Source organism: Micromonospora siamensis (assembly GCF_900090305.1).
In the GTDB taxonomy this organism is placed as follows: Bacteria; Actinomycetota; Actinomycetes; order Mycobacteriales; family Micromonosporaceae; genus Micromonospora; species Micromonospora siamensis.
On sequence record NZ_LT607751.1, the window covers coordinates 2,206,309 to 2,263,802 of the forward strand.

The window sequence follows — 57,494 nt, forward strand, 5'->3', positions numbered from 1 at the left end:
GGACGTCTCCGGTCACCACCCGCGGGCGGTGGGTGAGACGTCGCGCCGCAGCGCCGTGCGGGGGACCGTCCAGGAAGGAGCGACCGGGCATGGGTGTGGATGCGGTCCTCTACCGGGTGGTCCGGGCCGGCCCCGGCAAGCGGCGGCCCGCCTACGTCACCGCGGAGGTGGTCCCCGACCCCGACGACGTGCTGCTGGAACTGCTCAGGCGGGTACGCGGCGGTGGTCGTACCCCGCTGCTGGATCTGGTCGACCCACTCGGCCAGCTGGTGGTCGGCGCGGAGGCGGCACCCCGGTTGATGGCGGAACTGCGCTGCCTCGCCGAGGTGGCCACCGCCCCGCCGGAGGTCAGCCACGTCCGGCGGCTGGGGCTGCTCGTGCGGCGCTGCCTGCGGGACCGCGACGTGGAGATCCGCTTCGAGGGTGACTGATCAGGCACCCCCGGCACGGCGGGCCGGCGGCTGGGCCAGCGCGTAGCCGTCCGGGCGGCGGACCACCAGGGCCAGTTCCTCCAGCAGGGACAGCTTCCGCAGCGCCGTCCGGACGTCCACGCCGGCCCGGGCGGCGAGCGCGTCCACCCCGATCGTCCCGCGCCGGGGCAGCGACTCGCGGATCAGCGCCGCCTCGTCGTCGAGCAGGTCGGTCGGGCGGTGCGGGCCGCGGGCCGGCTCGGCCAGGTCGGCCCCGATCCGGCCCACCTCCTCCAGCACGTGGGCGATCCCGGTGACCAGGCGGGCCTTCGGGTACTCGCGGAGCAGCTCGTGGGCGCCCACGGACATGGCCGAGGTGACCGGCCCGGGAACCACCATGGCCTGCCGCTCGATGGCCAGCGCCCGCCGCATCGTCTGGGTGGCCCCGCTGCGCGCCGACGCCTCCACCAGCACGCTGCCCCGGGTGCCCGCGGCGATCACCCGGTTGCGGATCAGGAACCGCGGCCGCAGCGGCTCGGAGCCCGGCAGCCACTCGCTGACCAGGAGCCCGGTGTCGGCGATCCGGTCGAACAGCGCCGTGTTGCCCATCGGGTAGGGCCGGTCCACCCCGCAGGCCAGCACCGCCACGGTGACGCCGCCGGCGCTCAGCGCACCCCGGTGTGCGGCGGAGTCGATGCCGAACGCGCCGCCGGAGACCACCGTCCACTGCCGGTCGGCGAGCCCGTACCCGATCTCGGTCGCCACGTGCACGCCGTACCCGGTGGCGGCCCGGGCGCCGACCACGGCGACCGAACGGTCGAGGGCCTCGGCCAGCGGCCAGCCGCCGCGCACCCAGAAGCAGAGCGGCGGAGCGGTCTCCCGGTCCACCTTGCGGTCGGCCACCGGCAGCACCAGCCGGTGCAGGTCGCCAACCTGCCGGGGCCACTCGTCGTCGCGCGGGACGACCAGCCGGGCGCCCAGCCGGTCGGCGCGGGACAGGGCCTCGGCGGCGACCGCCCGGGGGTTCCCGGCGCCGAGCCGGGCCGCCACGGCGGCCCGCAGTTGCTCGTCCGGCGCCCCGCCGTCGAGCAGCAGGTCCAGGGCGTCGCCGGCACCCCACTGGCCGACCAGCCGGTGCACCGAGCGGGTGCCCGGTTCGGCCAGCCAGGTCAGGGCCACCCGGGCGAGCCGGTCCTCGTCGTCGGTCATACCCCGTCTCCCGTTCTGAGTCCGATGGCCTCCCGGACGTCCTCCCGCCCGGGTCGGTTCCGCCCGTCCAGGTCGGCGACGGTCCAGGCGAGCCGGATGATCCGGTCGAAGCCCCGGGCGGACAGCGAGCCGCTGTCGAGCCGGCCCCGCAGCTCCGCGGTGTCCCGCGCCGGCAGGCGCCAGGGCAGCTGGCGGAGCAGCGGGCCGGGGATGTCGGCGTTGAGCCGGCGCCCGACCGTGGCCCACCGCTCGGCGGCGGCGGCCCGGGCCGCCGCTACCCGGGCCGCGACCAGCGCGGACGACTCGGCGGCGGTGCCGGCCTCCATCAGCTCGGCCGCCCGCACCGGGTTCACCTGGATCTGCACGTCGATCCGGTCCAGCAGGGGACCGGAGAGCCGTCCCAGGTAGCGCCGGCGGGCCAGCGGGGTGCACTCGCAGAAGGCGTCGCCGGCGGGCTTCGCGCAGGGGCACGGGTTGGCGGCGAGCACCAGTTGGACCCGCGCCGGGTACTCCGTACCGCCCCGGCTGCGCGCCAGGTGGACCCGGCCGCTCTCCAACGGCTGGCGCAGCGCCTCCAGCGCGCCCTTGCCGAACTCGGCGGCCTCGTCGAGGAAGAGCACGCCGCGGTGCGCGAGCGACACCGCGCCCGGCCGCGCCAGCCCGGACCCGCCGCCCACCAGCGACGCGACCGTGGCCGTGTGGTGCGGGGCCTGGAACGGCGGTCGGCGCAACAGCCGCCCGTCCGGTGGGAGCAGCCCGGCGATCGAGTGCAGGGCGGTGACCTCCAGCGCCGCCTCGTCGTCGAGCTCCGGCAGGACCGAGGGAAGCCGCTCGGCGAGCATGGTCTTACCCGCGCCCGGTGGGCCCAGCAGCGCCAGGTGGTGGCCACCCGCCGCGGTGACCTCCAGGGCCCGCCGACCGAGGCCCTGTCCGGCGACGTCCGCCAGGTCGGGGCCGGGGGCGACGGCGGGCGGCCCGGGAACCGGGGGCTCCAGCAGCGGGGTGCCCTCCCGGACGAAGCTCACCAGCCGGTGCAGGGTGTCCACCGCCCGGACCCGGACACCGGGGATCACCGCTGCCTCGGCGGCGTTGTCGACCGGTACGACCACCCGGTCCAGTCCCGCGCGGGCGGCGGCGGCGACCATCGGCAGGATGCCCCGCACCGGCCGGACCGTGCCGTCGAGGCCCAGCTCGCCGAGGACCACCACCCGCTCCAGCGGCAGCAGGGGCAGCTCGCCCGCGCCGCCGAGCAGGGCCGCCGCGATCGCCAGGTCGAAGGCGGAGCCGTACTTCGGCAGCGTGGCGGGGAGCAGATTGATGGTGATCCGGCGGTTGGGCCACTTCTGGCCGGAGTTGACGACCGCCGCGCGGACCCGGTCCCGGGCCTCGTGCAGGGCGGTGTCCGGCAGGCCGGAGACGACCACCGCGGGCAGCCCGGCGGCGAGGTCGGCCTCCACCTCGACCACGTGTCCGGTCACCCCGACCAGACCCACGCAGAGCACCTTGGCGTAGCTCATCTCAGAAGGCGCCCTTGACGTGTTCGACCCGGGCCGGCCCGGCGTCCGGCAGTTCCACGGCGAGCACGTCGAAGCGCACCTCTTCGGCGCTGGTGCCGGTCTCGGCCAGCCAGCGCGCGGCGAGGATCCGCAGCCGCCGCGCCTTGGCCGGCCCGATCGCCTCGGCCGGGGTGCCGAACCGGCCCGAGCGTCGGGTCTTCACCTCGCAGAACGCCAGCACCACCCCGTCCCAGGCGACGATGTCGATCTCGCCGGCGGGGCAGCGCCAGTTCCGGTCGACCGGGCGCAGCCCCGTGTCGATCAGGTGGCGGACGGCGCAGCGTTCGCCGTACGCGCCGACGGCCTGGTTGCGTGTCGTCATGGCGGTGACGGTGCGCCGTGGCCGGCCGGCGGCGCCACCGGCGGGAGCGGGCCTGTGGACGGCGGGAGGCGCTGTGGACGACCGGACGATCATGCGGTCGGCGTGCTAGGGGCCCTCCGTCGGCGGCCGGGCCGCTAGCCTTCGCCCATGATCGACGACTGGCGGGCCGACCGGGTCCGCGCCGCCCTGAGCGGCACGAATCCCACGGTGCTGCGCCGGCTCTCCGCCGGCTTCGCGGTGATCGGCGACGTCCAGTTCCTGCCCGGGTACTGCGTGCTGATCAGCGACGACCCGGCCGCCGACCGGCTGGCCGACCTGCCCCGGCAGCGGCGGCTGGCCTTCCTGGCCGACATGGACCTGCTGGGCGAGGCGGTGCACCGGGTCTGCGCGCGGCGGGACCCGGCGTTCCGGCGGGTCAACTACGAGATCCAGGGCAACCTGGACGCCTTCCTGCACGCCCACGTCCGGGCCCGGTACGCCTGGGAACCCGAGCACGTCCACGGGCGGCCGGTGACGGCGTACCCGATGGAGGTGTGGCGCGATCCGGCGAACGCCCTCGGCCCCCGGCACGACGGGCTCCGGGCGGAGCTGACCGCGGCGCTCGACCAGCTCGCCGGCCGGGCCGACGAGGGCTCCCCGGCTCTTCGCTGACGCTCCGGAATCGCCTGGTCACGCGCCGGTTCGGCGGTCCCGGACCACGAATGGCGCGCGACCGGCGCGTCGCATACGGTGCCGGACGTGGACGGACGACGGAGCTATCCCGAAGATCAGGAGTCGCGCTGGTATCCCGGCGGCGAGCGCGGATACGGCGAGCCGGACTGGCGCAGCGCGGGCGAGCGGTACCGCGACGACCAGCGCACCGACGACGGCCGGTACGCGGAGCCGGGCAACCCGGCCGAGGGCCGGTACGCGGAGCCGGGCAACCCGGCCGAGGGCCGGTACGCGGAGCGCTTCGGCGCCGACCCGCTCACCGAGAACCGCCCGGACGATGGTGGCTACCGGGCACCCCGGATGCGCCGGCCGGACGCGGACCCGGAGTCCTCGGGTGAGCTGCCCGGCGAGCGGGGCGGCCGACGTGCCGCCCGGGAGACGGCGACCGCCGCGCCGGTCGAGACCGAGGGGGTCCGGTCCGCGCCGTTGGCCGGTTACCCGGTGGTCGACCCGTCCCGCGCGGCGGAGGCGCCGCTGACCGGTTACCCGGTCGTCGACCCGTCCCGCACGGCGGAGGCGCCGCCGGCCGGTTACCCGGCCGTCGATCCGGCCCGCGCCGTCGATCCGGCCCGCGCCGTCGATCCGGCCCGCGCCGTCGATCCGGCCCGCGCCGGTGACCCGGCCCGCGCCGGCGACGACGCGCGGGCGGGCGAGCCGCCGCGGCCGGTCGAGGGGACGCACCCGCTGGACATGCCGACCGGGCCGATGCCCGCGGTCGGTCCGCGTCCGGACGGCGCGCCGGTGTTTCCGCCGGTCGGCGCACCGGACCCGGCGGCCCGGCCGGGCGACGGCGTCTACCGCACCCGGCGGCCGGCGCTGGCCGTGATCCTCGCCGTGCTGGTGCTGGTCTTCGAGGCCCCCGCGCTCCGGGTGCTCTTCAACGGCCTGGTCGGTGACCCGGTCTCGGCGACCAACGTGGTGGTGGGCACCTTCCTGGTGGCCGGTCTGCCGATCTTCGCCGCCGGGCTCTACGGGCTGCGTACCGGTGGGCTGGCGCTGGCCGACGGCAGCCGGGGCTGGCTGCGTCCGCCGACCGCGTACCTGACGGTGGGTCTGGTCCTCTTCGTCGCCGCCGCCCTCGCCGCCGGCTGATCCGCCCGGACGGGCCGGAAACGGACGCGCTGCCCACCCCGTGCACCCGCGGGGTGGGCAGCGGAGCAGGGGCGTACACTGGTCGACTGGCGACCGCCTCGCGCGGTCGACCTCGCGCGCCCTCTCCACGGTTGATCGTGGGGCGACGGCCTCCCTGGTCCCGATCTTGGTCGGGCCCACCATGGCCGGCGACCGGGCGCCAGGACGCCCGGCCGCCGGCCGGGCGTGGACAACCAGGGACCACAAGGAGTACCCCATGGCCGTCGTGACCATGCGTCAGCTGCTGGAGAGCGGTGTCCACTTCGGGCACCAGACCCGGCGCTGGAACCCGAAGATGAAGCGCTTCATCTTCACCGAGCGCAACGGCATCTACATCATCGACCTGCGCCAGACCCTCGACTACATCGAGAAGGCGTACGAGTTCGTGCGCACCACGGTGGCCGAGGGCGGTTCGATCCTCTTCGTCGGCACCAAGAAGCAGGCCCAGGAGGCCATCGCCGAGCAGGCGACCCGGGTCGGCCAGCCGTACGTCAACCACCGCTGGCTCGGCGGCATGCTGACCAACTTCCAGACGGTGTACAAGCGCCTTCAGCGGATGAAGGAGCTGGAGGCCCTGGGTGACCTGACCGGCACCGCCGCGGGTTACACCAAGAAGGAGACCCTCCAGCTGTTCCGGGAGAAGACCAAGCTGACCAAGACCCTCGGTGGTCTGCGGGACATGCAGAAGATCCCGGCCGCGGTGTGGATCGTCGACACCAAGAAGGAGCACATCGCCGTCGACGAGGCCCGCAAGCTGGGCATCCCGGTGATCGCCGTGCTCGACACCAACTGCGACCCGGACGAGGTCGACTTCCCGATCCCGGGCAACGACGACGCGATCCGCTCGGCCGAGCTGCTGACCAAGGTCGTGGCCGCCGCCGTGGCCGACGGTCTGATCGCCCGTTCCGGCCGCCGCCGCGGTGGGGACGAGAAGCCGGAGGCCGGTGTCGGCACCGACGAGCCGCTGGCCGAGTGGGAGCGCGAGCTGCTCGAGGAGCCGAAGAAGGCCGACGAGCAGCAGCCGGCCGCCGCCGCCCCGGCTGAGCAGCCGGCCGCCGCGGCTCCCGCCGCCGCCCCCGCGGAGTGATCCCGCCGCCGTTCCTCCGCCGCCCGTCGCGGGCGGCGGAGGGCGGCGGACCTGCCGGGCAGATCCGGCCCGGATCCGGGTAACCGGCACCCAGACCATCCCACCGCAGTTCCGACACGACACCGAAGAGAGAGTCATGTCCAACTTCACCGCCGCGGACGTCAAGAAGCTCCGCGACCTGACCGGCGCCGGCATGATGGACTCCAAGAAGGCGCTGACCGAGGCCGAGGGCGACTTCGACAAGGCCATCGAGATCCTGCGCGTCAAGGGCGCCAAGGACGTCGGCAAGCGGGCCGGCCGCACCGCCGCCAACGGCCTGGTCGCGCACTCCGGCAAGGCGCTGCTCGAGCTCAACTGCGAGACCGACTTCGTCGCCAAGAACGACGCCTTCGTCGCCCTGGCGCAGCAGCTGGTCGAGCACGGCGAGCGCAGCGGCGTGAACTCCGCCGAGGAGCTGCTGGCCAGCACCCTCGACGGCAAGACCGTCGCCGACCTGATCCAGGAGCAGTCCGCCAAGATCGGCGAGAAGCTGGTGCTCAACCGCTTCGCCAAGCTCGAGGGCACCACCGCGGTCTACCTGCACCGCAAGAGCCAGGACCTGCCGCCGGCCGTCGGCGTGCTGGTCGAGTACACCGGCAAGGCCGACGAGGCGGGCGACGCGGACGCCCGTGGCGTGGCCATGCAGATCGCCGCGATGCGCCCGAAGTACCTCACCCGGGACGAGGTTCCGGCCGAGGTCGTCGAGTCCGAGCGGCGGATCGCCGAGCAGACCGCCCGCGAGGAGAACAAGCCCGAGGCGGCGCTGCCGAAGATCGTCGAGGGCCGGGTCAACTCCTTCTTCAAGGACTACGTCCTGCTGGAGCAGGCGTCGGTGGCCGACAACAAGAAGAGCGTGAAGCAGCTGCTGGCCGACGCCGGCATCGAGGTGACCCGCTTCCTGCGCTTCGAGGTCGGCCAGGCCTGAGCCGACCCGGCCGGGCGCGCATGGCGCGCCCGCCGGCAGGGAAACGTGGACGAGGAGGCCGCCGGTGTACGTGACAGGCACCGCGGCCTCCTCGTCACATAGGGTCAGCAGCGGCAGTTTCGCAGTACGCGACGCACGTGAGGCGCGCGAGGGAAGGGCGGGCGGATGACGCAGGTTGTGAGTGACCGGAGCCTGGCAGCGGACGATCCCACGGCGCCACCGCCGGGGCGGTCCCGCCGGGTGGTGCTGAAGCTCTCCGGCGAGGTCTTCGGTGGCGGCGCGATCGGCGTCGACCCGGACGTCGTCCAGGCCATCGCCCGGCAGATCGCCACCGTGGTACGCCGCGGCGTGCAGGTCTCCGTGGTCGTCGGCGGTGGCAACTTCTTCCGCGGCGCGGAGCTGCAGAAGCGCGGGATGGACCGGGCCCGGGCCGACTACATGGGCATGCTGGGCACCGTGATGAACTGCCTCGCCCTCCAGGACTTCCTGGAGAAGGAGGGCATCGAGACCCGGGTGCAGAGCGCGATCACCATGGCGCAGGTCGCCGAGCCGTACATCCCGCTGCGGGCCATCCGGCACCTGGAGAAGGGCCGTGTGGTCATCTTCGGCGCCGGCGCCGGCATGCCGTACTTCTCCACCGACACGGTGGCCGCCCAGCGCGCGCTGGAGATCCACGCCGACGTGGTGCTGATGAGCAAGAACGGGGTGGACGGGGTCTACACCGCCGACCCCCGGATCGACCCCTCCGCGAGCAAGTTCGACTCGATCACCTTCTCCGAGGTGCTGCGCCGCAACCTGCGGGTCGCCGACGCCGCCGCCTTCAGCCTCTGCATGGAGAACGGCCTGCCGATGCTGGTCTTCGGCGCGCAGGGCGACGACACGATCATCCGCGCCGTGGGTGGCGACAGGATCGGCACCTTGATCACCGCCTGAGCCGGCCGGCGGGTGTGCCCGCCGACGACCGCAGCGGTCCTCCGACACGACAGCAGAGCCCAACGAGCACAGAAGGAGGCGAGGAGACCGGTGATCGACGACACCCTCCTCGAGGCCGAGGAGAAGATGGAGCGTGCGGTCGAGCACGCCAAGGAGGAGTTCGGCGCCATCCGCACCGGTCGCGCCAACGCCGCCATGTTCTCCAAGGTCATCATCGACTACTACGGCACGCCGACCCCGCTGCCGCAGATGGCCTCCATCGCGGTCCCCGAGCCGCGCATGGTGATCATCAAGCCGTACGACAACTCGCAGATCAACGCCATGGAGAAGGCGATCCGCGACTCCGACCTCGGCGCGAACCCGAACAACGAGGGCAACCAGCTGCGCCTGCTGCTCCCGCAGATGACCGAGGAGCGCCGCCGCGAGATGATCAAGGTGGCCCGGCACAAGGGTGAGGAGGCCAAGGTGGCCATCCGCAACATCCGCCGCAAGGGCAAGGAAGAGCTGGACCGGATCGTCAAGGACGGCGAGGCCGGCGAGGACGAGGGTCGCCGCGCCGAGAAGGAACTCGACGACCTGACCCAGAAGTACGTCGCCCACGTCGACGAGCTGGTCAAGCACAAGGAGTCCGAGCTGCTCGAGGTCTGAGCCGTTCGACACGACGTCACCGCAGAGGCCCGTCCCCGTACGTCGGGGGCGGGCCTCCGCGTCGCTCAGCCCGGAATCCGGACGGTGGCGGCGGCCTCGGCCAGCACCGATCCGTCGGTGTTGCTGTGCAGCTGGAACCAGACCCGCGCCCGGCCCGGGTGCAGGACCGGGTCCTCCCGGTAGAACGGCATCGCCGCGGCGCCGGTGCCGCCCTCGCAGAGCACCTCACCGGCCCCCCGCGCGGTGGTGGCCCACTCGGTGGGCAGCCCGTCCTGCTCCAGCGTCGCCGACAGCCAGTAGCTGCCGTCCGGGCAGTTGCGCACCAGACCCTGGACGAGAGTCGCCGGGTACGTCGGCCCGCCGCCCTCGAAGCTGGGGTCGTACGGGTACAGCGCGCCCGCCCGGTGCGCGATCCGGATGGTGGTGTCCGCTCCGCCGGCGACCGCTGGCGAGCCCACGCCCAGCACGGCGACGGCCACCGTCAGCAGGACCAGCCTCGTTCTGCCCATGTCCGCTCCCTTCCCGCCGCCGGCCGGTGTGCCGGCGTCCCGGTCAGCCGACCATCGGGGGTGCTGGCGGACATCCACCGTTCGGCCGGCCGGTCCGTCGGGTAGCGGACCGAGGCGGGTCGCGGCCCGGGCGGGGTCCCTCGTCCGCCGTGTCCGGCTGGCGGGTGCAGTAGGCTCGGCACGATTCCCGACCATCCACGAAGTGAACGGCGGGGATCGGCCGGCCGTCGGGCCGGTCAACCGGACGGAACAGTCGCGCCAGTAGGGGATGGTCTTGGTCTTGCGTCATGCGGTGGAACTCGTACCGAGCCTCTTCGGTGCGTGATGTCCCACCTCGACCCCTACGGCGCCGCGGAGCGCGGCTGGGACCGGCCGGAGCAGCCGGGGGCCCTGCCCTGGCCCGAGCGGGACATCGAGCCCGGCCCGGCCACCCGGCGTCCCGGCGCCGGACCTGAGCTGTACGCCGAGCCGTACGCCCGACCCGACCGGTACGCCGAGCCGCCCTACGAGCGCCGTGGCAGCCGCTACGACGACCGCCCCGCGCGCGAGCCCGGACGGGCGGGGGAGCACCCCCGGTCCGGCCCCGGGCAGCCCTGGCCGGGCCACCGCCCCGAGCCGCCGTACCGGGACGATCCGGCTGACCGGGACGATCCGGCCTACCGCGACGAGCCGGTGGAGCGGGCCGGGCGCGGCGGGGTTCCCTGGCCGGACGAGCAGCGCCCCGGGCACCTCGGGCGGCAGCCCGACGACGAGTACCCGACCGCCCAGTTCGCGCCGGTCCCCGGCGAGCCGCCGATCCCGGCCGAGCCGCCGCTGTCCGGTGCGCCGTCGACCCCCGGCGATCCGACGACCGCCGACGCGGAGCCGGAGCAGCCGTCCGGCCGGCGGCAGCGGGGCCGGCGCCGGGCCAGCGCGGACCGGCCGGCGACCCAGCAGGCCGTGCCGAGCCGGGCCGGGCGCAACCTGCCGGCGGCCATCGCCGTGGGCGTGGGGCTGGGCGCGGCCATCGTGGTGCCGCTCTTCCTCTACCCGCCCGCCTTCCTGGCCGTGGTGGTCGTGGCCGTCGCCGTGGGCACCTGGGAGATGGCCCGGGCGGTACGCCGCAGCGGCGCCCACCCGCCGCTGGTGCCGCTGATCGCCGGTGGCGTGCTGACCGTGGGGCTGGCCTGGTGGGCCGGCCCGGACGCGTTGAGTCTCGGGCTCCTGGTCACCGTGCTGGGCACGATGATCTGGCGGCTGGGTGACGGCCCGGCCGGCTTCCAGCGGGACCTGACCGCCGCCACCCTGATCGCGGTGTACGTGCCCTTCCTGGCCGGGTTCGCCGCGATGCTGGCGGCGGCCCCCGACGACGGCCCGTGGCGGGTGCTGGTGACCCTGGTGGCGGTGGTGCTCTCCGACACCGGCGGGTACGCGGCCGGCGTCACGTTCGGTAAGCACCCGATGGCGCCGTCGATCAGCCCGAAGAAGTCCTGGGAGGGCTTCGCCGGCTCGGTGACGGCGGCGGCGGTGGGCAGTGCCGTGCTGATCTGGCAGCTCTTCGACGTGGCCCCCTGGTGGGGCGCGGTGTTCGGGGTGGCGGTATCCGGCGCGGCGGTGCTCGGTGACCTCGCCGAGTCGATGATCAAGCGGGACCTGGGCGTGAAGGACATGAGCAACCTGCTGCCGGGGCACGGTGGCCTGATGGACCGGCTGGACTCGGTGCTGTTCGCCGTGCCGACGGCGTACCTGCTCCTGGCGGTCTTCGTGCCGGTGGTGGGCTGAGGGATGAATCACGCCGGTACGCCCGGGTCATTCGTCTGGTGGGAGCCGATTCGGCCCCTCCGGAGGGGTGCGTTCCGGCGGCGGCGTGACAGACTGGATCCGCCATGACGAGCCTGCCACTGATCCCCGTAGACCCCGACGCCCCCGGACGCCGGCCCAAGATGCCTCCCCGCCACCTCGCCGACCTGGACCTGTCCGCCCGGCAGGAGCTGGTCACCGAGCTGGGAGAGCCGGGCTTCCGGGCCAAGCAGGTCTCCAACCACTACTTCGGCCGGCTGGTCCGGGACCCCGCGCTGATGACCGACCTGCCAGCGGCGACCCGGGAGCGGCTCGCCGGGTCGATGCTGCCCCAGCTGCTCACCCCGGTCCGCGAGCTGGCCTGCGACGACGGGGCGACCCGCAAGGCGCTCTGGCGGCTGCACGACGGCTCGCTGGTGGAGAGCGTGCTGATGGGCTACCCGGACCGGGTCACCGTCTGCATCTCCAGCCAGGCCGGCTGCGGCATGGCCTGCCCGTTCTGCGCCACCGGCCAGGCCGGCCTGACCCGTAACCTCTCCACCGCCGAGATCGTCGACCAGGCCGTCTACCTGGCCGGGGTGGCCGCCTCCGGGGCGGTGGCCGGCTCGCCGCCGCGGCTGTCGCACGTGGTGTTCATGGGCATGGGCGAGCCGCTGGCCAACTACGCCCGGGTGGTGGCCGCCATACGCCGGCTGGTCGCCCCGGCGCCGGAGGGGCTGGGCCTGTCCCAGCGGCACATCACCGTTTCCACGGTGGGGCTGGTGCCGGCCATCCGCCGACTGGCCAGCGAAGACCTCTCGGTGACCCTTGCGCTGTCGTTGCACGCGCCCGATGATGATCTGCGCGACGAACTGGTGCCGGTCAACCAGCGCTGGAAGGTGTCCGAGGTGCTGGACGCGGCCTGGGACTACGCGGCCCGGACGGGGCGTCGTGTGTCGATCGAGTACGCGATGATCAAGGACGTCAACGACCAGCCGTGGCGGGCCGACCTGCTGGGTCGGCTGCTGGCCGGCAAGCTGACCCACGTTAACCTCATCCCGCTCAATCCGACCCCGGGCAGTCGTTGGGACGCCAGCCCGAAGCCGGTCGAGCGGGAGTTCGTCCGGCGGTTGCGCGCCGCCGGTGTCTCGACGACCGTGCGGGACACCCGGGGGCGCGAGATCGACGGCGCGTGTGGGCAGCTGGCCGCCGCCCAGGACCAGGACACCGACGTGTCGCGCGAGGCCATGGCGTGACCGGGCGTAGCGAACGAGACCAGGAGACATAGTGGCGAGTCAGGGTCAGCGTTTCCGGCGTAAGGCGCTTCGCCGGGGATACAAGGTCGACGAGGTGGACGCCTTCCTGGACCGGGTGGAGGCGACCCTCGCCGGCCAGCCGGTCGGCGCCCCCGTCGCCTCCCAGGAGGTCCACGACGTCGTCTTCCGGGTCCGCTTCAACGGCTACGACGAGTGGCAGGTCGACCTGCACCTGGATCGCGTGGAGCGGCAGCTGGCCGAGCTGGAGGAGCGCGGTGGCCTCGCCGGCCGCGGCGCCGACCCGCGCAAGATGGACCGGCTGGGCCCGCCGATGCGCGACGACCGGGGCCTGTCGCCCGTGCCGCAGCCGCTGCCGCCGCGCGCCATGCCGGCCCAGGCCGGCCCGCCTGCGGACCGCTACGGCCGGTACGACGAGCCGACCGGCGCCTTCGCCGGCGGGTACGACGCCCCCCGGGGCGGCTACGACGGTCCGCGCGGCCCCGGGCCGATGGGTCCGGGCCCCCAGGTGGGGCACGGCGCCCCGCCGCCGCACCGCGGCCTGCCGTCGGGCCCGGGCGGGTTCGGTCCCGAGGAGCAGTCGCACCGCGGCCTGCCGCCGGGCCCCGGTGGCTTCGGCCAGGACGAGCAGTCGCACCGTGGCCTGCCGCCGGGCCCCGGTGGCTTCGGCCAGGACGACCAGTCGCACCGTGGCCTGCCGCCCGGTCCGGGTGGCTTCGGCCAGGACGAGCAGCGCTTCGACGGCTTCGAGGCCGGCCGGCACGGCCGGGCCGACATGACCGCCGAGATCCGGATGAACGACCGGGAGCTGCGCGACATGCGCGGTCGTGGGCCGGGTGGCCCGCCGTCGCTGCCGCAGCAGGCCGGTGGCCCGCCGTCGATGGCCGCCCCCCAGCACGGTGGCCCGCCGATGGGTGGCCCGCCGATGGTGGGGCCGCCGATGGCCGGCCCGCCCGGCAGCGACCTCTACCGGGTCGACCAGATCCGGCGCCGCTTCCAGGTGCGCCGGTTCGGCAGCGGGTACGACCCGGATCAGGTCGACCGCTTCTTCGAGAGCCTGCTCGGCGGCATGCAGGGGCGCAACCCGATGCCGGTGAACCCGAAGGACCTGGACACGCTCCGCTTCGGGCTGGTGCCGGGTGGCTACTTCGAGGCCGAGGTCGACGCCGCGCTCAAGGACGTGCAGGACATCCTCTTCGGCCGCTGAGCCGTACGACGTGACGAGGGCCCACCCCCGGCGGGGGGTGGGCCCTCGTGCGTGTCGGTGCGACGGGTCAGGACCGCAGGCCGTTGCGGCGCAGCACCGCGTCGCCGATGACGATGGCCAGCAGGACCACGGCGATCCCGATCAGCCAGAGGTCCTCGACCTTGCCCTCGTGGTTGCCGCACAGCATCGCCAGCAGCACCAGCGCGGAGAGCACCGCGCCGATCCGGCCGGCCTTCCGGTGCCCGGGCTTGTGCTGATCTGGCGCGGTTACCGGCTCGCTTCCTGCCACTGTCGGTCCTTCCCTCGCGATCGGATCTCCGGTTAGTCTGGCACGCCCCCTGCCAGCCCTGGCGCAGGGTCCGACCTGATGGGGAAACGGATGACCGCCGCAGGGGACCGGGAGCTGCTGAAGACGGCGTACGAGGCGTGGGAGGCGTCCGACTGGGCGGTCGCCGCCCAGTCGTTGGAAGTGCTGCTGCGCCGCCACCCGGACCGGCCCGAGTCGGGGGCCTGGTGGTACGACGCCGCGTTGGCGCACAAGTTCCTCGGCAACTGGTCGAAGGCGTACGAGTTCGGTGTGCAGGCGGCGGCGCGAGCGGAACGGGGAGCCGAGGAGCCGGCCTTCTGGAACCTCGGCATCGCGGCCACGATCCTGGAGGACTGGGCCGTGGCCAGGGACGCCTGGCAGGGCTACGGGCTGTCACTACCGGACGGCGAGGGGGAGATCCTCGCCGACTTCGGGCCCACCCCGATCCGGCTCTCCAACGGCGAGGTGGTCTGGGCGCGTCGGCTCTGCCCCACCCGGGCGCGGGTCCTGAACGTTCCGACGGTGGAGTCCGGCCGACGGTTCGGTGAGGTGGTCGTGCACGACGGGGCGCCCAACGGGGAGCGGGTCGTGGCGGGGCGGACGTTCCCGGTCTTCGACGAGTTGGTCCTGTTCCGCGCGTCCGACCTGCCGACGACGACGGTCCAGGTGGTCGCCGGGACGCCGGAGGACGTCCGCGCGCTGGCGGAGCTCTTCGACGGGCACGGGTACGCCGCCGAGCCGGCCAGCGGGACCCGCGTCATCTGCGCGTGTTGCAGTGAGGGTGGGGTGCATCAGGACCGGGACCATCAGGTCTCCGGCGGGCAGGCGGTGCACGTCGCGGCGCCGCCCGCCGAGGTGGCCTCGCTGATGGACGCCTGGTCCGCCGAGGCGCCGCAGCGGCGGAGCTGGACCGGCCCGGCCCCGGCCTGACCCATCGGGTCCTTGGGCCCCTCTTCGGGCGGGCCCAGCGGCACTACCGGCGTCGCGGGGCGGTGGCCAGACTGCCTCCGGTAGCGTCTTGACGTACACCTTGATTGTCGTTTTGAGGGGGACTGCGGTGCGAGTGACCGGTACGGGACATGCCAGCATGCGGATCGACACGGCCGCGGGCAGCATCCTGTGCGACCCGTGGGTCAATCCCGCCTACTTCGCCTCCTGGTTCCCCTTCCCCGACAACTCCCTGCTCGACTGGGAGACGCTCGGCCAAGTCGACTACCTGTACGTGTCGCACCTGCACCGGGACCACTTCGACGCGAAGCACCTGCGGGACTTCGTCTCCAAGGACGCCACCGTCCTGCTCCCCGAGTTCCCCACCTCGGAGATGGAGGACGAGCTGCGGGAGCTGGGCTTCACGAAGTTCCTGAAGGCGCCGAACGAGCAGGTCGTGGAGCTGCCCGGCGGGCTGAAGATCATGATCCAGGCGTTGACCAGCCCGACCGACGGCCCGATCGGCGACTCCTCGCTCTGGGTGGAGTACGACGGCGTCCGGCTGCTCAACCAGAACGACGCCCGCCCGACCGACCTGACGGTCTTCGCCGAGCTGGGCCACGTGCACGCGCACCTGCTCCAGTTCTCCGGCGCGATCTGGTACCCGATGGTCTACGAGCTGCCGCAGTCGGCGAAGACCGCGTTCGGCAAGCAGAAGCGGGAGCGGCAGTTCGACCGGACCTGGCGCTACATCGACGACCTGAAGGCCGACCACGTCTTCCCGATCGCCGGCCCGCCGTGCTTCCTCGACGACGAGTTGTGGCAGTTCAACGACATCTTCGGCGACGAGGGGAACATCTTCCCCGACCAGTCGGTGTTCCTGTCGGAGTACGCGAAGGTCGGTGGCACCAACGGCATCGTGCTGCTGCCCGGCAGCGTCGCCGAGGTGACCACCTCCGGCGCGACCACCACCCACCCACAGCCGGTGGAGGAGTTCTTCGCCAACAAGAAGGCCCACCTGGAGGAGATGCGGGAGCGCAAGCGCGGCGTCATCGAGGCCGAGAAGGCGTCCTGGCGGCATCCCGAGATCGACGTGCTGGGCGAGATGAAGCGGCGGATCGAGCCGCTGCTCGACGAGTCGATCTACCTGGCCAAGGGGGTCGGCGGCCCGGTCCGCTTCGACCTGGTCGGCTACGACGGCGAGAGCGTTGAATCCATCGTGGTGGACTTCCCGGGCAAGGAGGTGCGCCCGTACGCGGACGAGAAGGTCCGCTACCGGTTCCGTACCGAGCGGGCGCTGGTCGAGCACCTGCTGCACATCGGCGAGATCGACTGGGTCAACTCGCTCTTCCTGTCCTGCCGTTTCTCCGCCGCCCGGATCGGCCAGTACAACGAGTTCGTCTACGCCTTCTTCAAGTGCCTCTCCGAGGAGCGCCTCCAGTACGCCGAGGGCTGGTACGACGAGCACGAGCGGGCCGTCGACGCCGAGGACATCACGCTGGACGGCTGGGTGGTGCAGCGCCGCTGCCCGCACCTGAAGGCCGACCTGAGCCGGTTCGGCATCGTCGACGGCGACCAGCTCACCTGTCAGCTGCACGGCTGGAAGTTCGACCTGCCCAGCGGCCGTTGCCTGACCAGCGTGGGGCACAAGGTCCGGGCGCACCGGGTCGACGCGGAGACCCCGGCCCCGGCCGGGGAGGCGCTCAGCTAGTTTCCCCCCGCACGCCGCCCCCGCCGGGTGACCATGAGGTCGGAAGGGGGGCGGCGTGACGGGTGCGGACAGGGAACCGGGCTACCGCTTCGGGCGCAGCCGGGAGATGGCCCGGGACGCCTCGCGGGTGGAGGCGTTCAGCGACGCGGTGATCGCCATCGTGCTGACGCTGATGGCGGTGGAGCTGCTCCAGTTCTCCCCGGACGCCCCGGACGGGCACGGGCTGGCGGCCGCCCTGGGCCACGAGTGGCGGGCCTACCTGGCGTACGTGATCACGTTCGCGATCGTCGGCCAGGTCTGGCTCACCCACCACAACATGTGGCGGTACGTCTGCCAGGTCGACCAGATGTTACTGGTGTTGAACCTGCTGCTGCTGATGTTCGTGGCGGCCATCCCGTTCACCGCGAACCTGCTGTCGGACAACCTGCGCGGCTCGACCGGCGACCAGCGGCTGACCGCGGCGCTCTATGTCGGCACGGTGCTCGGTGAGGCGCTCTTCTTCAACCTGAGCTGGTGGTGGGCACGCCGGCGCGGCCTGCTGCATCCGGACCTGGATCCGCGGCTCGCGAAGGCGGTGGCCCGTCGGTTCCTGCTCGGGCCGCTGCTCTACCTGCTGGCCTTCGCGGTGGTCTTCATCGACCCGATCCTGAGCCTGCTGGCGTACCTGCTGCTGGTGGCGCTCTATCTGATCCGCGGCCCCGGCGACCTCCCGCGTGCGGGGCGGGAGGCCGCCGAGCCGGGGTGAGCACCTACCGACCCAGGTCGGCGAGGATGCGGCGGGCGGCGTTGTGCCCGGCCGCGCCGATCACGCTGCCGGCCGGGTGGCAGCCGGCGCTGCCCGCGTACACGCCGTCGACGCCGGTGGCGTACGGCATCCGGTCGGTGAACGAGACGGTGTTGTCGACGTGGTGGATGTGCCCCCCGGTGATGCCGAAGTGCGCCTCGATCCCGGGCGGGGGCAGCGGCACGGCGTCGGCGATCAACCCGGCGGTGCCGGGGGCGTACCGCTCGCAGATGGCGATCAGCTTGTCGACGTAGCCGGGCAGCGCGGCGTCCCAGGTCGTGTCGGCCAGCTCGTAGGGCACCGACTGGACGAACAGCGCCGACGAGTGGTGGCCGGCGTCGTCGGACAGTGACGGGTCGACGGTGGTGTGCAGGTACCACTCGATGGTCGGTTCCTCGGGCAGCCGGCCGGCCTGCACGTCGGCCCACATGGCGCGCAGCGCCGCCATCGGCGACTCGCCCCCGCCGTCGACCAGCGAGGACGAGCCGGGGAGCAGGTGGATGGTGGACCCGAACGGGCTGGGCGCGTCCGCCGGCAGGCAGGAGAAGCGGGGGAGCCCGGTCAGCGCCAGGTTGAGCTTGAGGGTGGTGCCGGGGCGGCGGACCGCCGCCATCCGCTCGCCGAGCGGCGCCGGCAGCGCGCCGTCGGGCAGCAGGTCCATCAGCCGGTACGGGTCGCAGGCCCCGAGCACCACGTCCGCGGCGACCTGCCGGCCGTCGGCGAGCACCACCCCGGAGGCGGCCCCGCCGTCGAGGGTGATCGCGGTGACCGGTGCGCCGGTCAGGATGCGGGCCCCGGCTGCCCGGGCCGCGTCGGCGAAGGTGCGCGACACGGTACCCATGCCACCCCGGGCGATCATCCAGGTGCCGTCCGCGCCGGGCAGCCGGCACATGTTGTGCACCAGGAAGTTGTGCCCGGTACCCGGGTCGTCCGGGCCGGCGTTGAGGCCGGACAGGCCGTCGGTGACGGCGTACATGCTGACCAGCAGCTCGGAGCGGAAGTCGAAGCGGGCCAGGTGGTCGGCGACGGAGCCGCGGACCAGGTCGACGAAGACCTGGCGCAGCGCCGGGCGGACGTACCGTTGCGCGGTCTCCTCGACCGGCAGCGGCTCGGCCAGCCAGGCGGGCGCCAGGTCCGCGCGGAGCTGGGCCAGCTCGGCCTGGAGCGCGTCGTCGGCGGCCACGTCCGCGGGGGAGAACATCTCGGTGAGCTGCCGCCGGGTGGCCGCGGTGTCGCTGCCGAACAGCAGGTACGGTGCGCCGGGCCCGCCCGGGGTGGGCAGGAAGTAGTGCGGGTCGCGGCGCAGCACCGGGATGTCCACGTCGAGGGTGGCGAGCAGCTCCGGCGGCATCAGCCCGAGCAGGTACGACCCGGTGGAGTGCCGCAGCCCGGGCACCTTCGGGAACGGGTTCTCGGTGCGGGTCGCCCCGCCGATCACCTCGGCGGCCTCCAGCACCAGCACGTCGAGACCGGCCCGGGCCAGCAGGATCGCCGACACCAACCCGTTGTGCCCGGACCCGACGATCACCACGTCGGCGCGGGACGGCAGCTCACCAACATCACTCATACCCGCGCACCCTAGTGCGGCGGGCCGCTCACCGGGAGGGGGCGGCGCGCTGGGCACGCCAGCGGGACAGCGCCAGGGTGGCGGAGTAGCCGGCCAGGACGATCACGTGGAAAAGGTAGAGCCAGAGCAGCACGGCCACCCCCGCGCCGATCTCGTCGAAGCCGCCGAACGGCACCCCGAGATCCAGCGGCAGCGAGCAGAACAGCACGAAACCGTGCACGAAGCCGGACAGGTTCGCGGCCGTGAACGAGCCCATGCCCAGGGTCGACAGCCAGTCCGGCGAGGCGGGCCCGACCACCCGGAACACCCACATCAGCACCGGGGTGAGCACCAGCCACACCCCCAGGAACGACAGCACGATGCCCAGCGCCGTCACCCAGCCGCCCTGCTGGACCAGCCGGGTGGTCAGCGGCAGCGCGATCAGGATCGACAGCAGCAGCGCGGGGGCCGGCGCGAGCAGGGGGAGCAGCAGCAGCCGGCCGCGCCAGCCGACCAGCGCCCCGGACTCGCCGCGCGGCTCGGCCACCGAGACGAACGCCCGGCGCAGGCCCTCGCCGTAGAGCGACGCCGGCAGCAGGGACGCCAGCGCCAGCAGCGGGGTCAGCCCCAGACCGGCCTCGACCAGCGCGGCCACCGCCCGGTTGGCGCCGATGTCGGTGGGCAGGGTGTCGATGGCGTACGACGTGAGCCGGCGGACGTGGTCGTCACCGGCGATCAGCCCGGTCATCCAGATGGCCAGCAGCGCGACCGGAACCACGGCGATCGCCCCGTAGAAGGTGATCGCGGCGGCGTGCAGCGACAGGTCCCGACCGCGTACCGGCCGGAACGCCGCGCTGGTGATCCGCTTCGCCCGATGCCACCCTGCTCCCATCGCGATCTCCTTCCCCCTGCGGGAGCCCGGTACGCATTACGATCCCGCGACATGACCGTCTTCACCACCGAACGGCTGCTCGTCCGGAACTGGACCGACTCCCCGGCGGACCTGGGACGGCTGCACGAGATCTACTCCCGGCCGGAGGTGGCCCGGTTCCTGACCGTGCCGTGGCTGCCGCTGACCGGCCCGGACCGGGCCGCCGGCCTGCTGGCCCGGTGGCGGGCCCGGCACGCCGACCACGGCGACCGGTACGGCACCTGGGCGATCGAGCGGCGGGACGGCGGCGGGGTGGTCGGCACGCTGCTGCTCAAGCCGCTGCCCGGCCGGGACGAGGACGCGCTGACCGGCGACATCGAGGTGGGCTGGCACCTGCACCCGGAGTGCTGGGGGCACGGCTACGCCACCGAGGCGGCCCGCCCGGCGCTGGAGCGGGAGCTGGCCCTGGGCACGCCGGAGGTGTTCGCGGTGGTGTCGCCGGAGAACGCGGCGTCGATGGCGGTCGCGCGGCGCCTCGGCATGACCCACCTGGGCCGGCGCACCGACTGGTACGGCGGCGAGGAGTTGGAGACGTTCGTCCGGACCGCGCCGGCCTGACCGGCCGCCCCGGCTCTCGGTCGCGACCGACCGGGAACCGGGACGACAACGACGGGCCCGCACCGGGAAGGTGCGGGCCCGTCGTGGTGTGCCGACTGTCAGCCGAACGCCTTGACCGAGTTCCAGTTGTCGCCCAGGACGACCTTCACCGGGGCGTTGGTGTTGGTGGTCGACGGGTGGTAGATCCGCATCGCCCCGTCCGACGCGAACCGGGCCCAGATGTCCGGCACCCGGTCCCCGTTCACGTCGGGGATGCCGATGACCGCGTTGACGTTCGCCTCGGTCCAGCTGCTGCCATAGGAGATGTCACCGCTGCGGGAGGCGGCGGCCGACTTGAGCGAGTCGAGGCTGACGCTGCCCGCCACCGTCCCCGGCTTGCCGTGGCGGATGTAGAAGGTGCCGGCGTCCAGGTTGCGCCAGAGCATGTCCGGCGTGCCGTCGAGGTCGACGTCGGCCACGTTGACGATCTCCCGGCGGGCCCAGGCGGTGCCCTCCATCAGGGTGGCCTCCTGGAAGCTGCCGCCGGTGTAGCCGCTGAGTACCCAGAACGCCGTGCCGGCCCGCAGGATGACGTCGGGGTGCTTGTCGCCGGTGATGTCCCCGATCGCCTTGAGCTGGATCCAGGTGGCCGGGTCGGGCGCATTCGCCGGCAGGATGACCCGCAGCCGCTTGTCGACGTTGAAGCTGCCGTACCCGTCACCCGGGTAGAGCCAGAAGCCGCCGTCGGGGGTGCGGGCGAACAGGTCGGTGGACCCGTCACCCGGGTACGCGTCCGCGAACTTGGCGATCAGGGCCGCCTTGCCGGAGGCGGGGTCGTACCAGTGTCCGGCAGGGTTCAGCGTGCCCTTGTCGTCGTACGAGGCGGTCTGCCACGCGTACAGCTCGCCGTCGACGTCACCGGCGTAGTTGCGCAGCCTGCCGGTGGAGTCGATGAGGAGCAGGTCGACGATGCCGTCGCCGCCGGTGTCACCCGGTGCGTCCGCGGTGTCGCGCGGCGGCACGTAGAAGTAGTAGTCGGTGCGGGCGCTCTTGTTGCCGACCGCGTCGTAGGCGTACACGTGCAGGGTGGTCGGCCCGGCGTGCCGCGGCTTCAGGTCGGGCACGGTGGCGGCGCCGGAGGTGGCGTTGACGTACGTGGTGCCGATGCCCTCGAAGGCGTAGCTGAACTTGGTCGCGCCGGCCGCGGTGAAGGTGATCGCGCCGGTCCCGCCGAACTTCACCGTGGCCCAGGTCGCCCCGTCAGGGGTGGCCTCCAGCCAGACGTTGCTGGTGACGTCGGGTGCCGGCGGCGCGGAGGCGTCGATGGTGAAGCGGCACGGCTCGGTGCCCGCCGGGAAGTACGTGGACACGGCGCCGGAGGTGTCCTCGGAGCGGACGTCCCAGGAGTAGGTCGTCTTGTCGGCCAGGCTGGTCGACGGGATCGTCAGGGTGCCCTTGCCGCTGGTCAGGCTGGTCACCAGCGTGCCGGCGGGCACGGTGCCGCCGGTCGGCCACCAGCGGAAGCGCAGGCCCTTGAGGTTGCCGTCGGCGTCGGTGGCGCTGGCCGACAGGACGATGTTGGTCTTGGCGATGGTGACGCCGTTGCCGGGACCGGGGGTGCAGGCGCCGCCGGGGAGGTGGTGCCGCCGGTGGGCTCGTTGGGCGGCCGGTTGTAGACCACGGAGAGCGCCGCGGAGGAGGCCTTGAACTTGCGCCAGGTGTACTTGTCGGTTTCGGTGGTGGCCCGCAGGCCGAAGGTGAGGGTGGACCAGCCGCCGTTGGCGCCCTGCTGGGCGGCGTTCAGGACGTTGAAGCTCTCGTAGTCGTCGGCGCAGCTGCTGCTGTAGCCGTGGGCGAAGGAGAGCTTCTGCTGCAACGTCGTCCAGCTGGGCTGCTTGTTCCAGGTGGTGCCGGTGGAGATCGCGCCGGTGAGCCAGAGCTGCATCTCCCGGGCCGTGCAGGACCAGGAGTAGTTGTTCAGGATCTTGAAGGTGGCCGAGCTGATCGTGGCGCCCTTGAGGCTGCTGCTGTAGCCCATCCGCCAGAAGGCGCGGGAGGTGCCGCCGGTGTCGGACTCGTAGCCGACCCGGGCGTCGCTGGTGCCGCCGTTGAAGTTGGTGCCGTTCCAGTAGTTGCTGTTCGGGTAGGGCTTGTAGGCGAACGTCCAGCCCGAGTTTCCGCTGTTCAGCGTCGGGTCGAGGAAGAGCGGGAAGGTCACGTCGGTGCGGGTGAGCAGCCCGGTCGCGGCGGCGTCCAGGTGCAGCAGCACGTCGCCGGTGCCGTCGCGGTCCAGGCGGGTGGGCAGCGGCGCCTGGTGGGCGCCGGGCTCGATGCCGCTGAGGCCGGAGAGCTTCAGCACGTCGGCGGGGGTGTCGACGGCGGTGCGGGTCGCGGTGCCGGGTTCGGCGTCGACGTCCCGGCCGGCGGAGTCCCAGGCGAACGGCGTGGGGATCGAGCTGACCTCGCGGCCGGCCCGGTCCAGCGCCCGGACGCCGCCGGTGAGGTCGTCGTGGCGGAAGACCAGCGTCTTCGAGCGAAGCCCGTAGCTGAGCGTCCGGACCGCCTGGAGGGTCTCGGCCGAGCGGTTCTTGACGATCAGCAGCTGCGCGAAGCCGCCGTCCTGGCGGGCGACGACCAGCAGGTCGACCCCGGAGCGGACCTCCGGGTAGAGGGCGCGCGGGCCGTCGAGCACCGGCTCCGGCAGGGCGCCGGGCCAGGTGTACGCGATGGTGTGGCCGGCCACGTCCGCCTCGGCGAGCACGGTCCCGGCACTGCCCGGCGTGGCGGCGGAGCCGCCGGAGAAGCGGACCGGGTGGGGGACGTTGACCGGGCGGACGTCCAGGCCACCGGCGGTCTTCGCGCCCCGGGCGAGGGCGTTGTCGATTTCCTTCCACTGCCCGGTGGCGTCCTTGGCCCGCTGGGGCGTGGCGTGGAACTCGGAGCGCAGCTGCCCGTCGGGGAGCGCCCAGGTGCGGGAGGTGGCGGTGGTCGCCGTGTCCACGAGGACTTCCTTGCCGGTACGGCGGGCGTCGGCCATGGCGATCACCTCGCTCCGCGGCCCCTCGGGCGCCGGCGCGGCGGCGGCGGTTTCGGTCGCCTCGTCGGTCCCGAGCCAGAGCGGCAGCGGGGCGGCGACGAGGGTGGCCAGCGATAGGCCCAGGGTGAGGGTCAGCCTGGTGCGCGTACGCACGAAGGGGCTGAACAGGCGAGGCGCAGTCACGGCGGTCCACTCCCGTTGGGGGCCAGGTGGATGGGAAGGCACAACAGACGGCCCCGGTCGGCTGGCCGAGGGGCAGAACGCGGGCACACGATCGCACGGCGACCCAGCCGTTCGGCTACCCCGTGAACGTTATGAATTCGTTACCCTCCTTTAAGGAGTTACACGGCTGGCGCTCAGATTCCGGGACTCTGTCTGGATTTGGGGACCCTCCAAAAGCGACATGCCGTGATTGGAGGCGGATTGCGGCTCTTGTTGATCTTCGCCGCCTTGTCGACCTAAACCATTTGTGACCGGCATCACTTGTTGCCCAGGTCAACGGCCTCTATCGGCCTTGAGCGCGGGGGCGTACTGACGCACAGTGCTCACGCACGTGCCGCACCTGGCGCATGCCTCTTCGCGGGTTTTCCGCGCCTTCTCTTTCGTTATTGCGCCTGGGTGGGAGTCGACGCGTATGCGTGCTATCGGTTTGCTGTCTCGGCGGTGGCAGGGCCGCCGGACCCCGACGGGACCCGGTCATCCCCGGTGGCGTCGGGCCCGGACGGCCACGATGCTTGCCCTGTCCACGACGCTCGTCGCGACGATGCTGCCCGCGCAGGCGTGGGCCGTCCCCGGTGCCGGCATGGCGCGCGAGGAGACCAACCTCGACCTGCCGGACATCCCGCAGAGCGAGCTGGTCGGCGAGGACGACTCCGCCGAGAAGAACCTGACCACGGCCGACGAGGTCCCGGTGGAGCCGTACGCTCCGACGGCCGTCACCCCGTGGCAGCAGGACACCGGCGTGGTGGACCTGACCGGCGTCGCCGCCGGCGACACCGTGCCGGTCGACGACCTGCCGGTCGCGCTCGGCGTGCCGGCCGGCACCGACCCGGCGACGCTCGCCGGTACCTGGACCGTCGACCTGGCCGCCCCGACCGCGTCCCAGGACGCCGGCGTCTCCGGCCTGATCATGAAGATCACGCCGCCGGACACCGCCGACCCGGCCGCCCAGGTCGCGCTCAGCGTCGACAGCACCCCCTTCGTCGACCTGTACGGCCCGCAGGCCGCCGACCGGTTCGGCGCCGTGCTGCTGCCCAGCTGCGTCTACGACAGCCCGGACACCGGCGAGTGCGCCCCGGAGACCGCCCCGCCGGCCGCGCCGGCGCAGACGCTCGCCAGCGACGTCGAGCTGGTCCCCGCCGCCACCGCCGGTTTCGGCATCGCTGCCGCCGGTGAGCCGTCCACCCGCCGGGTGATCACCACCAGCGTGCCGGTGGCTCCGCTGCTCTCGACCGGGGCGGGTGCCCGGTCGCTTGCCGCCACCTCCACCGAGCCGAACGTCGTCGGCGTGCTCGACACCGGCGCCTCCGCCTCCGGTGACTACACCGCCACCCCGCTGCTCTCCTCGGGCTCCTGGGCGGCGGGCGCCTCCTCCGGCGCGTTCACCTACTCCTACCAGGTGCAGGTGCCGGAGACCGCCGGCGGCCTGATGCCGAAGGTGGCCCTGGGCTACTCCTCGCAGTCCGCCGACGGGCGTACCTCCGCCACCAACAACCAGGCCTCCTGGATCGGTGACGGCTGGGACTACAACGCCGGTGAGATCACCCGCAGCTACGCCAACTGCCGCCAGGACTCCAAGAAGACCGGCTCGAACAACAAGGACCACCGCACCGCCGACCTGTGCTGGGGTTCGCAGAACGCCACCCTGTCGCTCGGCGGCATGACCACCGAGCTGGTCTGGGACGAGGCGAAGGGCTCCTGGTTCACCGCCAACGGTGACGGCTCCAAGGTGGAGCGCCGCAAGGACACCAGCAAGGGCAACGGCGACGCCGACGGCGAGTACTGGGTGATCACCACCCGGGACGGGACGAAGTACCACTTCGGCCTCAATCGCCTGCCGGGCTGGTCGGACAACGGCACCGCCGCCGACGACCCGGAGACCAACTCCGTGCTCACCGTCCCGGTCTACGGGAACCACCTGGACGACGGTCCGGTCGCCGAGACCTGCTACAAGTCCGGTGGCACCGACGCCTGGAAGGCGTCCGTCTGCACCCAGGCCTGGCGCTGGGGCCTGGACTACGTCGAGGACGTCCACGGCAACGCCATGAGCCTGTGGTGGGGCAAGGAGAAGAACTACTACGCCCGCGACTTCAACTTCAAGGCGCCGGTGGAGTACGACCGCGGTGGCTACCTGACCCGGATCGACTACGGCCAGCGCAAGGACAGCATCTTCTCGGCCGAGGCGCCGGCCCGCGTCCGCTTCATCACGGCGGAGCGCTGCTTCACCGAGGGCACCCTCACCTGCAGCGAGGAGAACTTCACCGCCAAGGACCCGGGCAAGTACCGGATCTGGTACGACACCCCGGCCGACCTGCGCTGCGGCCCGGGCAGCAACACGGTGAAGTGCTGGAACGCGGGCCCGTCCTTCTTCACCCGCAAGCGGCTCGACATGATCAGCACGTCGGCCCAGCGGCGCACCGACACCACCGCCCGCCAGGTGGTCGACGAGTACCAGCTCAAGCAGTCGTTCCCGGTGCTGCGGACCGGTCCGAACACCGCCCTCTGGCTGGAGTCGATCACCCGCACCGGCTACGGCCGTAACGGCACCACGGACGCGAAGGTCACCCTCAACCCGGTGCGCTTCGAGGCCAACGCCGAGGACATGCCCAACCGGGTCAAGAACGACAACCGGCCCGGCTTCTCCCGCCTGCGCATCGCCCGCGTCATCAACGAGTACGGCGGCGAGACGGTCATCACCTACAAGGCGCCGGTCGGTGACTGCGCCACCGGCACCGGCCTGCCCACCAAGGCCGACACCGCCCAGCTGAGGTCCAACACCCGGCTCTGCTACCCCTCCTTCTGGCACCCGGACCCGGAGGCCGAGGAGATCGACTGGTTCCACAAGTACGTGGTGGACACCGTCGAGGAGCTCCCCGCGATCGACGGCACGCAGCCCACCGTGACGCACTACGACTACGCCACTCCGGGTTGGAAGCTCGCCGAGCAGGAGTTCACCAAGAAGTCCACCCGGACCTGGTCGCAGTTCGCCGGCTTCGCGCAGACCACCGTCCTCACCGGCGCCGACGACCCCGCGTTCAACAGCAAGCGCACCAAGGCGGTCACCCGCTACTTCCGCGGCATGGGCGACACGGTGCCGGTCAACGACATCACCGGTGCCGAGATCGCCAAGGACAAGGAGCCGTTCGCCGGCCGGGTCGCCGAGGAGCTGACCTACAGCGAGGCCACCGACGCCGACACCAACTGGCTCACCCGCAGCGTCACCTACCCGGCGGCGCAGCTGCTGGCCAGCCGCACCCGCGACGACGGGCTGAGCCCGCTGGAGGCGTGGCGGGTCACCGAGCCGCGCACGGTGTCCTGGACGAAGTCCTCGGGCACCGGCGACGACACCCGGACGCTGCGCGCGGTCGAGACCAAGACGACGTTCGAGTCGACGTACGGGCTGCCGACGTACGTGGAGTCGCTCGGCGACACCGGCAAGACCGGCGACGAGTCCTGCACCTTCAACGAGTACGTGCACCGGACCGACAAGAACATGATCGGTCTCACGCTGCAGTCTCGTACCAGTCCGACGACCTGCGCCGCGGCCACCTTCGACAACCTGACCACGCTAAGTGCGGCGAACCGGGTGGCTTACGACAGCCTGGCCTACGGCACCGCCCTGGGTGCCACCACCCGTGGCCTCGCCACCCAGACCTGGTCGCTGAAGGGTGACGGCTCGGGCTTCCAGCCCGGCGGCACCACCAGCTTCGACGCCGTCGGTCGGGTCACCTCCGCCACCGACCCGGACGGCAAGTCCTCCACGATCACCTACACCCCGTCCATCGGCCAGACCTTCACCATCACCGAGCAGAACTCGCTCGGCCACCAGCAGGTCCAGGAGCTTGAACCGGGCCGGGGGACCGCGGTCAAGACCACCGACGCCAACAACCGGGTCAGCGAGGGCAGGTACGACCCGCTGGGCCGCCTCGTCGAGGCCTGGGGCGCGGGTCGCACTCCGTCGGCCACGGCAGTGCCGGACTTCAAGGCGGAGTACGCCACTCCCGTCGGCAAGCCGCCGTACGTCACCACCTTCAGCCGTGGGCACGACAACAAGATCCAGACCTCGGTAACCCTCTACGACGGCCTGGGCCGGGAGCGGCAGTCCCAGGAGGAGGCCACCGGCGGCGGCCGCCTGATCACCGACACGCTCTACAACAGCTCCGGTGAGGTGTGGCAGACCAACAACGCCTACTTCGCCGAGGGCGGTCCGGTCGGCACGATCTTCACGCCGCTGGCCGACACGGCGATCCCGAACGCCACCCGCTACACCTATGACGGCCTCGGCCGGGTCACCCAGGAGATGCCGGTCCTGCGCGGCGTGGACCAACCGTCCCGGGCCACCAACTACACCTATGGCGCCGACTCCTCCTCGGTGATCAACCCGGCGGGGGCCTCGTCCTACCGGATGTACAGCGACGCTCTGGGCCGGACCAACCGGCTGGACACCTTCACCAACGCTGGCCGCAGCGAGTTCACCACCATGCGCTACCAGTACGACGCGCGTGGTCAGATGGCCCAGGCGACCCACTCCGCCGATCCGACCCACCCGTGGACGTGGACGTACGACCAGCGTGGTCGAGTGGAGACCGCCACCGACCCGGACAGCGGGACCACCCGGTTCACCTACGACCACCGCGACCGGCAGTTGACGGCCACCAACGCCCGTGGTGTCACCGTCTGGAACGGCTACGACCAACTGTCCCGCCCGGTCCAGCAGCGGCTGGGCGGCAGCACCGGGGCGGTGCTCTCCGAGTACACCTACGACACGGCCGCGGGTGGCAAGGGCCTTCCCGCCACCGCCACCCGGTACACCGACGGCCTGGCGTACACGCAGACGGTCGGCGGCTACACCACCGACTACCAGCCGACGTCGACCACGCTCACGCTGCCGCAGTCCATCGCCGACACGTGGGGCCTGCGGACCTCCTACACCTACGACTACACGTATACGGACACCGGCCTCTCCGAGTCGGTCAGCCTGCCGTCCGTCGGCAGCCTCCCCTCCGAGAAGATCCTGGTCCGCTACACCAAGGACGGCCTGCCGCTCTCGGTCTCCGGCAAGGACTGGTACGGCGCGGAGACGGTCTACTCGCCGTACGGGCAGGTGCTGCGATCGACCCTCGGCGCGCAGCCCTACCGGGTGTGGACGATGGCGACCTACGACGACGCGAGCGGTGCCCTCACCGACCAGCAGGTCTACCGGGAGCAGACCGGCGACAAGTCGCTCGTCGGCGCCAACCTGGTCTCCCACCGCTCCTACTGGTACGACAGCGCCGGCAACGTCACCTCGATCCGCGAGCGCTCGCTCGGCATTGAGGAGCGGCAGTGCTTCCGGTACGACACGCTCGGCCAGCTGGCCACGGCCTGGACGGCCAAGGACCAGGCGTCGTGCCAGGCGGATCCGACCGCTACCACCGTGACGGCCGGCACCGACGGCGCGGGCTACTGGCAGGAGTACGAGTACGACCTGCTCGGCAACCGCAAGAAGCTGGTGGAGAAGGACCTCACCGGCAGCACCGCCAAGGACGCCACCACCACCTACGACTACGGCAAGGCGGACGGCAGCCAGCCGCGGACTCTGACGAAGGTGACGAAGAACTACGTCACCCCGGCGGGTGCGGCCGTCACCGCGGCTGCCGAGCGGCTCTACGAGTTGACCGGTGAGACGAAGTCCGTCACGTCCGTTCAGAACGGCGACCAGCAGACGCTCTCCTGGACCTACGACGGTCAGGTCGAGCGCGTCGTCGGACAGGGCGGCAAGGGGAAGACGGCATACGTCGGCCTGGGGAACAAGTGCATCGACCTCAGCGCCGGTACGGCGGTGGCGAGCCAGCCCATCCAGCTGTACTCGTGCAACGGCACGATCGCGCAGAAGTGGAACTTCACCCCGGCCCCGAACCAGGCCAACGCGAACCTGGGCACCCTGTCGATCGTCGACAACTGGTGCGTCCAGCCGGCGGCCAACACGGCCGGTTCGGCCTTCCGGATCCAGAAGTGCGACGGCTCAACCGGCCAGATCCTGGAGCGCAACTCCACCGGCCAGCTCAAGCACACGGACTCGGGCCTGTGCCTCGCGGTCAAGGACGCCAACACCGCCAGCGGCACTCCGCTGGTGCTGGCGGCCTGTGACAGCGCCGCCGCGGCGCAGCAGTGGGAGGCGCAGAACGAGACCCGCCACATCTACGGGCCCGGTGGCAACCGCCTGCTGACGGTCCAGGGCCGGCAGGCCACGCTGGACCTGGGTGAGTCCCAGGTGGTGGTGCAGAAGGGTGGAACGCTGGTCAACAGCCAGCGGACCTACGCCGCTCCTGGTGGTGCCGTCCTCCGCTATTCGCACGGCACCAGCGCTTCGGCCCTGGTCGCCCTCGCGGGTGACCACCAGGGCAGCCCTTACGCAGAGATCGGGCTCTATGGCTCGATGCCGGTCCGGATCCGCAAGCAGGACCCGTTCGGCAACCAGCGGGGCGCGGACAAGCTCGCGAGCAACATGCAGACCAACGCCGGCTTCCTCGGCGCCAACCGCGATGACGCCTCCGGCTACACCCCGCTCGGCGCGCGACTGTACGACCCCGTGGTCGGGCGATTCATCTCCGCCGACCCGGTGCTGGACCTGACGGACCCACTCCAGTCCAACGGCTACGCCTACGCCCACAACAACCCGGTGACCCTGTCGGACCCGTCGGGCCTGTCGGTGTCCCTGAACGCCTCGGAGATGGCGTCGGCGCTGGCCGGTGCGGGACTGTCCGCCGCGCAGGTTGCCCAGGCGCAGTCCACCATGGGCCGCTCGCTGACGTCCGTGATCCTGGAGACCGCCTGGTCGATGCTGAAGGACTTCATCGGCATCACCGACGCGATCAACTGCTTCGGCGGTGACATGTGGTCCTGTGGCAGCCTGATCATCGGGGCGATCCCGTGGGCCAAGCTCGGCAAGATCCCGGGCGTGATTAAGGCCGTCAACCGGACGATCGAGGCAATCCAGGCGTTCTTCAAGGCGAAGAAGGCGGCGCAGGCGGTCCTAGCGGCCGCTCGTGCCGCGGAGGCGGCGGCGCTCACGGCCAAAAAGCTGGCCATGGAGCGGGCGAAGAAGGCCGCGCAGGCTGCGGCGAAGAAGGCGGCCGAGAAGGCTAAAAGGACCAGCGACAGGGTCGTCAACCAGACGAAGAAAACGGGCAACCCGGTCCACAAACAGGCCCAGGCCAAGGCGAATCCGAGGGGCTCGTCGGCTGCCTCCTCGGGGGGCGGCAAGGGTTCTGGCGGTGGCGGCAAGGGAAACTCCAAGCCGGGTGGCGCCTCCGGTGGCACGGCTCGGGGCAAGGGTGGCTCCAGCGCCAGCGGCAACGCCGGCAAGGCGAGTGGTGAATCCTGCCCCATCAGTAACAGCTTCGTTCCCGGCACCAAGGTTCTGATGGCGGACGGTTCCACCAAGTCGATCGAGGATGTGAAGCCGGGCGACAAGGTCCTGGTTACCGATCCCGAGACGGGACGCACCAAGGCGGAGAAGGTTTCTGCGGCGATCAAGGGTGACGGCGTCAAGCATCTGGTGAAGGTCACTGTCGACACCGATGGTGAGCAGGGTGCACGGACGGCTTCGGTCACCGCGACCGATGGTCATCCGTTCTGGGTGCCGGAGTTGAACGCGTGGGTCGATGCCACCGATCTGCGGGCCGGGGAATGGCTGCGAACCAGCGCCGGGACGTTCGTCCAGGTCGCGGCGATCGAGCGATGGACCACGCCGCGAGCGACTGTGCACAACTTGACGGTCGCGAACATCCACACGTACTACGTGTTGGCTGGCTCGGCGCCGCTGCTGGTGCACAACTGCGGCGTGGTCGACGCAGTCGAGGCGGAGGCGGAAGCCGTCGCCGACAAGACGAAGTCCCAGCGTCCGAATGTGATCGAAGCCCTCCAAGTCCCCGGCCACGATCCCATCGTTGCCCACAGCGACGGCGGGGCAGGTAACCGACGGGTGCACCCTGACGTGCAGGCTGTCCTAGACTCGATCCCGGCTGCTAACCGCGGCAACAATCACGGAGGCTGTGGTCTCGTGCAGTGCCTTACAGAAGCACTGGACTCCGGACTCGATCCAACCGGTGCCACGGCCGCCGCAACGCTGGGACGGGCGAGGACGAATGCGAACTTCAAGGTGCTGATCGGACCATGCCCGAGCTGTCAGGTACTGGTTCGGCACTTCGAGATCGATTTCAAAAAGTAGATGTCCCGTTTCTCTCCAGAGGTGGAGGCCGTCCTTCGGCAGGCCGGCTGGTTCCCGCAGCGCCGAATCGACCTCGGCGCGTGGCAAATCAGCATGCGGGAATTCAGCTGGCATGCCGCGGCGACGCGATTCCTTCAGGAGTTTGGTGGGATCAGGGTGGAAGTCAGCGGTCCTGGGGTCAGCTGCGCGCGTGTGCCGTTTGAGTTCGACCCGGAGCTCGCAGTGGGGGAGGAGGAGCGGTTCGCCGAGTTCTCTGAGGTATTCGGCCGGCGCTTTTTTCCTGTGGGGGAACTGGGTCAGGGGGAGTTCTTCCTCGCCATCGATGATGAGGCCGTCCTGTACTACCTCTCCGCTCGGCTGTTTCGCTTAGGACAGGTGGATTCGGCGTTGGCGTGCTTGGCCTCGGGCGTGGCAGCCGAACGACTCGATCCGCCTGCGGCAAACGGCGCCTGATCGGTCCGCGCCCCCCGTGGTGGCTTTTGCTACTGCGGGGGGCCTACCCGTACTGGGCGCGTCCAGCCGATGAACCGGGTAAAGAACTCCGCCGGATCCACCTCGTCGGGCCGTAGCCGCAACCGGTCCGCCACCGCCTCGTGCAGCAGCCCGCACAGATACACCGCCAACCCCACCCGGTCCCCGGCGTACTCCGCCCGCAGCCCGAGCTTCGCCGGCTGGCACGGCCACGGCGCGCCGCACGCCCGGCACAGCCAGACCGGCCGCGCGGCGACGTGCCGCCGCAGCTCGGCCCGGGACACGCTCACCGCGGCTCACCCGCCGCGCCCCGTCGCAGCGCCGCGACCCGCACCAGCGCTCTGCGGGTACGCCCACCGCCCGCCTCGGCGCCGTCGGGTCGCAGCTCAACGCCGGTCAGCTCCACCCACTCGATCCGGGGATGGTCCAGCCCGACCGGCTCCTCGGTGAGCCGCAGCCGCAGCGGCCCGGCGCCGTAGCAGTAGTCCGCCTCGGGCACGGTCACCACCTCCCCGAGATGCGGAAAACGGTGGTCCATCGGCTTGCTCCCCTCGCCGCTCCTGGTCACACTCTGCTGTGGACGTGACTACGGTCGGAAGGTGCCGCGGGCCCTCACTGCCGCCTGTGCCGGTGGGATGCGACCCCGTGGCGCGGCTGTGGTGACCGGCGGGTGGGCTGTGGTGGAGGTGTGATGGGCGGTGCGGCGATGTCGACGCTGGAGTTCCTGGGCGCGGAGCTGCGCCGGGCGCGCAAGGAGGCCGGGCTGAGCCAGGAGGAGTTGGCCCAGCGGATCAGCTACTCCTCGTCGCTGGTGGGGATGGTGGAGATCGGCCACCGCACCCCGTCGCAGGACTTCATCGCCCGGGCCGACGCCGCCCTGACTGCTGGCGGTCTCTTCGAGCGGCTGCTCGCCCTGGTCCGCGCCGACGCTGCGCCACCCTGGTTCAGGGAGTGGATCAGCGTGGAACGGGAAGCCACCCTTATCCGCTGGTTCGAGCCGTCACTGTTCCCCGGCCTGTTGCAGACCGAGGCATATGCCCGGGCGGTGCTGCGCGGCGGGCGGATGCTGCGGGAGACCGAGGTGGAGCAGCGGATCACCTCGCGGATGGAGCGCCAGGCGGTGTTGCGCCGGGAGACACCGCCCGAGTTCGTGGCGGTGATCGACGAGGCGGTGCTACGCCGGGCGGTGGGGGAGCCGGCGGTGATGGTGGAGCAGTTCGAGCACCTGCTCCGACTTACCGAGCAGCCGCACGTCACGCTGCACGTGGTCCCCGCCGACGCCGGCATGCACGCCGGCTTGGCTGGCGCGTTCATCCTGGCTCGCACCCCCGAGGGCGGCGAGGTGGCCCACCTGGATACACCGTTGAGAGCGCACGTCACGGACCGGCCGGACGACGTTGATAGCCTTCAACACAGGTGGGAGAGCCTGCGGGGCGAGGCGTTGCCCCGCCGGGCCTCCCGGGAGCTGATCCGGGAGTTGGCGAAGTCATGGACCTGACCGGCGCGGTCTGGCGCAAGTCAACCCGCAGCGACAACGGCGGTGCCACCTGCGTCGAGGTGGCCACCAACCTGCCCGGCGTGGTCGGCGTACGAGACAGCAAGGACCGCCGCGGCCCGGCGCTCACCTTCCCGCCCGGCGCCTGGACGGCCTTCGCCCACGCCGCCGCCACCGGCCGCCTCGCCGGACCCCACTGACCCGGAACCACTGGCCGCCTCTGTTATGGACACCGAGTCTGAGTGGGCGACGTCCGGGCATGTGCCGGCAGCTGAGTTGGCGCGGCGGCAGGGCGTCGGACCGGTCGACTCGGTCGGTGACCTGAGCTGCCCACATCTCATCGAGTCGGACGAGGAACTTGATGAGTTCCTGGCAGACCTGTGTTCGTCCAGGCATCCGGAAGCCGCGTGAGTCCCGTTTGTCCTGAACGCCGACATGGCGGCCCCGGCCGCCGAGCGCGCAGGATGTCGCGGACCTTGGACACTTTCCGTTCACCACGAACCGAAAGTGTCCAAGATCCGGAGCCGGCCGCCACCGGGCGGCCCAACCGAGGCGGTTACGCGGGCAGGGTGAGGATCTCGGCTCCGTCGTCGGTGATGGCGATGGTGTGCTCGCTGTGCGCCGTCCGGCAGCCGGTCACGCTGCGCAGCGTCCAGCCGTCGGCGTCGGTGACCAACTCGGCGGTGTCCGCCATCACCCACGGTTCCAGGGCCAGCAGCAGCCCCGGACGCAGCCGGTAGCCCCGGCCCGCTCGACCGGTGTTCGACACATGCGGGTCCTGATGCATAGTCGAGCCGACCCCGTGACCGCCGAACTCGGTGTTCACCGAGTACCCCGCCTCGCGCAGCACCGTGCCGATGGCGTGGGAGATGTCGCCGATCGGCACGCCAGGACCAGCCGCGGCGATACCGGCGTGCAGGGCACGCTGCGTCGCCTCGATCAGCGCGACGCTCTCCGGCGGGTGCCTGTCGCCCACGATGAAGCTGATGGCCGAGTCGGCGACGACTCCGCCCAGGTTGACAGCCAGGTCGAGGGAGAGCAGGTCACCGTCGACGAGCTGGTAGTCGTGCGGCAGGCCGTGCAGCACCGCGTCGTTGACCGACGTGCAGATGTAGTGGCCGAACGGCCCGCGCCCGAACGACGGCTCGTAGTCGACGTAGCAGGACGCCGCCCCGGCCTCGGTGATCATGTCGCGGGTCCACCGGTCGATGTCCAGCAGGTTCGTGCCCACCGTGACGCGGCTCTTCAAGGTCTGGAGCATCCTGGCGACCAGGGTGCCGGTGTCCCTCGCGCGCAGCAGCTGGGTGGGGTTCAGGATCTCGATCACGCGGCGCCTCACTCACGACCAATAAGTATCCCGGCCATACTATCCCGGTACTAGAATACGGGCCATGGTCAGGTTGCCACTCACCCCCGCGGAGGTCGAACGCGGGCAGCGCCTCGGCGCCCTCCTGCGGCGCGCCCGGGGGGAGCGTTCGATGCTGCTCACCGCGCTGGAGGCCGGCGTGTCGCCAGAGACCCTGCGAAAGATCGAGTCCGGTCGGGTGGCCACCCCCGCGTTCCCCACCATCGCCGCGATCGCCGACGTCCTCGGCCTCTCCCTCGACACCGTCTGGTCGGAGATCAACCGGTCCGACGACGGCGTCGGACCCGCCCGTCCGGCCCGCCACCCGGCCCAACGCCTGGCCTCGTGAACCCACCCCCGGCTCCCGACGGACACCCGGTGCGATCCGGCCGTCCGCGGGGCAGCGCGACTAGGCTGGTCGGCGGCAGGATCTTCCGCTGAGGGGGTGAGCCTGATGGCCCAGGCCGCATACGCGCCCGAGCCGGCGCCGGAGCAGATGCCCGAGCCGACCGAGCCGTCGTTCGACGTGCTGCGCTGGCGCGACGAGCCGTGGACCGCCCAGCTCGCCCTCGACCTGTTGCCGGAGACCAACGGTCCCAAGGTCGAGGTCCTGAGCGGAAGCGTGATCGTGACACCACATGCCGGAATCGACCACCAGTCGGTCGAGCGTGAACTGCCCTACCTCCTGCACCGAGCCGCCCGCCGGGCCGGGCTCTGGGTGTATCCCGAGATCAACGTGGTCTCCGGGAAGGAACTCTTCATCCCGGACATCAGCGTCCTGCGGTCGTCCGGCGGCGGCCGGCCTGCCGTCGACATCGCCGATGCCGTTCTCCTGGCGGAGATCGTCTCGCCGGGCAACCGGCGCAAGGACGTCATCGACCGACCCCGGGAGTACGCCGCCGCCGGTGTGCCCTTCTTCCTTCGTGTCGATCTGCGCAACCGGATCCCCGCACTCGCGCTCTACGAGCTGGTCGAGGGGGAGTACCAGCCGGTGTCGGCGGCCGCCGCTGGCACTACCTTCGTGATGCACCAGCCCTTCGCCTTCTCCGTCGACCCGGCCGACCTGCTCGACGAGGAGGCGACCGAGGACCAGGCCGAGGAGCGGGACGGGGAGCAGGCGGACGGCGAGGGCTGAGGCTCCCAGCGGGCGCACAGCACCGCCGGGGCAGAATGACCCCGTGACATCTCCCCGAGACCTCGTGCTGCTCGGCTCGACCGGCTCGATCGGTACCCAGGCCATCGACATCGTCCGGCGCAACCCCGACCGGTTCCGGGTGGTCGCGCTCGGCGCCGGCGGCGGCAACGTGGAGCTGCTCGCCGCGCAGGCCCTGGAGTTGGGCGTCGAGGCGGTCGGCGTCGCCAAGGCCTCCGCCGCCCAGGACCTCCAGCTGGCGTTCTACGCCGAGGCCAGCCGCCGGGGGTACGCCACCGGCGACTTCAAGATCCCCAAGATCGTGGCCGGCCCGGACGCCATGACCGAGCTGGCGCAGTGGCCCTGCGACGTGGTCCTCAACGGGGTGGTCGGCTCGCTGGGCCTCGCTCCCACGCTGGCCGCGCTGGGTGCTGGTCGTACCCTCGCGTTGGCCAACAAGGAGTCGCTGGTGGCCGGCGGCCCGCTGGTCAAGGCCGCGGTGACGCGGCCGGGGCAGATCGTCCCGGTGGACTCCGAGCACTCCGCGCTGGCCCAGTGCCTGCGCGGCGGCACCCGGGCGGAGGTACGCCGGCTGATCGTCACCGCCAGCGGCGGGCCGTTCCGCGGCAAGCGGCGCGACGAGCTGACCGAGGTCACGCGAGAGCAGGCGCTGGCCCACCCGACCTGGAACATGGGGCCGGTCGTCACGATCAACTCAGCCACCATGGTCAACAAGGCGCTCGAGGTGATCGAGGCGCACGAGCTGTTCGACGTGCCCTACGCCGACATCCAGGTGATGGTGCACCCGCAGTCGGTGATCCACTCGATGGTCGAGTTCGTCGACGGTTCCACGATCGCCCAGGCCAGCCCGCCGGACATGCGGCTGCCCATCGCGCTGGGCCTCGGCTGGCCGGACCGGGTCGGTGACGCCGCCGCCGCGGTCGACTGGACGAAGGCGCACACCTGGGAGTTCGCGCCGCTGGACGACGCGGCGTTCCCGGCCGTGGCGCTGGCGAAGGCGGCCGGCGAGGCGGGGCGCTGCCGGCCGGCGATCTACAACGCCGCCAACGAGGAGTGCGTCGCGGCGTTCGTCGCCGGGCGGCTGCCGTTCCTCGGCATCGTCGACACCCTCGCGCGGGTGCTGGAGGACGCTCCCGACTTCACCGAACCAGGTACCGTCGAGGACGTGCTCGCCGCCGAGTCGTGGGCGCGCGCGCACGCGCAGGAGATCATCGCGGGTTCGGTGGAAGGAGCTTGATGGCGTACCTGCTCGGGGTGGTGCTCTTCGCCCTCGCGATCCTCATCTCGGTGAGCCTGCACGAGGCGGGGCACATGGCCACCGCCAAGGCCTTCGGGATGAAGGTCACGAAATACTTCGTCGGCTTCGGCCCGACCCTCTGGTCGACCCAGCGGGGCGAGACCGAGTACGGCGTCAAGGGCGTCCCGCTCGGCGGCTTCTGCAAGATCGTCGGGATGACGCCGCAGGACGACGACGTCGACCCGGCCGACGAGCCGCGCGCGATGTGGCGCTACCCGGTCTGGAAGCGGACGATCGTGATGTCCGCCGGCTCGATCACCCACTTCGCCCTCGCCCTGATCGCCCTCTGGATCATGGCGGTCTCGGTCGGCCTGCCCAACCCGAAGTTCCCCTCCACCGACGCCCAGGCCCGCCAGGAGCCGGCGGTGATCGGCCTGGCCCCGTGCGTGGTCCCCGAGGCCGCCGCCCGGGCCTGCCAGGCCGGCGACCCGGCGAGCCCGGCCGCCCAGGCCAAGCTGCGCGACGGCGACCGGATCACCTCGCTCAACGGAAAGCCGATCGCCAACTACGGCGACCTGCTCACCGCGCTGCGGGCAGTCAAGCCCGGCGACCGCGCCGAGATCGGGTACGTCCGCGACGGCCAGCCCGGCACCACCAGCACCGTGCTGGCGCAGACCCAGCGCCCGCCGCTGGACGACCCGAAGGGCACCGTCGGTCCGGTCGCCGCGCTCGGCGTCGGCCTCCAGTTCAGCACCCCCGCCCGGGTCAGTTACGGCCCGGTCGGCGCGTTCGGGGCGACCGCCGACTACACCGGCCAGATGGCCGTGGGCACGTACGAGGCGATGAAGCGCATCCCGCAGAAGGTGCCCGCCCTGTGGACCGCCATCACCGGCGGCGAGCGGGACGTCGACACCCCGATCAGCGTGGTCGGCGCCAGCCGGCTCGGCGGCGAGGCGGTGGAGAACAACGCCTGGTACCTCTTCTTCATGTTGTTCGTGTCGCTGAACTTCTTCATCGGCGTTTTCAACCTGCTGCCCCTGCTGCCGCTGGACGGCGGCCACATCGCCATCGCCTGGTTCGAGCGGGCCCGCTCCTGGCTCTATGCGAAGATCGGCCGCCGCGACCCCGGCCGCGTCGACTACCTCAAGCTCATGCCCCTGACGTACGCGGTGATCCTGATCGGTGGCGCGTTCACGCTGCTGACCATCACCGCGGACGTCATCAACCCGATCACGCTCTTCTCAAGGTGAGTGCCTGAAGTGACCTCGATCAGTCTCGGTATGCCGGCCGTACCGCCCCCGCCGCTGGCCCCGCGCCGCGCCAGCCGCCAGATCATGGTCGGCTCGGTGCCGGTCGGTGGCGGAGCACCCGTGTCGGTGCAGTCGATGACCACCACCCTCACCTCCGACGTCAACGCCACCCTCCAGCAGATCGCCGAGCTGACCGCCTCCGGCTGCCAGATCGTCCGGGTCGCCGTGCCGTCGCAGGACGACGTGGAGGCGCTGCCGGCGATCGCCCGCAAGTCGCAGATCCCGGTGATCGCCGACATCCACTTCCAGCCGAAGTACGTCTTCGCCGCGATCGACGCCGGCTGCGCGGCCGTCCGGGTCAACCCGGGCAACATCCGCCAGTTCGACGACAAGGTCAAGGAGATCGCCAAGGCGGCCGGCGACGCGGGCGTGCCGATCCGGATCGGCGTCAACGCCGGCTCGCTGGACAAGCGGCTGCTCGCCAAGTACGGCAAGGCCACCGCCGAGGCGCTCGTCGAGTCGGCGCTCTGGGAGTGCTCGCTCTTCGAGGAGCACGGCTTCCGGGACATCAAGATCTCCGTCAAGCACAACGACCCGGTGGTGATGATCCGGGCGTACCGGCAGCTCGCCGCGCAGTGCGACTACCCGCTGCACCTGGGCGTCACCGAGGCCGGCCCGGCCTTCCAGGGCACCATCAAGTCGGCGGTCGCCTTCGGCGCGCTGCTCGCCGAGGGGATCGGCGACACCATCCGGGTGTCGCTGTCGGCCCCGCCGGTCGAGGAGATCAAGGTCGGCAACCAGATCCTCGAGTCGCTGGGCCTGCGCGAGCGAGGCCTGGAGATCGTCTCCTGCCCGTCCTGCGGACGGGCACAGGTCGACGTCTACAAGCTCGCCGAGGAGGTCACCGCCGGCCTGGAGGGGCTGCCGGTGCCGCTGCGCGTCGCCGTCATGGGCTGCGTGGTGAACGGCCCCGGCGAGGCCCGCGAGGCCGACCTGGGTGTCGCCTCCGGCAACGGCAAGGGCCAGATCTTCGTCAAGGGGCAGGTCATCAAGACCGTGCCCGAGGGGCAGATCGTGGAGACGCTGATCGAGGAGGCGCTGCGGCTGGCCGACGAGATGGGCGCGGAGATCCCCGAGGAGCTGCGCGACCTCGTCCCCGGCGCCACCGTCACCGTGCACTGACGCCCGCGTTGCCGTAAGGGCGGCCTTCCCGTCGGGGAGGCCGCCTTTCGCGTACGCGGGCACGGTACGCCGGGGCTGTCGCCGGGTCCGGCCGCCGGGCGGTCGGCTGGTCTGGCAGGCTGGTAGCCGTGCTGACGGTGCCGGTACGGCAACTCGGGGAGTCGGAGCGCCGCGCGGTCGAGCGGCTGCTCGACCGCGACCCGTACGCGGGCGCGCAGGTCGCCGAGCGGGTCGCCGCGCGCGGGCTGGCCTGGTGGCGGTCCGAGGGCCGGATCCTGGGGTACGGCAACCGGCGCAACCTGGAGTCGATCTGCTGGCTGGGTGGCAACCTCACCCCGGTGCTGGCCTCCGAGCCGGCCGTCGACGCGTACGCCGACCTGCTGGCCTCAGAGGAGCGGCTCTGCTCCTCCATCGTCGGCCGGGCCGACGCCGTGCTCGGCCTCTGGGACCGGCTGCGCGGGCACTGGGGGCCGGCCCGGGACGTACGCGCCAACCAGCCGCTGCTGGCCGTCGACCGGCTTCCCGAGCTGCCCGCCGACCCGCAGGTGCGGCCGGTCCGCCCGCACGAGGTGGACCGGCTCTTCCCGGCGGCGGTGGCCATGTACACCGAGGAGGTCGGCGTCTCGCCGCTGGCCGAGGACGGTGGGCGGGGCTACCGGCGGCGGGTCACCGACCTGGTCCGCGCCGGTCGGGCGTACGCCCGGTTCGTCGACGGCAAGGTGGTCTTCAAGGCGGAGCTGGCGGTGGTGACCCGGCGCACCGCGCAGATCCAGGGGGTGTGGGTGGCGCCGGAGTGGCGCGGGCGCGGCATCGCCACCGCGGCGATGGCGGCCGTGGTCCGCGACGCGCTGATCCGGGTCGCCCCGACGGTCAGCCTCTACGTCAACGACTTCAACCTGCCGGCCCGCCGGGTCTACGCCCGCTGCGGCTTCCGCCCGGTCGGCACCCTGGCCACCGTCCTGTTCTGAGGCGTCCCGCCCGGGTGGGGTGGGTCACGTGCGTCCGGCTTGAGGTGAACGGGACACCGGGGACTATGCTGGTCATGTTTTTGTACTGACCGGTCAGTTTAGTTAGGGGAGTGATGAGCGTCGTCGTGGAGGCCAGCGGGCTGGGACTGCGTACCCGCCGGGGCTGGGTGTTCCGGGACGTCGACCTCAGCGCCGCCGAGGGCGAGCTGCACGCGATCACCGGGCCACCCGGCAGCGGGCGTACCTCCCTGCTGCTCGCCCTGGCCGGCCGGTTCCCGGTCGGGGAGGGTCGGGTCGTCCGGCACGGGCCGGCAGCGCTCGGCCAGGTGGCCGGGGTGCACGAACCCGACCCGGCGCTCACCGTCGGCGAGCACATCCAGGAACGGCTGCTGCTGCTCGGCCCGGTGCCCCGCCGCCGCCGGCAACTCGTCCCCGTCGCCGCGGTCCGCGCCCGGCGCGCCTACCGGCGCGACGCCTTCGCCACCGCCATCTCCGGCGCCGGCTTCACCGGCGACGTCCCCTTCGACCCGGACACCCGCGGCCGCGACCTCACCCCGCTGCAACGCCAGGTGCTCGGCCTGGTCCTCGCCACCCTCAGCGGGCCCAAGCTGATCGTCGCCGACGACGTGGACAGCGGCTCCGACGCCCCCGAACGGGCCTGGCTCTGGGCCGCGATGGCCCGCCTCGCCGAACAGGGGTACGCCGTCGTGGCCAGCGCCCGCGCCGTCGAACCCGGCAGCCCGGCGATCGAACACCGCCTCGCCGACCCGGCGGACGTCCCCGCCCGCCCCACCCTGATCCTGCCCCGGCCCACCCCGGCCCGCACCCCCGCGGAGGTCACCCGATGAGCGTCTTCCGCCTCGCCCGCTTCGAGCTGCGCCGGATGACCCGGGGCCGGCTGCCGCGCGCGGCGCTGGCCGTGCTCACCATCGTCCCGCTGCTCTACGGCGCCCTCTACCTCTACGCCTTCTGGGATCCCTACGGGAACCTCAACCGGATCCCGGTGGCGATGGTCGTCGCCGACCGGCCCGCCGAGGCGAGCGACGGCAGCGTCGTGCACGCCGGCCAGGACCTCGCCGACGAACTGCTGGACCGCAAGGTCTTCGGCTGGACGGTCACCGACGAGCGGGACGCCCAGGTCGGTCTGCGCGACGGCCGCTACCACCTGGTCTTCGAGATCCCGGCAGACTTCTCCGCCAGCCTCGCCGCCGGCCCCGAACCGGAGCGGGCCGCCCACCGGGGCGAACTCAAGGTGGTCAACGACGACGCCACCAACTACCTGTCCGGGCTGCTCGCCCGCTCCGCGTTCGCCGAGATCCGGGCCGCCGCCGGGGAGAGCGCCTCCGCGTCGTACTTCGAGAAGATGCTGATCGGCTTCACCGACCTCAAGGCCGAGACCGGCAAGGCCGCCGACGGCGCCGGGCAGATCCAACACGGGCTGGGTGACGCCGGGTCCGGGGCCGGGAAGATCGCCGGCGGGATCGACCAGTCCGAACAGGGCGCCGGGCAGCTCGCCGCCGGGCTGGGCAGCGCCGCCAAGGGCGCCGACGAACTGGCCGACGGCATCGGGCAGCTGCGTACCGGGGCGGCGAAGATCGCCGACGGCACCGCCCGGGCGGCCACCGAGACCAGCGCCGCCGCCAAGAAGGTCGACTCGGCGGCGAACCGGATCGAGCCGGTGCTGCGGGACAACGCCGAGGAGATCCAGCGCGCCGCAACCGCCGTCGCCACCGGCGCCCAGGCGCTCGCCGACAACATCGACGCGCTGCCGCAGACCGCCCGGCAGGCCGCCACCGACGCGCAGCAGGTCCGCGACCGGCTGGCCGCGCTGGTCGCCGCCCACCCGGAACTCGCCGACGACCCCGACGTCGTCGCCGCCCGGCAGGCCGCCGACGAGGCGGCCACCGCGGCCCAGAAGGTGGTGACCGGCCTGGACGGCGCCGACCTGGCCGGACTGAAGAGCCGGATGAACGAGGTGGCCGCCACCGCCCGGGAGATCGCCGCCGCCGCGCCGCACCTCGCCGACGACGTGGCCGCCGCCCGGGCCAAGGTCGACCAACTCGCCGCCGGCCTGAACACCCTCGCCGACGGCAGCGCCCAGCTCCGCGACGGGCTCGGCGACGCCGCCACCGGCGCCGAGCAGCTGCGCGGCGGGCTCTTCCGGCTCGCCACCGGCGCCCGCGAACTGGACAGCGGGCTGAACCGGCTCACCGGCGCCCAGCAGCAGCTGGTCGGCGGGCTGAGCAAGCTGGAGGGTGGCGCCGGCGACCTCGCCGACGGGCTCGCCGCCGGGGAGAAGAAGATCCCCGGGTACGACGACGCGGGCACCCGCTCCGACGTGCTCGGCGACCCGGTCGCCCTGGACCGGCAGGCGCACCACCCCGCCGCCTCGTACGGGGTCGGCTTCGCCCCGTACTTCCTCGGGCTGGCGCTCTGGGTCGGCGCGATGATCACGTACATGCTGCTGCGGCCGGTCAACCGGCGGCACGTGATGTCCGGCGCGGCCGGCTGGCGGGTCGCGCTCGCCGGCTGGCTGCCCGCCGCGGCCATCGGCCTGGCCCAGGCCGGGGTGCTCTTCGTGGTGGTCACCCAGGTCCTCGGCCTGGACCCGGTCCGCCCGGCGGCCACCCTCGGACTGCTCGCGCTGGTGTCGCTGGCGTTCACCGCGATCATGCAGTGGCTCGGCGCCCAGCTCGGCCCGGCCGGGCGGCTCGCCGCGCTGGCCCTGCTGATGCTCCAGCTGACCTCCTCCGGCGGCACCTACCCGGTGCAGACCTCGCCCGGCTTCTTCCAGGCCATCCACCCGTGGCTGCCGATGAGCTACGTGGTCGCCGGCCTGCGGCACACCATCAACGGCGGCCCCACCGGCCCGGTGCTCACCGGCGCGCTCGTGCTCGCCGGCTTCGGCCTCGGGGCGCTCGCGCTGACCGTCGCGGCGACCCGCCGGTCCCGGCGGCTCACCCCGTCGAAGCTGCACCCCGAACTGACCATGTGAGGATGCTGATGACCCGGGCGGCGACGCACCGGTGCGGCGCCGGCCGCGCCGGCCGGGCGGTGGGACGGGGAGGTTCGGTGGCGGACGGACGGTCACGGCGGCGGGAGGACACCCGGCAACGCCTCTTCGAGGCGGCCGTGCAGCTCATCGCCGAGCAGGGCTTCTCCGCCACCACCGTGGAGGACATCGCGGCCCGGGCCGGGGTGGCGAAGGGGACGGTCTACTACAACTTCGAGTCCAAGACCGTCCTCTTCGAGGAGCTGCTCCGGCACGGCATCGGGCTGCTCACCGCCGAGTTCCGGGCCGCCGTCGACGGCCTGCCGCCCCGCGAGGCGCTGGCCGCGCTGGTCCGCGCCGAGCTGGAGTACATCCGTCGCTACCGGGCCTTCGCCCAGTTGCTGCTCTCGGAGATGTGGCGGACCAACCGGGAGTGGCAGCAGACGCTGCGGCTGCTGCGCGGCGAGGCCATCGAGGTGATCGCCGAGACCGTCCGGGCCGGGGTGGCCAGCGGTGACCTGCCCGCCGACCTGGACGTGCCGACCGCCTCGTCGGCGCTGTTCGGGGTGGGTCTGGTGGTGGCCGTCGACTGGCTGGTGTTCCAGCCGGACCGGCCGATCGCCGACGTGCAGGACGCGCTGCTCGGCATCGTCCGCCGGGTCGCCCAGACCTGAGCCACGGGCTCTGCCGGCGGCGAAATTGCGTTGAACCGTACGGGTTCGCGGACCAAGCTGGGAGTACCGCCCCCCAACCGAGTCCGGAGGACCCTCCATGCGCCTGCTCCGAGACTTCTGGATCGCCGCGCCCCGGCGGGTGGCGGCCGCGTTCCTGCTGATCCTGCTCAGCGCCGGCGGGCAGGTCGGCGCGGCGGCCCTGGCCGGACCGGTTCTGGTGCACCGGGCGACCGGCTGGTTCGTGGCGCTCGCCGCCGCGCTGGCCGCCGCCGTCCTCGCCGACCTGGCCGTCGGCCTGCTGATGGCCGGGCTCACCGCCGACTGGTCCGCCGACGTCCGCCGCCGGTTGTGCCGGGTGGCGCTCGGGCAGGACCTGCCCACCCTGGAGACCACCCCGGTCGGCGAGCTGCTCGACCGGATCGACGGCGACGTCTACCAGGTGGCCGCCGAGATCCGCAACACCGGCTGGCGGATGATCCAGGCGCTCGCCGGCGGGGCACTGTCCACCGTGCTGGCCCTCTACGTCTGGTGGCCCGCCGGGCTGGGCATGCTGGCCCTGGTCGGCCTGCTGGTGCTCACCCTGCGCCGCCCGGCGGCCCGGATCAGGCCCGCCCGGATGGCCGAGGAGGAGGCCTGGTCGGACCTGGCCGCCGTGATGGAGGAGGCGGTGCACGGCCAGGACGACGTGCGTACCAGCCTGGCCCGGCCGTACGTGCTGCGCCTCTACGCCCAGCGGGCGGCCGAGGTGCTCGCCCGTGGCCGGCGGGTCTTCCGGCTCAACGCCCGGTTCACCCTCTCGGCCGTCGCCACCACCCGCACCGCCGTCGCCCTGGTGGTGCTCGGCGGGGCGTGGGCGCTGACCACCGGCCGGATCGACCCGGCCCGGCTCACCGCCGTCTGGCTGCTGGTGATCGGCTTCGGCGCCCTGATGGAGCACATCACCCGGATGCTGCCCCACCTCCAGTTCGCGCTGGGCGCCTGGGGCCGGGTGCGACTGCTGCACGACTCCGCGCAGGAACCCTCCGGCGGCGCCGCACCGGTCGAGGGCGACCTGACCGTACGCGGGCTGACCTTCCGCTACCCGGCCGGCGGGGAGGGCGAACGCGGGCCCGCCCTGCGCGACGTGCACCTGAGCTTCGTCCGGGGTCGCTCGTACGCCCTGGTGGGGCGGACCGGCTCGGGCAAGTCGACGCTGGCCAAGGTGCTCACCCGGGCGGTGGACGTGCCCCACGGCACGGTCACCCTGGCCGGTGCCGACCTGGTCGACCTCGACGTCGAGCAGCTGCGCCGCTGGATCGCGGTGGTGCCGCAGCGCACCGAGATCCTCGCCGGCACCCTCGCCGAGAACGTCGCCCTCTTCGACCCCGACCTGCTCGCCGCCGTCCCCGAGGCGCTGGCCGAGCTGGGGTTGACCGGTTGGGTCGCCGAGCTGCCCGACGGGGTGCACACCCGGCTCGGCGAGGGCGGGCACGTGCTCTCCGCCGGCCAGGAGCAGCTGGTGGCGTTCGCCCGGATCCTGGTCCGCGACCCGCACGTGGTGATCCTCGACGAGGCCACCGCCCGCCTCGACCCGGTCACCGAGACCCGGGTCCGCCGGGCCACCGAACGGCTGCTCGCCGACCGGATCGGCATCCTCATCGCGCACCGGCTCTCCTCGGTGCGGCGCTGTGACGAGGTGGTCGTGATGGCCGACGGGGCAGTGCTGGAGGCCGGCCCGATGAAGGAGTCCGCCCGCTTCGCCGAGCTGCTGGCCACCAGCCACGCCGGCGCGTACGCGGGGGTGGGCACCGGCCGGGGCGGCGTGGACCTGCTGCCCGCGCCGGACGCCGACCCGGCCGACGACCCGGTCGAGGTGGCGGCTCCCGATCCGGCGCCGCGGCCGGTGGTGGCGCTGCCGCGCACCGACCCGCCGCCGCTGCCGCCGGCCCCGCGCGCCGGGACACTGCGGGAGATCCTCCGGTTGGGCACCAACGACCGACGGTACGGCCTGGTCTCCATCGTCATGTTCGCCCTGATGACCCTGCTGGGGCTGGACGGCGCGGTGCTGCCCTGGCTCTGGGCCGACCTGATTGGCGGGGGAGACCCGTGGCTGCCGGCGCTGGGCATCGTGGCCGCACTGCTGGTGATCCTGCCGATGCCCTACCTGACGAACCTGCTCTTCCCGCAGTGGTGGGTGCGGCAGCTGCTGCGGATCAGCCTGCGCCTGGTGCACGGGCAGACCGGGCCGCGCCGGGTCAGCGCGCACACCCCGGCCGAGGTGGTCGCCCAGGGCGGCGACACCGAACGGGTGGTGCAGCTGGCCGACAACCTGATGGACCAGTTCATCGCCCTGTTCATGGTGGTGGCGATGACCGCGGTGACCGGCAGCGTCGTACCCGGGCTGTTCTTCCTCGGCACGATGGTGGTCTCCGGGCTGGCCGCTACCCTGTTCGGGCCGCGGCTGGAACGCTCGGCGCAGGCCACGGTCAGCGCCCGGGCGGCGTTCGCCACCGCGCTGGTCTCCGCGCTCTCCGCCGCCCGTACGGTGAAGCTGGCCGGCGCGACCCGTCCGGTGCTGGACCATCTGGCCCGACTGGACACCGTGCGCAGCGACCGGCAGCGGCGGGAGATCGCCATGCAGGTCTGGTCGCGGTCGACGCCCGCGGTCACCACCGGGCTGCTGCCGATCGTCGCGTGGGCGCTCTACCTGGGCGGGACGCTCTCCGCGGGCGCCACGCTGGTGGTGGTCTCCACCCTCGGCACGGCCCGGTGGTTCGCCTGGACCAGCGCCGCCCTGGTCTCGCAGTACCCGTCGGCCCGGGTGTGGACCCACCGGACGGTGGCGATGACCGGGGTGGGGGCGTACTCGGCGGCGGTGCCCGGGGTGGACCTGGCCGCCGGCACCGCGCCGGCGCCCGTGCCAGCGGCCCGACGTCCGCTGCGCCGGCTGGAGCTGGCCGGCTTCGGGGCGCTGCACACCGACGGGACCCTCGCGGTGCGCGACGTCGACCTGACCGTCGAACGCGGGCAGCTGGTGCTGGTGGTCGGGCCGGTGGGCAGCGGCAAGTCGTCGCTGCTGCGGGCGCTGGCCGGAATCGTGCACCACACCGGCGAGCTGCGGTGGAACGGCGAGCCGGTCACCGAGCCGGAGCTGTTCCTGCGCCCGCAGCAGGTCGGCTACGTCGGGCAGCTGCCCCGGGTGCTCTCCGGCACCGTCGCCGACAACATCGCCCTCGGCCACCAGGTGGACGCGGCCGGCGCGGTCGCCACCGCCCAGCTCGAACACGACCTGGCCGCCGCCGTCGGCGGGCTCGGGCTGCTGATCGGGCACAAGGGCACCCGGCTCTCCGGCGGTCAGCTGCAACGACTGGCGCTGGCCCGGGCGCTCGCGCCGCGTACCGAGCTGCTGGTCGCCGACGACGTGTCGTCCGCCCTGGACGTCACCACCGAGCTGGCGCTCTGGGCGGCGCTGCGCGAACACGGCGTCACCGTGGTCGGCTCGACCTCGAAGCGGGCGGCGCTGATCCGGGCCGACCACGTGGTGGTGCTGGTCGACGGCGTGGTGGCCGCCCAGGGCCCCTGGCACACCCTGGAACCCACCTGGTCCCACCTGGCCGGCTGACCCCCCTCGGGCCCCCCACCCCGGTCATCGCCGTTGATCATGAAGTTTGCCGTAGCGGAACGGGACGAAACGACCCGCTAACTTCATGATCAACGACGCGGGCCAAGGCCGGGCGCGGGGGTGGGGTCGGGGTCGGGGGTCAGTGGGCGCGGGTGTACTGGTTGGGCCAGGTGGGGGTGGCGGTCAGCTTGGCGGCGGCGCGGTTGGGCCAGTAGGGGTCGCGCAGCAGTTCGCGGCCGAGCAGGACCAGGTCGGCCTCCCCGGCGGCGACGATCTGCTCCGCCTGCTCCGGCTCGACGATCAGCCCGACCGCACCGGTCAGCACCCCCGCCTCCCGGCGGATCCGGGCGGCGAGCGGCACCTGGTAGCCGGGGCCGACCGGGACGGTCGCCGTGGCCGCGGCGCCGCCGGACGAGGTGTCGACCAGGTCGACGCCGGCCGCGGCGAGTTCCCCGGCCAGCACCACGCTGTCCTCGACGGTCCAGCCGCCCTCGACCCAGTCGGTGGCGGAGATCCGGGTCAGCACCGGCACGTCCTCCCCGACGGCCGCCCGGACGGCGCGGGCCACCTCCAGGGTGAGCCGCATCCGCCCGGCCCGGTCGCCGCCGTAGCCGTCGCCACGGTGGTTGGTCAGCGGTGACAGGAACTCGTGCAGCAGGTAGCCGTGCGCGGCGTGGATCTCCACGGCGGCGAAGCCGGCGTCCAGCGCCCGGCTGGCGGCGGTGGCGAACGCGGCCACCACGGCGGCGATGCCGCGCTCGTCCAGCGCGGTGGGCCGCCGGTAGTCGGGCACGAACGGCTCGGTGCCCGGACCGACCGGGGTCCAGCCGCCCTCGGTGTCGGCCACCCCGCCGCGCTGCGCGTCCCAGGGGCGGTGGGTGGAGGCCTTGAAACCGGCGTGGGCCAGCTGCACGGCCGGCACCGCGCCGTGCTCGGCGAGGAAGCGGGTGATCGGCCGCCAGGCGTCGACGTGCGCGCCGGACCAGAGGCCGGTGTCCTGCGGGCTGATCCGGCCCTCGGGCACCACGGCGGTCGCCTCGGTGACGATCAGACCGACCCCGCCGACGGCCCGGGAGCCGAGGTGGACGCGGTGCCAGTCGGTGGGCAGGCCGTCGGGACCGGCGCTGTACTGGCACATCGGGGCCATGGCGACCCGGTTGGGCAGGGTGACACCGCGCAGGGTGAGCGGGGAGAACAGGGCACTCATGGGGGTGATCCTCCGGGACGGTCGGTGGGCCGGCGCCTCCGGGGAGGTCGGCCGGGCGGGCGGGTCGTGGGCGCGGCGCCGTCGACGGCGCGGGCGGGCGCGGAACAGGGCGGCGGCTCGCAGCGAGCGCGGAACCCACCGGAACGCGGCGGCGACCCGCCGGAGACCGGCGGGTCGCCACTGCGCGGCCACGGATCAGGCGGGGACCGGCTCCAGCCGCTCCGCCGGGCGGTCCGCCGGGTCCGGCTCGATCAGGTCGCGCTTGCCGGCCGTGTCGTACGCGGCCCGGTCCAGGGTGCCCTCCCGGGCGGCGACGATGGTCGGCACCAGCGCCTGCCCGGCGACGTTGGTCGCGGTGCGGATCATGTCGAGGATCGGGTCGATGGCCAGCAGCAGGCCGGCGCCGGCCAGCGGCAGGCCCAGCGTGCTCAGGGTCAGGGTCAGCATCACCAGCGCGCCGGTCAGGCCGGCGGTCGCCGCGGAGCCGACCACCGAGACGAAGGCGATCAGCAGGTAGTCGCCGACGCCCAGCTGGACGCCGAAGACCTGCGCCACGAAGATCGCCGCCAGCGCCGGGTAGATCGCGGCGCAGCCGTCCATCTTCGTGGTGGCGCCGAACGGCACGGCGAAGGAGGCGTACTCGCGGGGGACGCCGAGCCGCTCGACGGAACGCTGGGTCACCGGCATGGTGCCCACCGAGGAGCGGGAGACGAAGGCCAGCTCGATGGCGGGCCAGGCGCCGGCGTAGAAGCGCAGCGGGTTGAGCCGGCCGGCGGCCAGCAGCACCACCGGGTAGACGACGAGCAGCACGATCGCGCAGCCGACGTAGACGGCGGTGGTGAACTTGGCGAGCGGGGCCAGCAGGTCCCAGCCGTACGAGGCGACGGCGTTCCCGATCAGACCCAGCGTGCCGATCGGGGCGAGCCGGATCACCCACCACAGCGCCTTCTGCACGATGGCCAGCACCGAGCGGTTCAGGGTGACGAACGGCTCGGCGGCCTCGCCGATCAGCAGCGCGGCGGCGCCGACCACCAGGGCCAGGAAGACGATCTGGAGCACGTTGTTGTCGACGAACGCGCCGACCGGGTTGGTCGGGACGATCCCGGTGAGGAAGTCGGTCCACGAGCCGGTCTTGGTGGGCGCCTCGGCGCCGGCCACGTTCAGGCTGACCCCGCGGCCCGGGTCGACCAGCAGGCCGAGGCCGATGCCGACGGTCACCGCGATCAGCGCGGTGATGCCGAACCAGAGCAGCGTCCTGACCGCCAGCCGGGCGGCGTTGGCGACGCCGCGCAGGCTGACCACGCTGACCACGATGGCGGTGAAGACCAGGGGCGGGACGGCCAGCTTGAGCAGCTGGACGAAGAGTCCGCCGACCGTGTCGAGGGTGGTGGTGAGCCAGCTCAGGTCGTTGGCCCGGGCAACGAAGCCGAGGGCCACGCCGAGCACGAGGCCGAGGAGGATCTGAACGGAGAAGGGGATCTTGCGCAGGGCGGAAGCCATGGGACGTCCAAGGTCGGGAGGGCGGAACGGGGGCAGCGTCAGGAGAGTGGCTGCGCCGGACAGACGCCGCTGGCCTGCAGTCGGAGGTCGACATACAGGCGCACGGTCAGGTCCCAGACGTTGGTCATCGCCTGCCGACGGTACTCCCGGCCGGTCCGCAGGTGGAAGGAGCGGTGCCCGTGACGCTCCTTACACGTGCTGTTTGTCGGCCGGTGACCCGTTCGTCACGTCCGGGGCGGAGCGGGCCCGTCCGAGCGCCGTCGCGGTGCCCAGGCCCCAGGCCGCGCCGACCGCCAGCAGCAGCCGCTCCAGCCCGCCCAGCAGGCTGCCCCGGCCCACCGTCACCAGCCCGACGGCGATCGCCCCGGCCACCGGCAGCGCCACCGCCACCGCCAGCCGGGCCACCCGCCGCAGCCCGGGCGCCGCGTGCGGGGAAAGCGCGATCACCAGCATCGCGAAGACCGTCGACGCCATCGCCACGATGCTCGCCCCGCCGTGCACCAGGTCCGCCACGGTCGACGACTCGAACGGCGGCAGCGGGCAGCCGGCGCTGCACGTCACCGCCCCCGACAGCACCGTGAAGACCGCGCCGGCGCCGAGCAGCCCGGCCGCGACCGGCAACGCCGGGGGCAGCGCCGCGGCGAGCAGCAGCAACGACGCGGCCAAGGCGAACACCCCGATCCGGTACGTCGAGGCGTACCTGCTGCTGGCGATGCCCGCCTCGCTGACGTACCCGGTCAGGCCAGCGCCCGTGCCGGCGACCACGGCGAACGTGACCGCGACCGTGCCGGCCAGCACGCAGCAGGCGGCGACCGACGCGGCGGCGACCCGGGCCACGGTGCCCCGCTCAGCCACGGCCGTGCGGGGTGGTCCAGCCGGAGGTGTCCGGGCCCAGCGGCACGATCCGGGTCGGGTTGATCGCCTCGTGGGTGCCGTAGTAGTGCCGCTTGATCTGGTCGAAGTCCACCGTCCCGCCGAAGCCGGGGGTCTGGAACAGGTCCCGGGCGTACGCCCACAGCACCGGCATCTCGGTCAGCTTCTGCCGGTTGCACTTGAAGTGGCCGTGGTACGCCACGTCGAAGCGGACCAGGGTGGTGAACAGCCGCACGTCCGCCTCGGTGATCGCGTCACCCATCAGGTACCGCCGCCCGGACAGCCGCTCCGACAGCGCGTCCAGCCGGGCGAACAACGCCTCGTACGCCTCGTCGTACGCCTGCTGGGAGGTGGCGAAGCCGCACCGGTAGACGCCGTTGTTGACGTCGGCGTGGATCTCCGCCATCAGCGCGTCCAGCTCCGGGCGCAGCTCGACCGGATAGAGGTCGGGCGCGTCCGGGGAGTGGAACCGGCGCCACTCGGTGGAGAGGTCCAGCGTGAGCTGCGGGTAGTCGTTGGTGACCACCCGGCCGGTGAGCGTGTCCACCAGCGCCGGCACGGTCACCCGCCCGGTGTAGTCCGGGTCGGTGGCCAGGTAGGCCTCCGACAGGAAGCCGATGCCGAGCACCGGGTCGAAGCCGTCGGGGTCCAGGGCGAACCGCCAGCCCCGCTCGTCCCGGATCGGGTCGACGGTGCCCAGCGAGATCACGTCCTCCAGGCCGAGCAGGGTGCGCACGATCCGGGCCCGGTGCGCCCACGGGCACGCCTTGCACCAGATCAGCCGGTACCGGCCGGCCTCCAGCGGCCAGCGTCCCTGGTCGTCCGGGCCGCCGCCCTCGGGGGAGGTGGAGTGCGGGGTGACCCGACCGGTGAACCGGTTGGGCTGGCGAACGAACTGCCCGCCACCGGCGGTCTCTGCGCTGAACTGGGCCCGGGCCATGCCGCAAACCTATCCGGTCGCCGCGCGGATATCCTGGCGCCGGGCGTGCCCGTGACCCGGACAACGCCGCGACCGCCAGCCCCTTCCCACCCCCGAAGGACGTGAGCGCCGATGACCGCCGCCTACCTCGTGGCCGGAGTCCGCACCCCGATCGGCCGCTATGCCGGCGCCCTCGCCGGGGTACGCCCCGACGACCTGGCCGCGCACGTGATCCGCGAGCTGGTCGCCCGCCATCCCTCGGTGGACTGGGCGCGCACCGACGACGTCGTCCTCGGCTGCGCCAACCAGGCCGGCGAGGACAACCGCAACGTGGCCCGGATGGCGGCGCTGCTGGCCGGCCTCCCCGAGGAGGTGTCCGGCAGCACGGTCAACCGGCTCTGCGGCTCCGGCCTGGACGCCCTCGCCACCGCCGCCCGGTCCATCGTGGCCGGCGAGGCCGACCTGGTGGTCGCCGGCGGGGTGGAGAGCATGAGCCGCGCGCCGTTCGTCATGCCGAAGGCGACCACGCCGTTCTCCCGCTCCGCCGAGGTGTACGACACCACCCTCGGCTGGCGGCTGGTCAACCCCCTGATGAAGGCCGGCTGGGGCATCGACTCGATGCCGGAGACCGCGGAGAACGTCGCCGCCGAGTTCGGCGTCGACCGGGCCGCCCAGGACGAGTTCGCGCTCCGCTCCCAGCAGCGGGCCGCCAAGGCGCAGGCCGACGGCCGGTTCGCCGAGGAGATCGTGCCGGTGACCGTGCCGGCCGGCCGGCGGGACACGAAGCTGGTCGAGGTCGACGAGCACCCCCGGGAGACATCGATCGAGAAGCTGGCGGCGCTGCCCACCCCGTTCCGCGACGGCGGCACGGTCACCGCCGGCAACTCCTCCGGCGTCAACGACGGCGCGGTCGCCCTGCTGGTCGCCTCCGAGGCGGCCGTCGCCCGGTACGACCTCACCCCCCTCGCCCGGGTCGGCGGCGCGGCGGCGGCCGGCGTACCGCCCCGGATCATGGGCATCGGACCGGTGCCGGCCACCCGCAAGCTGCTGGACCGGCATCAGATCGCCCTCGCCGACGTCGACGTGGTGGAGCTGAACGAGGCGTTCGCCGCGCAGGGCATCGCGGTGCTGCGCGAGCTGGGCCTGCCCGAGGACGCCGAGCACGTCAACCCGAACGGCGGCGCGATCGCCCTCGGCCACCCGCTCGGCGCCAGCGGCGCCCGGCTGGCGCTGACCGCCGCGCTGGAGCTGCGCCGCCGCGGCGGCCGGCGGGCGTTGGCCACCATGTGCGTCGGCGTGGGCCAGGGCATCGCCCTGCTCCTGGAGTCGGCGTAAGAAAGGCCTCTTCTCCACGCCCGGTCACGCCCGGCTCGGGGTGGCGCCGCTTCCGGCACCACCCTGGCCCCTCCCGGCTCGGGGATGGGCCGGGCTTGCAGCATCGCGCCAGCCCACCGGCCTTCGCCGGGCCTGCGAAACATTTGAGCGCGATACCACGGAGGTATTTTGATGACTCTCAGGTATCACGCTCGAAACGTCTGTCGCTTCCGGCGCTGCCCCGGTGGGGCTGGGGCGGCTAGTGGCGTTGCGGGCCTTCGGGCGGGGCCCGAGGCGGCCGGTCGGTCGGCCCGGGGCGGCGAAAAGTGGATCTCCCGTTGGTGGCCGGGCGCGCATAGAGTGGTCACCACCACTCGATCCGCGGGTCGGCCGGTTCCCCTCGCGCGCTGCGCCGCGCCCGACGACCGGGGCCCTCCCGCGCCGCGGCGACGACCAGGGGCGAAGCCATGCAGAAGCCGGAGAACATCCCCACCGAGATCGACCTGACGCGGCCCAGCGCCGCCCGGGTCTACGACTACTTCCTCGGCGGGGCGCACAACTTCGAGATCGACCGGCAGCTCGCCGAGCAGATCGCCGCGATGACCCCCAACCTGGCGGCCACCATGCGCTCCGGTCGGGAGTTCCTGCGCCGCGCCGTCCGGGTGCTGCTGGACGCCGGCATCGACCAGTTCCTCGACATCGGCTCCGGCATCCCCACCGTCGGCAACGTGCACGAGGTGGCCCAGGCCGCCAACCCGGAGGCCCGGATCGTCTACGTCGACATCGATCCGGTGGCGGTGGCGCACAGCCGGGAACTGCTCGCCGGCAACGACCGGGCCGTCGCCGTCCACGCCGACCTGCGGGATCCGAAGCTGATCCTGGACGGGGCCCGCGACAGCGGGCTGATCGACTTCGGCCGGCCGGTGGGCATCCTGCTCGCCGGGGTGGTGCACTTCGTGCCGGACGCCGACCGCCCCGGCGACATCCTGGCCACCCTGCGGGCCGCCGCCGCCCCCGGCAGCTTCCTGGTGATCTCCCACTCCACCTTCGAGGACCAGCCGCAGGAGATGCTCGACGCGCAGCGGCTGTCGGCGCGTACCGCCACCGAGATCACGCTGCGCTCGCGGGCCGAGATCAGCGGCTTCTTCGGCGACTGGACGATCCTGGAGCCGGGCGTGGTGCACATGCCGCTGTGGCGGCCCGACTCGCCGTCCGACGTCGACGAGCACCCCGAACGGTTCGGCGCGTTCGGCGGGGTCGCCCGCCACGACCGTCCGGGCGGCTGAGGCAGCGCCGTGGCTCCCGGCGAGGAGGACGTCAGCCGACCGGGCGCCCACGAGTACGCCTCGGCGTGGGCCCGCGCGGTGCGTCGGCTCGGGTTCGTGCCGTTGAGCGCGGAGGAGACCGAGCGGCTGCTGCTGGCCCACACGGTACGACTCGCGCAGGCTGCCCTGGCCGAACCGTTCTCCGTCCGGCCGGGCCGGGACGTGGGGCGGGCGCTGGTCGAGGCGCACCTGACCGAGCCTGGCGTACTCGACTGGTCGGTGCGGGCGCTCGGCGAGCGCTTCGTACCCCTGGTGCTGCCGGAGCGGGGCGGGCCCGGCGGTGTGGCCGACCGGGTCGACGCGTTGCAGGCGGCGCTGGCCGCCGGCTTCGCCGCGGCCCTGCGCGACCGGACCTTCAGCCAGCAGGAGCGGATCGCCCGGTCGGCCTGGCAGGCCCGGGACGCGGTCGAGCAGGCGTTGCGCGACAGCGAGGCGCGGTTCCGGGCGGTCTTCACCGGCGCGGCCATCGGCATCGGCATCGCCGACACCGACGGCGTGATCATCGACGTGAACCAGTCGTTCGCCGACATGCTCGGCTACACGATCGGTGAGCTGCGGCAGACGAACGTGGCGGCGCTCTTCCACGCCGACGACGCGGCCGGCATGTGGGAGCTCTACCAGGAGCTGATCGAGGGCAAGCACGACTCGGTCCGGGTGGAGAAGCGCTACCACCGCAAGGACGGCAGCGTCGTCTGGACCGACCTGGCGGTCTCGCTGATCCGGTACGACGACGGCCGGCCCCGGTTCACCGTGGCGATGATCGAGGACATCACCGAACGCTACGAGCTCCAGCAACGGCTGCGGTTCCAGGCGTTGCACGACCCGCTCACCGGCCTGCCCAACCGGACGCTGTTCTTCGAGACCCTCGGTCACGTCCTGCAGGCCGCCCCGCCGGACCAGCCGGTCGGGGTCTGCTTCCTCGACCTGGACGGCTTCAAGGCGGTCAACGACAGCCTCGGCCACGACCTGGGTGACCGGCTGCTGGTGGTGATCGCCCGGCGGCTCGCCGAGTGCGTCGCCGCGCAGGGTCACCTGGTGGCGCGGATGGGCGGCGACGAGTTCGTCATCCTGGTCCGCGCCGGCACGGGCAACGACCGGGCGGTGGCGGTGGCCGAGTCGGCGCTCGCGGCGGTGGCCACCCCGGTGGTGATCGGCGACCAGCAGCTGGCCGTCTCGGCCAGCATCGGCATCGTGGAGTGCCCGGCCGGGGAGACCAGCGCGTCGGACCTGATGAAGGCCGCCGACACCACGCTCTACTGGGCCAAGGCGGAGGGTCGCGGCCGGTGGGCGGTGTACGACCCGGAGCGCAGCGCCCGGGACCTCGCCCGGTCGGCGCTGGCCGCCGGCCTGCCCGCGGCCCTGGACCGGGGCGAGTTCGTGCTGCACTACCAGCCGATCGTGTCCCTGCTGGACGGTTCGATGCGGGCCGTCGAGGCCCTGGTCCGCTGGCGTCACCCGGAGCTGGGCCTGATCGGCCCGGACCGGTTCATCGGCCTGGCCGAGGAGACCGGGCTGATCGTCCGGCTCGGCGCCTGGGTGCTCGACCGGTCCTGCCGGGACGCCGAGGCGTGGCGGCGGGCCTTCCCCGACGCCCGGCTGGTGGTGAGCGTCAACCTGGCCGCCCGCCAGGTGGAGGAGCCGGCCGTGGTGGAGATGGTGGCGGGTGCGCTCGCCAGCAGCGGCCTGCCCGCGGAGCTGCTCCAGCTGGAGCTGACCGAGAGCGCGGTGATGGGCACCGCGGGGGAGCCGCTGCGCGCGCTGCACCGGCTGGCGGCGCTTGGGGTGCGGCTGGCCGTGGACGACTTCGGCACCGGCTACTCCAACCTGGCGTACCTGCGGCGGCTGCCGATCCACTGCCTCAAGCTGGCCGGGCCGTTCGTCGAGGGGATCCGGGCCGGGGACGCCGACGGGCCCGCCGACCATCGAGACGAGCGGATCGTGGACGCGCTGGTGCGGCTGGCGCACGCGCTGGAGCTGTGGGTGACCGCCGAGGCGGTGGAGACCGCGACGCAGGCCGAACGGTTGCGGGCGCTGCGCTGCGACACCGGGCAGGGACGC

General features: G+C 72.8%; 45 protein-coding genes and 1 pseudogene (1 of these 46 running past the window's edge). 31 read left to right on the top strand and 15 right to left on the bottom strand.

The window, feature by feature from the left end; genetic code table 11:
• Nucleotides 1-89 precede the first annotated feature (89 nt).
• Nucleotides 90-431, top strand: a complete 342-nt coding sequence (locus GA0074704_RS10185; protein WP_088970273.1) for a hypothetical protein — start codon at nt 90-92, stop codon at nt 429-431.
• Here the strand turns inward: GA0074704_RS10185 and GA0074704_RS10190 are convergent, their stop codons facing one another.
• Genes GA0074704_RS10190 through GA0074704_RS10200 form a run of 3 tightly spaced genes read right to left on the bottom strand, consistent with a single transcriptional unit; the run spans nt 432 to nt 3,497 of the window.
• The gene (locus GA0074704_RS10190) at nt 432-1,619 is read right to left on the bottom strand and encodes a DNA-processing protein DprA (protein WP_088970274.1); all 1,188 of its coding nucleotides are present in this window, start codon (nt 1,617-1,619) and stop codon (nt 432-434) included.
• Nucleotides 1,616-3,136 carry a YifB family Mg chelatase-like AAA ATPase gene (locus GA0074704_RS10195; RefSeq protein ID WP_088970275.1) on the bottom strand — a complete coding sequence of 507 codons (1,521 nt, stop codon included), beginning with the start codon at nt 3,134-3,136 and terminating at the stop codon, nt 1,616-1,618. Before GA0074704_RS10195 ends, GA0074704_RS10190 begins: the two co-directional genes overlap by 4 nt.
• Nucleotide 3,137: 1 nt before the next feature.
• Nucleotides 3,138-3,497, bottom strand: coding sequence for a YraN family protein (locus GA0074704_RS10200; RefSeq protein ID WP_088970276.1), 360 nt, complete (start codon nt 3,495-3,497; stop codon nt 3,138-3,140).
• Nucleotides 3,498-3,644: 147 nt separating this feature from the next.
• Here GA0074704_RS10200 and GA0074704_RS10205 point away from each other — a divergent pair, with 147 nt between their 5' ends.
• From GA0074704_RS10205 to frr, 6 genes are all read left to right on the top strand, one after another.
• Nucleotides 3,645-4,148: a diadenosine tetraphosphate hydrolase gene (locus tag GA0074704_RS10205; RefSeq protein ID WP_088970277.1), complete on the top strand. Its 504-nt coding sequence runs from the start codon at nt 3,645-3,647 to the stop codon at nt 4,146-4,148.
• A gap of 78 nt (nt 4,149-4,226) precedes the next feature.
• Entirely contained in the window at nt 4,227-5,300 is a 1,074-nt protein-coding gene (locus tag GA0074704_RS10210; protein ID WP_088970278.1) for a chromosomal replication initiator protein DnaA, read from the top strand.
• Between the two features lie 256 nt (nt 5,301-5,556).
• The gene (rpsB, locus tag GA0074704_RS10215) at nt 5,557-6,426 is read left to right on the top strand and encodes a 30S ribosomal protein S2 (RefSeq protein ID WP_088970279.1); all 870 of its coding nucleotides are present in this window, start codon (nt 5,557-5,559) and stop codon (nt 6,424-6,426) included.
• A gap of 136 nt (nt 6,427-6,562) precedes the next feature.
• On the top strand, nt 6,563-7,390 hold the full coding sequence (gene tsf, locus GA0074704_RS10220; protein WP_088970280.1) for a translation elongation factor Ts: 828 nt from the start codon (nt 6,563-6,565) through the stop codon (nt 7,388-7,390).
• Between the two features lie 165 nt (nt 7,391-7,555).
• Nucleotides 7,556-8,323: a UMP kinase gene (gene pyrH / locus GA0074704_RS10225; RefSeq protein ID WP_088970281.1), complete on the top strand. Its 768-nt coding sequence runs from the start codon at nt 7,556-7,558 to the stop codon at nt 8,321-8,323.
• Nucleotides 8,324-8,413: 90 nt separating this feature from the next.
• Entirely contained in the window at nt 8,414-8,971 is a 558-nt protein-coding gene (gene frr, locus GA0074704_RS10230) for a ribosome recycling factor (RefSeq protein ID WP_088970282.1), read from the top strand.
• 65 nt (nt 8,972-9,036) lie between these two features.
• Here the strand turns inward: frr and GA0074704_RS10235 are convergent, their stop codons facing one another.
• Entirely contained in the window at nt 9,037-9,480 is a 444-nt protein-coding gene (locus GA0074704_RS10235) for a hypothetical protein (RefSeq protein WP_088970283.1), read from the bottom strand.
• A gap of 324 nt (nt 9,481-9,804) precedes the next feature.
• Between GA0074704_RS10235 and GA0074704_RS10240 the strand changes: the two genes are divergently transcribed.
• The 3 genes from GA0074704_RS10240 to GA0074704_RS10250 all read left to right on the top strand — a co-directional run bounded on the left by GA0074704_RS10240 (nt 9,805) and on the right by GA0074704_RS10250 (nt 13,719).
• A complete protein-coding gene (locus GA0074704_RS10240; protein ID WP_088970284.1) occupies nt 9,805-11,241 on the top strand; it encodes a phosphatidate cytidylyltransferase in 1,437 nt (478 codons plus the stop codon).
• Between the two features lie 104 nt (nt 11,242-11,345).
• Entirely contained in the window at nt 11,346-12,494 is a 1,149-nt protein-coding gene (gene rlmN, locus GA0074704_RS10245) for a 23S rRNA (adenine(2503)-C(2))-methyltransferase RlmN (protein WP_088970285.1), read from the top strand.
• Between the two features lie 31 nt (nt 12,495-12,525).
• Nucleotides 12,526-13,719 carry a DivIVA domain-containing protein gene (locus tag GA0074704_RS10250; RefSeq protein WP_088970286.1) on the top strand — a complete coding sequence of 398 codons (1,194 nt, stop codon included), beginning with the start codon at nt 12,526-12,528 and terminating at the stop codon, nt 13,717-13,719.
• Between the two features lie 67 nt (nt 13,720-13,786).
• On the opposite strand, the gene GA0074704_RS10255 is transcribed toward GA0074704_RS10250, so the two are convergent.
• On the bottom strand, nt 13,787-14,008 hold the full coding sequence (locus GA0074704_RS10255; RefSeq protein WP_088970287.1) for a DUF2631 domain-containing protein: 222 nt from the start codon (nt 14,006-14,008) through the stop codon (nt 13,787-13,789).
• A gap of 90 nt (nt 14,009-14,098) precedes the next feature.
• Between GA0074704_RS10255 and GA0074704_RS10260 the strand changes: the two genes are divergently transcribed.
• The 3 genes from GA0074704_RS10260 (at nt 14,099) to GA0074704_RS10270 (ending at nt 17,409) form a co-directional block, all read left to right on the top strand.
• A complete protein-coding gene (locus tag GA0074704_RS10260) occupies nt 14,099-14,956 on the top strand; it encodes a tetratricopeptide repeat protein (RefSeq protein WP_088970288.1) in 858 nt (285 codons plus the stop codon).
• A 127-nt stretch (nt 14,957-15,083) separates the two neighbouring features.
• Entirely contained in the window at nt 15,084-16,664 is a 1,581-nt protein-coding gene (locus tag GA0074704_RS10265; protein WP_088970289.1) for a Rieske 2Fe-2S domain-containing protein, read from the top strand.
• Between the two features lie 106 nt (nt 16,665-16,770).
• Nucleotides 16,771-17,409 (top strand): TMEM175 family protein, encoded by a 639-nt coding sequence (locus GA0074704_RS10270; protein WP_088973580.1) that lies wholly within the window; start codon nt 16,771-16,773, stop codon nt 17,407-17,409.
• Nucleotides 17,410-17,413: 4 nt separating this feature from the next.
• Here GA0074704_RS10270 and GA0074704_RS10275 read toward each other — a convergent pair whose 3' ends face one another.
• Together GA0074704_RS10275 and GA0074704_RS10280 are read right to left on the bottom strand one after the other, a co-directional pair.
• Nucleotides 17,414-19,015 (bottom strand): phytoene desaturase family protein, encoded by a 1,602-nt coding sequence (locus GA0074704_RS10275; protein ID WP_088970290.1) that lies wholly within the window; start codon nt 19,013-19,015, stop codon nt 17,414-17,416.
• Between the two features lie 28 nt (nt 19,016-19,043).
• Nucleotides 19,044-19,886 carry a YhjD/YihY/BrkB family envelope integrity protein gene (locus GA0074704_RS10280; protein WP_088970291.1) on the bottom strand — a complete coding sequence of 281 codons (843 nt, stop codon included), beginning with the start codon at nt 19,884-19,886 and terminating at the stop codon, nt 19,044-19,046.
• A gap of 51 nt (nt 19,887-19,937) precedes the next feature.
• On the opposite strand from GA0074704_RS10280, the gene GA0074704_RS10285 reads away from it, so the two are divergent.
• Nucleotides 19,938-20,483, top strand: a complete 546-nt coding sequence (locus GA0074704_RS10285) for a GNAT family N-acetyltransferase (RefSeq protein ID WP_088970292.1) — start codon at nt 19,938-19,940, stop codon at nt 20,481-20,483.
• A 98-nt stretch (nt 20,484-20,581) separates the two neighbouring features.
• Here GA0074704_RS10285 and GA0074704_RS10290 read toward each other — a convergent pair.
• Nucleotides 20,582-23,682: pseudogene (locus tag GA0074704_RS10290) on the bottom strand (DNRLRE domain-containing protein).
• 451 nt (nt 23,683-24,133) lie between these two features.
• Here GA0074704_RS10290 and GA0074704_RS10295 point away from each other — a divergent pair.
• A complete protein-coding gene (locus GA0074704_RS10295) occupies nt 24,134-31,930 on the top strand; it encodes a ricin-type beta-trefoil lectin domain protein (RefSeq protein WP_088970293.1) in 7,797 nt (2,598 codons plus the stop codon).
• Nucleotides 31,931-32,383, top strand: coding sequence for an SUKH-3 domain-containing protein (locus tag GA0074704_RS10300; RefSeq protein WP_088970294.1), 453 nt, complete (start codon nt 31,931-31,933; stop codon nt 32,381-32,383).
• Between the two features lie 29 nt (nt 32,384-32,412).
• Here GA0074704_RS10300 and GA0074704_RS10305 read toward each other — a convergent pair whose 3' ends face one another.
• Together GA0074704_RS10305 and GA0074704_RS10310 are read right to left on the bottom strand one after the other, a co-directional pair.
• A complete protein-coding gene (locus tag GA0074704_RS10305; protein ID WP_231926807.1) occupies nt 32,413-32,691 on the bottom strand; it encodes a hypothetical protein in 279 nt (92 codons plus the stop codon).
• On the bottom strand, nt 32,688-32,939 hold the full coding sequence (locus GA0074704_RS10310; protein ID WP_157743638.1) for a hypothetical protein: 252 nt from the start codon (nt 32,937-32,939) through the stop codon (nt 32,688-32,690). Before GA0074704_RS10310 ends, GA0074704_RS10305 begins: the two co-directional genes overlap by 4 nt.
• 168 nt (nt 32,940-33,107) lie before the next feature.
• On the opposite strand from GA0074704_RS10310, the gene GA0074704_RS10315 reads away from it, so the two are divergent.
• Both GA0074704_RS10315 and GA0074704_RS10320 read left to right on the top strand, forming a co-directional pair.
• Nucleotides 33,108-33,899, top strand: a complete 792-nt coding sequence (locus tag GA0074704_RS10315) for a helix-turn-helix domain-containing protein (protein WP_231926808.1) — start codon at nt 33,108-33,110, stop codon at nt 33,897-33,899.
• Nucleotides 33,890-34,096 carry a DUF397 domain-containing protein gene (locus GA0074704_RS10320; RefSeq protein ID WP_088970297.1) on the top strand — a complete coding sequence of 69 codons (207 nt, stop codon included), beginning with the start codon at nt 33,890-33,892 and terminating at the stop codon, nt 34,094-34,096. The genes GA0074704_RS10315 and GA0074704_RS10320 overlap by 10 nt, the downstream gene beginning before the upstream one ends.
• A 356-nt stretch (nt 34,097-34,452) precedes the next feature.
• Here the strand turns inward: GA0074704_RS10320 and map are convergent, their stop codons facing one another.
• Nucleotides 34,453-35,223, bottom strand: a complete 771-nt coding sequence (gene map / locus GA0074704_RS10330) for a type I methionyl aminopeptidase (RefSeq protein ID WP_088970299.1) — start codon at nt 35,221-35,223, stop codon at nt 34,453-34,455.
• Nucleotides 35,224-35,287: 64 nt separating this feature from the next.
• Between map and GA0074704_RS10335 the strand changes: the two genes are divergently transcribed.
• From GA0074704_RS10335 to GA0074704_RS10380, 10 genes are all read left to right on the top strand, one after another.
• The gene (locus GA0074704_RS10335; protein ID WP_088970300.1) at nt 35,288-35,590 is read left to right on the top strand and encodes a helix-turn-helix transcriptional regulator; all 303 of its coding nucleotides are present in this window, start codon (nt 35,288-35,290) and stop codon (nt 35,588-35,590) included.
• 105 nt (nt 35,591-35,695) lie between these two features.
• A complete protein-coding gene (locus tag GA0074704_RS10340) occupies nt 35,696-36,376 on the top strand; it encodes a Uma2 family endonuclease (protein WP_157743639.1) in 681 nt (226 codons plus the stop codon).
• A 43-nt stretch (nt 36,377-36,419) separates the two neighbouring features.
• The gene (gene dxr / locus GA0074704_RS10345) at nt 36,420-37,631 is read left to right on the top strand and encodes a 1-deoxy-D-xylulose-5-phosphate reductoisomerase (RefSeq protein WP_088970302.1); all 1,212 of its coding nucleotides are present in this window, start codon (nt 36,420-36,422) and stop codon (nt 37,629-37,631) included.
• Nucleotides 37,631-38,881: a M50 family metallopeptidase gene (locus GA0074704_RS10350; RefSeq protein ID WP_088970303.1), complete on the top strand. Its 1,251-nt coding sequence runs from the start codon at nt 37,631-37,633 to the stop codon at nt 38,879-38,881. Before dxr ends, GA0074704_RS10350 begins: the two co-directional genes overlap by 1 nt.
• Before the next feature lie 9 nt (nt 38,882-38,890).
• The gene (gene ispG, locus GA0074704_RS10355; protein WP_088970304.1) at nt 38,891-40,063 is read left to right on the top strand and encodes a flavodoxin-dependent (E)-4-hydroxy-3-methylbut-2-enyl-diphosphate synthase; all 1,173 of its coding nucleotides are present in this window, start codon (nt 38,891-38,893) and stop codon (nt 40,061-40,063) included.
• A 128-nt stretch (nt 40,064-40,191) separates the two neighbouring features.
• Complete coding sequence (locus GA0074704_RS10360; protein ID WP_088970305.1) at nt 40,192-41,031, top strand: GNAT family N-acetyltransferase; 840 nt, start codon at nt 40,192-40,194, stop codon at nt 41,029-41,031.
• 113 nt (nt 41,032-41,144) lie between these two features.
• Nucleotides 41,145-41,879 (top strand): ATP-binding cassette domain-containing protein, encoded by a 735-nt coding sequence (locus GA0074704_RS10365; RefSeq protein ID WP_088970306.1) that lies wholly within the window; start codon nt 41,145-41,147, stop codon nt 41,877-41,879.
• A complete protein-coding gene (locus GA0074704_RS10370) occupies nt 41,876-44,026 on the top strand; it encodes a YhgE/Pip domain-containing protein (protein WP_088970307.1) in 2,151 nt (716 codons plus the stop codon). The genes GA0074704_RS10365 and GA0074704_RS10370 overlap by 4 nt, the downstream gene beginning before the upstream one ends.
• A gap of 77 nt (nt 44,027-44,103) precedes the next feature.
• On the top strand, nt 44,104-44,697 hold the full coding sequence (locus GA0074704_RS10375) for a TetR/AcrR family transcriptional regulator (protein WP_231926809.1): 594 nt from the start codon (nt 44,104-44,106) through the stop codon (nt 44,695-44,697).
• Between the two features lie 97 nt (nt 44,698-44,794).
• Nucleotides 44,795-48,298 (top strand): ATP-binding cassette domain-containing protein, encoded by a 3,504-nt coding sequence (locus tag GA0074704_RS10380; RefSeq protein WP_088970308.1) that lies wholly within the window; start codon nt 44,795-44,797, stop codon nt 48,296-48,298.
• A gap of 139 nt (nt 48,299-48,437) precedes the next feature.
• Here the strand turns inward: GA0074704_RS10380 and GA0074704_RS10385 are convergent, their stop codons facing one another.
• From GA0074704_RS10385 to GA0074704_RS10400, 4 genes are all read right to left on the bottom strand, one after another.
• Complete coding sequence (locus GA0074704_RS10385; protein WP_088970309.1) at nt 48,438-49,505, bottom strand: NADH:flavin oxidoreductase/NADH oxidase; 1,068 nt, start codon at nt 49,503-49,505, stop codon at nt 48,438-48,440.
• 195 nt (nt 49,506-49,700) lie between these two features.
• On the bottom strand, nt 49,701-50,993 hold the full coding sequence (locus tag GA0074704_RS10390) for a dicarboxylate/amino acid:cation symporter (protein WP_172880889.1): 1,293 nt from the start codon (nt 50,991-50,993) through the stop codon (nt 49,701-49,703).
• A gap of 201 nt (nt 50,994-51,194) precedes the next feature.
• Nucleotides 51,195-51,860, bottom strand: a complete 666-nt coding sequence (locus tag GA0074704_RS10395) for a DUF998 domain-containing protein (protein WP_088970311.1) — start codon at nt 51,858-51,860, stop codon at nt 51,195-51,197.
• On the bottom strand, nt 51,853-52,818 hold the full coding sequence (locus GA0074704_RS10400; RefSeq protein ID WP_088970312.1) for a glutathione S-transferase family protein: 966 nt from the start codon (nt 52,816-52,818) through the stop codon (nt 51,853-51,855). The genes GA0074704_RS10395 and GA0074704_RS10400 overlap by 8 nt, the downstream gene beginning before the upstream one ends.
• Nucleotides 52,819-52,929: 111 nt before the next feature.
• Here GA0074704_RS10400 and pcaF point away from each other — a divergent pair, with 111 nt between their 5' ends.
• From pcaF to GA0074704_RS10415, 3 genes are all read left to right on the top strand, one after another.
• Nucleotides 52,930-54,132 carry a 3-oxoadipyl-CoA thiolase gene (gene pcaF / locus GA0074704_RS10405; protein WP_088970313.1) on the top strand — a complete coding sequence of 401 codons (1,203 nt, stop codon included), beginning with the start codon at nt 52,930-52,932 and terminating at the stop codon, nt 54,130-54,132.
• Between the two features lie 446 nt (nt 54,133-54,578).
• Complete coding sequence (locus GA0074704_RS10410) at nt 54,579-55,397, top strand: SAM-dependent methyltransferase (RefSeq protein WP_088970314.1); 819 nt, start codon at nt 54,579-54,581, stop codon at nt 55,395-55,397.
• A gap of 9 nt (nt 55,398-55,406) precedes the next feature.
• Nucleotides 55,407-57,494, top strand: partial view of a putative bifunctional diguanylate cyclase/phosphodiesterase gene (locus GA0074704_RS10415; protein ID WP_088970315.1) — the 5' portion only. It continues 87 nt past the right edge of the window; 2,088 of the gene's 2,175 nt are visible here — the first part of the coding sequence; its start codon is at nt 55,407-55,409; its stop codon lies beyond the right edge, outside the window.

What these genes read in the sequence shown, in the direction of transcription:
- GA0074704_RS10185 (WP_088970273.1), top strand. Translation starts at nt 90, where the DNA reads ATGGGTGTGGATGCGGTCCTCTACCGGGTGGTCCGGGCCGGCCCCGGC.
- GA0074704_RS10190 (WP_088970274.1), bottom strand. Translation starts at nt 1,619, where the DNA reads ATGACCGACGACGAGGACCGGCTCGCCCGGGTGGCCCTGACCTGGCTG.
- GA0074704_RS10195 (WP_088970275.1), bottom strand. Translation starts at nt 3,136, where the DNA reads ATGAGCTACGCCAAGGTGCTCTGCGTGGGTCTGGTCGGGGTGACCGGA.
- GA0074704_RS10200 (WP_088970276.1), bottom strand. Translation starts at nt 3,497, where the DNA reads ATGACGACACGCAACCAGGCCGTCGGCGCGTACGGCGAACGCTGCGCC.
- GA0074704_RS10205 (WP_088970277.1), top strand. Translation starts at nt 3,645, where the DNA reads ATGATCGACGACTGGCGGGCCGACCGGGTCCGCGCCGCCCTGAGCGGC.
- rpsB (WP_088970279.1), top strand. Translation starts at nt 5,557, where the DNA reads ATGGCCGTCGTGACCATGCGTCAGCTGCTGGAGAGCGGTGTCCACTTC.
- tsf (WP_088970280.1), top strand. Translation starts at nt 6,563, where the DNA reads ATGTCCAACTTCACCGCCGCGGACGTCAAGAAGCTCCGCGACCTGACC.
- pyrH (WP_088970281.1), top strand. Translation starts at nt 7,556, where the DNA reads ATGACGCAGGTTGTGAGTGACCGGAGCCTGGCAGCGGACGATCCCACG.
- GA0074704_RS10235 (WP_088970283.1), bottom strand. Translation starts at nt 9,480, where the DNA reads ATGGGCAGAACGAGGCTGGTCCTGCTGACGGTGGCCGTCGCCGTGCTG.
- GA0074704_RS10240 (WP_088970284.1), top strand. Translation starts at nt 9,805, where the DNA reads ATGTCCCACCTCGACCCCTACGGCGCCGCGGAGCGCGGCTGGGACCGG.
- rlmN (WP_088970285.1), top strand. Translation starts at nt 11,346, where the DNA reads ATGACGAGCCTGCCACTGATCCCCGTAGACCCCGACGCCCCCGGACGC.
- GA0074704_RS10260 (WP_088970288.1), top strand. Translation starts at nt 14,099, where the DNA reads ATGACCGCCGCAGGGGACCGGGAGCTGCTGAAGACGGCGTACGAGGCG.
- GA0074704_RS10270 (WP_088973580.1), top strand. Translation starts at nt 16,771, where the DNA reads ATGGCCCGGGACGCCTCGCGGGTGGAGGCGTTCAGCGACGCGGTGATC.
- GA0074704_RS10275 (WP_088970290.1), bottom strand. Translation starts at nt 19,015, where the DNA reads ATGAGTGATGTTGGTGAGCTGCCGTCCCGCGCCGACGTGGTGATCGTC.
- GA0074704_RS10280 (WP_088970291.1), bottom strand. Translation starts at nt 19,886, where the DNA reads ATGGGAGCAGGGTGGCATCGGGCGAAGCGGATCACCAGCGCGGCGTTC.
- GA0074704_RS10285 (WP_088970292.1), top strand. Translation starts at nt 19,938, where the DNA reads ATGACCGTCTTCACCACCGAACGGCTGCTCGTCCGGAACTGGACCGAC.
- GA0074704_RS10295 (WP_088970293.1), top strand. Translation starts at nt 24,134, where the DNA reads ATGCGTGCTATCGGTTTGCTGTCTCGGCGGTGGCAGGGCCGCCGGACC.
- GA0074704_RS10300 (WP_088970294.1), top strand. Translation starts at nt 31,931, where the DNA reads ATGTCCCGTTTCTCTCCAGAGGTGGAGGCCGTCCTTCGGCAGGCCGGC.
- GA0074704_RS10310 (WP_157743638.1), bottom strand. Translation starts at nt 32,939, where the DNA reads ATGGACCACCGTTTTCCGCATCTCGGGGAGGTGGTGACCGTGCCCGAG.
- GA0074704_RS10315 (WP_231926808.1), top strand. Translation starts at nt 33,108, where the DNA reads ATGTCGACGCTGGAGTTCCTGGGCGCGGAGCTGCGCCGGGCGCGCAAG.
- GA0074704_RS10320 (WP_088970297.1), top strand. Translation starts at nt 33,890, where the DNA reads ATGGACCTGACCGGCGCGGTCTGGCGCAAGTCAACCCGCAGCGACAAC.
- GA0074704_RS10335 (WP_088970300.1), top strand. Translation starts at nt 35,288, where the DNA reads ATGGTCAGGTTGCCACTCACCCCCGCGGAGGTCGAACGCGGGCAGCGC.
- GA0074704_RS10340 (WP_157743639.1), top strand. Translation starts at nt 35,696, where the DNA reads ATGGCCCAGGCCGCATACGCGCCCGAGCCGGCGCCGGAGCAGATGCCC.
- GA0074704_RS10350 (WP_088970303.1), top strand. Translation starts at nt 37,631, where the DNA reads ATGGCGTACCTGCTCGGGGTGGTGCTCTTCGCCCTCGCGATCCTCATC.
- GA0074704_RS10365 (WP_088970306.1), top strand. Translation starts at nt 41,145, where the DNA reads ATGAGCGTCGTCGTGGAGGCCAGCGGGCTGGGACTGCGTACCCGCCGG.
- GA0074704_RS10370 (WP_088970307.1), top strand. Translation starts at nt 41,876, where the DNA reads ATGAGCGTCTTCCGCCTCGCCCGCTTCGAGCTGCGCCGGATGACCCGG.
- GA0074704_RS10380 (WP_088970308.1), top strand. Translation starts at nt 44,795, where the DNA reads ATGCGCCTGCTCCGAGACTTCTGGATCGCCGCGCCCCGGCGGGTGGCG.
- GA0074704_RS10385 (WP_088970309.1), bottom strand. Translation starts at nt 49,505, where the DNA reads ATGAGTGCCCTGTTCTCCCCGCTCACCCTGCGCGGTGTCACCCTGCCC.
- GA0074704_RS10400 (WP_088970312.1), bottom strand. Translation starts at nt 52,818, where the DNA reads ATGGCCCGGGCCCAGTTCAGCGCAGAGACCGCCGGTGGCGGGCAGTTC.
- pcaF (WP_088970313.1), top strand. Translation starts at nt 52,930, where the DNA reads ATGACCGCCGCCTACCTCGTGGCCGGAGTCCGCACCCCGATCGGCCGC.
- GA0074704_RS10410 (WP_088970314.1), top strand. Translation starts at nt 54,579, where the DNA reads ATGCAGAAGCCGGAGAACATCCCCACCGAGATCGACCTGACGCGGCCC.